Source organism: Paenibacillus gansuensis, assembly GCF_042684925.1.
Taxonomy (GTDB): Bacteria; Bacillota; Bacilli; order Paenibacillales; family DY6; genus Paenibacillus_N; species Paenibacillus_N gansuensis.
The window spans coordinates 57,672-98,158 of the sequence record NZ_JBHUME010000020.1; the positions used below are offsets into that span (position 1 = coordinate 57,672).

General features: G+C 50.3%; 36 protein-coding genes and 1 riboswitch. Of the genes, 28 read left to right on the forward strand and 8 right to left on the reverse strand.

The genetic code is table 11. The features are described 5' to 3' along the window. Positions 1–48: 48 nt before the first annotated feature. Positions 49–711 carry a GntR family transcriptional regulator gene (locus tag ACFSUF_RS24875; protein WP_377607735.1) on the reverse strand — a complete coding sequence of 221 codons (663 nt, stop codon included), beginning with the start codon at positions 709–711 and terminating at the stop codon, positions 49–51. 195 nt (positions 712–906) lie between these two features. On the opposite strand from ACFSUF_RS24875, the gene ACFSUF_RS24880 reads away from it, so the two are divergent. The 4 genes from ACFSUF_RS24880 to ACFSUF_RS24895 all read left to right on the forward strand — a co-directional run bounded on the left by ACFSUF_RS24880 (position 907) and on the right by ACFSUF_RS24895 (position 3,550). After that, positions 907–2,028: a mandelate racemase/muconate lactonizing enzyme family protein gene (locus tag ACFSUF_RS24880; RefSeq protein WP_377607736.1), complete on the forward strand. Its 1,122-nt coding sequence runs from the start codon at positions 907–909 to the stop codon at positions 2,026–2,028. A gap of 176 nt (positions 2,029–2,204) precedes the next feature. After that, a complete protein-coding gene (locus ACFSUF_RS24885) occupies positions 2,205–2,543 on the forward strand; it encodes a cupin domain-containing protein (RefSeq protein WP_377607738.1) in 339 nt (112 codons plus the stop codon). Then, complete coding sequence (locus ACFSUF_RS24890) at positions 2,540–2,809, forward strand: DUF5107 domain-containing protein (RefSeq protein WP_377607739.1); 270 nt, start codon at positions 2,540–2,542, stop codon at positions 2,807–2,809. Before ACFSUF_RS24885 ends, ACFSUF_RS24890 begins: the two co-directional genes overlap by 4 nt. Before the next feature lie 45 nt (positions 2,810–2,854). After that, positions 2,855–3,550 (forward strand): hypothetical protein, encoded by a 696-nt coding sequence (locus tag ACFSUF_RS24895; protein ID WP_377607741.1) that lies wholly within the window; start codon positions 2,855–2,857, stop codon positions 3,548–3,550. A 222-nt stretch (positions 3,551–3,772) separates the two neighbouring features. Here ACFSUF_RS24895 and ACFSUF_RS24900 read toward each other — a convergent pair whose 3' ends face one another. The 3 genes from ACFSUF_RS24900 to ACFSUF_RS24910 all read right to left on the reverse strand — a co-directional run bounded on the left by ACFSUF_RS24900 (position 3,773) and on the right by ACFSUF_RS24910 (position 6,469). Beyond that, the gene (locus ACFSUF_RS24900) at positions 3,773–4,651 is read right to left on the reverse strand and encodes a helix-turn-helix transcriptional regulator (protein ID WP_377607743.1); all 879 of its coding nucleotides are present in this window, start codon (positions 4,649–4,651) and stop codon (positions 3,773–3,775) included. Positions 4,652–4,734: 83 nt separating this feature from the next. Next, a complete protein-coding gene (locus ACFSUF_RS24905; RefSeq protein ID WP_377607745.1) occupies positions 4,735–5,514 on the reverse strand; it encodes a phytanoyl-CoA dioxygenase family protein in 780 nt (259 codons plus the stop codon). A 193-nt stretch (positions 5,515–5,707) separates the two neighbouring features. Next, a complete protein-coding gene (locus ACFSUF_RS24910; protein ID WP_377607747.1) occupies positions 5,708–6,469 on the reverse strand; it encodes an AraC family transcriptional regulator in 762 nt (253 codons plus the stop codon). A gap of 242 nt (positions 6,470–6,711) precedes the next feature. Between ACFSUF_RS24910 and ACFSUF_RS24915 the strand changes: the two genes are divergently transcribed. Beyond that, positions 6,712–7,542 carry a phytanoyl-CoA dioxygenase family protein gene (locus ACFSUF_RS24915; RefSeq protein WP_377607749.1) on the forward strand — a complete coding sequence of 277 codons (831 nt, stop codon included), beginning with the start codon at positions 6,712–6,714 and terminating at the stop codon, positions 7,540–7,542. Between the two features lie 211 nt (positions 7,543–7,753). Here ACFSUF_RS24915 and ACFSUF_RS24920 read toward each other — a convergent pair whose 3' ends face one another. Together ACFSUF_RS24920 and ACFSUF_RS24925 are read right to left on the reverse strand one after the other, a co-directional pair. After that, positions 7,754–9,142 carry a cobyrinate a,c-diamide synthase gene (locus ACFSUF_RS24920; RefSeq protein WP_377607751.1) on the reverse strand — a complete coding sequence of 463 codons (1,389 nt, stop codon included), beginning with the start codon at positions 9,140–9,142 and terminating at the stop codon, positions 7,754–7,756. Next, on the reverse strand, positions 9,132–9,950 hold the full coding sequence (locus ACFSUF_RS24925) for a cobalamin-binding protein (protein ID WP_377607753.1): 819 nt from the start codon (positions 9,948–9,950) through the stop codon (positions 9,132–9,134). Before ACFSUF_RS24925 ends, ACFSUF_RS24920 begins: the two co-directional genes overlap by 11 nt. 129 nt (positions 9,951–10,079) lie before the next feature. After that, positions 10,080–10,274: riboswitch (cobalamin riboswitch) on the reverse strand. Between the two features lie 194 nt (positions 10,275–10,468). Here ACFSUF_RS24925 and ACFSUF_RS24930 point away from each other — a divergent pair. From ACFSUF_RS24930 to ACFSUF_RS25000, 15 genes are all read left to right on the forward strand, one after another. Further along, positions 10,469–12,298 carry a cache domain-containing sensor histidine kinase gene (locus ACFSUF_RS24930; protein ID WP_377607754.1) on the forward strand — a complete coding sequence of 610 codons (1,830 nt, stop codon included), beginning with the start codon at positions 10,469–10,471 and terminating at the stop codon, positions 12,296–12,298. Then, a complete protein-coding gene (locus ACFSUF_RS24935; protein WP_377607756.1) occupies positions 12,291–13,811 on the forward strand; it encodes a response regulator in 1,521 nt (506 codons plus the stop codon). Before ACFSUF_RS24930 ends, ACFSUF_RS24935 begins: the two co-directional genes overlap by 8 nt. Before the next feature lie 135 nt (positions 13,812–13,946). Then, complete coding sequence (locus tag ACFSUF_RS24940) at positions 13,947–15,437, forward strand: ABC transporter substrate-binding protein (RefSeq protein ID WP_377607758.1); 1,491 nt, start codon at positions 13,947–13,949, stop codon at positions 15,435–15,437. 140 nt (positions 15,438–15,577) lie between these two features. Continuing rightward, a complete protein-coding gene (locus ACFSUF_RS24945; protein ID WP_377607804.1) occupies positions 15,578–16,459 on the forward strand; it encodes an ABC transporter permease in 882 nt (293 codons plus the stop codon). Positions 16,460–16,489: 30 nt separating this feature from the next. Next, positions 16,490–17,410 carry a carbohydrate ABC transporter permease gene (locus tag ACFSUF_RS24950; RefSeq protein WP_377607760.1) on the forward strand — a complete coding sequence of 307 codons (921 nt, stop codon included), beginning with the start codon at positions 16,490–16,492 and terminating at the stop codon, positions 17,408–17,410. A gap of 56 nt (positions 17,411–17,466) precedes the next feature. Further along, complete coding sequence (locus tag ACFSUF_RS24955) at positions 17,467–18,786, forward strand: glycoside hydrolase family 125 protein (protein ID WP_377607761.1); 1,320 nt, start codon at positions 17,467–17,469, stop codon at positions 18,784–18,786. Beyond that, positions 18,783–21,926 (forward strand): beta-galactosidase, encoded by a 3,144-nt coding sequence (locus ACFSUF_RS24960; protein WP_377607763.1) that lies wholly within the window; start codon positions 18,783–18,785, stop codon positions 21,924–21,926. The genes ACFSUF_RS24955 and ACFSUF_RS24960 overlap by 4 nt, the downstream gene beginning before the upstream one ends. 7 nt (positions 21,927–21,933) lie before the next feature. Continuing rightward, the gene (locus tag ACFSUF_RS24965; protein ID WP_377607764.1) at positions 21,934–24,696 is read left to right on the forward strand and encodes an alpha-mannosidase; all 2,763 of its coding nucleotides are present in this window, start codon (positions 21,934–21,936) and stop codon (positions 24,694–24,696) included. 689 nt (positions 24,697–25,385) lie between these two features. Next, positions 25,386–26,012: an isochorismatase family cysteine hydrolase gene (locus ACFSUF_RS24970; protein WP_377607766.1), complete on the forward strand. Its 627-nt coding sequence runs from the start codon at positions 25,386–25,388 to the stop codon at positions 26,010–26,012. 725 nt (positions 26,013–26,737) lie between these two features. Continuing rightward, on the forward strand, positions 26,738–27,898 hold the full coding sequence (locus ACFSUF_RS24975) for a YhgE/Pip domain-containing protein (protein WP_377607768.1): 1,161 nt from the start codon (positions 26,738–26,740) through the stop codon (positions 27,896–27,898). 14 nt (positions 27,899–27,912) lie between these two features. Then, positions 27,913–28,503: a TetR family transcriptional regulator gene (locus tag ACFSUF_RS24980; protein ID WP_377607769.1), complete on the forward strand. Its 591-nt coding sequence runs from the start codon at positions 27,913–27,915 to the stop codon at positions 28,501–28,503. Between the two features lie 134 nt (positions 28,504–28,637). After that, positions 28,638–29,159, forward strand: a complete 522-nt coding sequence (gene sigY, locus ACFSUF_RS24985) for an RNA polymerase sigma factor SigY (protein ID WP_377607771.1) — start codon at positions 28,638–28,640, stop codon at positions 29,157–29,159. Beyond that, positions 29,156–29,527: a YxlC family protein gene (locus ACFSUF_RS24990; protein WP_377607773.1), complete on the forward strand. Its 372-nt coding sequence runs from the start codon at positions 29,156–29,158 to the stop codon at positions 29,525–29,527. Before sigY ends, ACFSUF_RS24990 begins: the two co-directional genes overlap by 4 nt. Beyond that, a complete protein-coding gene (locus tag ACFSUF_RS24995) occupies positions 29,524–29,733 on the forward strand; it encodes a sigmaY antisigma factor component (protein WP_377607774.1) in 210 nt (69 codons plus the stop codon). Before ACFSUF_RS24990 ends, ACFSUF_RS24995 begins: the two co-directional genes overlap by 4 nt. A gap of 127 nt (positions 29,734–29,860) precedes the next feature. After that, on the forward strand, positions 29,861–30,247 hold the full coding sequence (locus ACFSUF_RS25000) for an ATPase (protein WP_377607776.1): 387 nt from the start codon (positions 29,861–29,863) through the stop codon (positions 30,245–30,247). A gap of 123 nt (positions 30,248–30,370) precedes the next feature. On the opposite strand, the gene ACFSUF_RS25005 is transcribed toward ACFSUF_RS25000, so the two are convergent. Next, a complete protein-coding gene (locus ACFSUF_RS25005) occupies positions 30,371–31,138 on the reverse strand; it encodes a YheC/YheD family protein (protein ID WP_377607778.1) in 768 nt (255 codons plus the stop codon). Between the two features lie 217 nt (positions 31,139–31,355). On the opposite strand from ACFSUF_RS25005, the gene gatC reads away from it, so the two are divergent. The 7 genes from gatC (at position 31,356) to ACFSUF_RS25040 (ending at position 38,807) form a co-directional block, all read left to right on the forward strand. Continuing rightward, positions 31,356–31,643: an Asp-tRNA(Asn)/Glu-tRNA(Gln) amidotransferase subunit GatC gene (gene gatC, locus ACFSUF_RS25010; protein WP_377607780.1), complete on the forward strand. Its 288-nt coding sequence runs from the start codon at positions 31,356–31,358 to the stop codon at positions 31,641–31,643. 32 nt (positions 31,644–31,675) lie between these two features. Further along, positions 31,676–33,130, forward strand: coding sequence for an Asp-tRNA(Asn)/Glu-tRNA(Gln) amidotransferase subunit GatA (gene gatA, locus ACFSUF_RS25015; protein WP_377607782.1), 1,455 nt, complete (start codon positions 31,676–31,678; stop codon positions 33,128–33,130). A gap of 34 nt (positions 33,131–33,164) precedes the next feature. After that, on the forward strand, positions 33,165–34,610 hold the full coding sequence (gatB, locus tag ACFSUF_RS25020) for an Asp-tRNA(Asn)/Glu-tRNA(Gln) amidotransferase subunit GatB (protein ID WP_377607784.1): 1,446 nt from the start codon (positions 33,165–33,167) through the stop codon (positions 34,608–34,610). Positions 34,611–34,701: 91 nt separating this feature from the next. Beyond that, positions 34,702–35,163, forward strand: coding sequence for a GNAT family N-acetyltransferase (locus ACFSUF_RS25025; protein WP_377607786.1), 462 nt, complete (start codon positions 34,702–34,704; stop codon positions 35,161–35,163). Positions 35,164–35,168: 5 nt separating this feature from the next. Beyond that, positions 35,169–36,410, forward strand: a complete 1,242-nt coding sequence (locus ACFSUF_RS25030; protein ID WP_377607788.1) for a DUF4097 family beta strand repeat-containing protein — start codon at positions 35,169–35,171, stop codon at positions 36,408–36,410. 161 nt (positions 36,411–36,571) lie between these two features. Further along, entirely contained in the window at positions 36,572–36,952 is a 381-nt protein-coding gene (locus tag ACFSUF_RS25035) for a Fur family transcriptional regulator (protein WP_377607806.1), read from the forward strand. A 115-nt stretch (positions 36,953–37,067) separates the two neighbouring features. Then, positions 37,068–38,807 (forward strand): glycosyl hydrolase family 18 protein, encoded by a 1,740-nt coding sequence (locus ACFSUF_RS25040; RefSeq protein ID WP_377607790.1) that lies wholly within the window; start codon positions 37,068–37,070, stop codon positions 38,805–38,807. A gap of 38 nt (positions 38,808–38,845) precedes the next feature. On the opposite strand, the gene ACFSUF_RS25045 is transcribed toward ACFSUF_RS25040, so the two are convergent. After that, positions 38,846–39,193 (reverse strand): DUF2614 family zinc ribbon-containing protein, encoded by a 348-nt coding sequence (locus tag ACFSUF_RS25045; protein WP_377607792.1) that lies wholly within the window; start codon positions 39,191–39,193, stop codon positions 38,846–38,848. A gap of 220 nt (positions 39,194–39,413) precedes the next feature. On the opposite strand from ACFSUF_RS25045, the gene ACFSUF_RS25050 reads away from it, so the two are divergent. Further along, positions 39,414–39,992 (forward strand): hypothetical protein, encoded by a 579-nt coding sequence (locus ACFSUF_RS25050; protein WP_377607794.1) that lies wholly within the window; start codon positions 39,414–39,416, stop codon positions 39,990–39,992. Positions 39,993–40,487: the final 495 nt, after the last annotated feature.

Consider the following 40,487-nt stretch of genomic DNA (forward strand, 5'->3'; position numbering starts at 1 on the left):
AACCCAAAAAAACCGCCTGCCGATAGGCGGCGGGCGGTAGGGGCGTTTTCAGGAAGTATAGCATAGGAATGATTCATCGCCGCGGATGTGGCGGAGGAGTTCATCCTGGATTTCGTTCAGCTGACGGCCGCGAAGCTTGTCCAGAAGAAGCTGGTGGTCGCCCGGCACTTTGTCGATATCATAAAACGACGCATTTTTGTTGAAGTGCAGCCTAATTTGATATTGAATGCTCTGCCAGGACAGCTTTACGGTTCTCTCGTGAGCCAGTGCGATTACCGTGTCATGGAAGCGGAAATCCTCTGCCGCAATTTGCTCCGTATCGCGGGCGGTACTGAGCAGTGTCATTCTATCCACAATCGATTGAAGCTCATCGAAGAAGCTGTCTGTCATCCTGTCGAGATAAGTTTTCACGACAAACCATTCAAGCTGAAAGCGAATCGGAATCAAAATGTCGCGGACCTCGTTCAGATCAATATCGGCTACGACCGTCTCGCGATAAGGCTGCGATACCATCAGACCTTCACGTTCCAGCTGACGGATGGCCTCGCGAATCGGACCGCGGCTTACACCCATTTGCTCTGCGACCTCGGTCTCCCTTATTCGCTGCCCCGGCTTCAAATGGCCGGACAGGATCGCTTCCCGGATATCGTTCGTTACTTTTTCGCGGAGCGAGACGCTCACTTGGGGTTTGAAATTAAATTCGTTTGACACGGCGCCCATCCTTCGTATGGAGTATTCCAACAGGTTTTGATTTCACTTTACCGGGCTGAGGTAGGGAAGTCAATGCGATTGTATCAAGAAAACAGTTCAAATGAATATTGTTAACAATATATAAAAAACTGTCGACGAAACTATGTAAGCGATTTATAATTAAGCCACGACCAACAGAACCCCAAGGAGGCTTACATGAAAATTACCGAAGTAGAAACCATTTATCTGCGGCTGCCCGACCTCGACGCCAGTAAGTGTGACGGTACCCAGGATACACTGCTGATCCGGATTCACACCGACGAAGGCATTACCGGCATCGGGGAAGTAGATTCCGTACCGCTTGTTGCGAAGGCTGCGGTGGACGCACCTCCTTCCCATTCCATCGCTACCGGCCTGCGGAATCTCCTTATTGGAGAAAACCCATTTGAAATCGAGCGGCTTTGGGACAAGATGTACCGGGGCACTATTTACTTCGGCAGGAGCGGCCCTGCACTCCATGCGATGAGCGGCGTCGATATTGCGCTGTGGGATATTGTGGGCAAGGCCAGTGGCCGGTCGGTGAGCGAAATGATGGGCGGGGTATTCCGGAATGAGTTGAAGGCGTATGCCAGCCTGTTAATGCCCGAAACACCCGTTGAAGCCGCCAGACTTGCGGAGAACTATGCTTTGCAGGGCTACAAAGCGATCAAATTCGGGTGGGGACCGATCGGGCGGGATCCGCGCCTTGATGAAGCGTTGATCAAATCGATCCGGGACGCGGCGGGTTATGAGGTCGATATTATGATCGATGCGGGTCTTGCATGGGATCTCAAGGGGGCGCTTCGGATGGCGGCCGTCTACGAGCAATACGGCGTCTACTGGCTTGAGGAGCCGCTTCATTCTAACGACATCGCCGGTTACCGTGAGCTGGCCGACCGGACCAGCCTGTATATTGCAGGAGGGGAGCAGGAAAGCGGACGCCATGCTTTCCGGCGGTTGCTCGATGAAGGGCATCTCGACATTATCCAGCCTGACCTGGCCCGGTGCGGGGGATTGACGGAGGGCAAGAAAATTGCCTACATGGCTTATGACAGCCACAAGAAGATCGTCCCGCACGCCTTCAAAACAGGTATACTGGTCGCGGCCAGCACGCATTTCGCGGCCTCGATCCCAAATGGCTTCATGATTGAGTACTCTGTCTCGGATTCCCCGCTGACCCGTGATCTCGTCCATGTGCCGGTAACGTTCAAGGACGGTTATGTTACCGTACCGACCGACCGTCCGGGTCTTGGAATCGAAATCGATGAGCAGGTGCTGTTAAAGTACCGCGTTAATTAGAAAGGTTATTATGAGACCGCTGATTGCTTATAATCCGCTTGAACAGCAGGCGCCTGGTTCCTCCGTGCGCATAGTCTGCGGCAGTCAACGGGGAAAGGTCCTGAATGGTTTGCGAAACTGATCGAAGCGCAAGGTACTGTAAGGTGTTTCTAAAGGCATAATGCGGAGGGATAGAGATGCATAACAATTTTCCTTGGATCGATGCGGCAGAAGGAATCCGGAGACGAACGTTTCCTCCGGGAGCCGGCCTGATGAGCATGCTTATCGAATTGAAAGCAGGTTCGGCAGGACCGGAGCACGCTCATCCGCACGAACAGCTTACCTTCGTCGTCAGCGGAAGCGTTGCGTTAACTGTCGCAGGCAAGACATATACCCTGTCTGCGCTTGAGCAGTTATATGTACCCGGCGGCCAGCCTCACTGCGTGGAGGCGCTGGAAGACAGCCTGCTGCTTGAGGCTTTCACGCCCATCCGGGAAGATCTGCTGGTTGTCCCCAGGGAGGAGGGACATGCATGAGTGTCCGGCTGACGACCGATTGGGGCTATCGAGGTATTCCGGTCGTGGTGCTCGAGAACCGGGAGCTACGGGTGGTCGTAATGCCGGAGCTAGGGGCAAAAATTTGGCAGATTACCTACAAGCCTAAGGACAAGGACCTGCTGTGGCAGCACCCGAGAATCAAGCCGCGGAGGCTAACCGGGCATGCGGTCTATGACGATAACTTTGCAGGCGGATGGGATGAATTGTTCCCGAATGACATGTCTGAAACGGTTTCGGGAGAGTAGCTTCCCGATCACGGAGAGCTATGGACGCTTCCGTGGGAGTACCGGGTGGAGAAGGAGTCGGATGAGGAAGTATGTCTCCATCTGTGGGTAGAAACGGCGGTGTTCGCCGTACGGGTGGATAAATGGATTACGCTCAAGGCTGGCGAATCCTGCCTGCATTTCCGTCATGTGATCAAGAACAACGGGAGAACCGCCTTTCCTTATTTATGGAAGCTTCATGCAGCGATGGCGGTAGACGAGCACTGCCGGATCGATTTGCCGGCGGCTTCCGTCTATGTAGAGAATTTCGGCTCTGCCCGGATCGGCCGTCACGGGTTTATATATGAATGGCCTTACGCACTGGATGCGGAAGGCCGGAGGCACGATATGAGGCATACTCTTCCTGCTCCGTCCGGCGCAGCCGAGTTCCAATATGCAACCGGTCTCGAGGCGGGGTGGTGCGCACTGACGAATACCGGGGACGGTGTCGGCTTCGGTATTGCTTTTGACCCCGCCGTGCTGCCCTGCTGCTGGCTGTTTGCTACCTATGGCGGCTGGCGGGAGCTGCATACCGTCGTACTCGAGCCATGTACCGGTTACCCGGTAAGCGTTGTCGAAGGTGCGGAAAAAGGGACACACCGGCTTCTTCACCCGGGCGAGCGACTGGAGACTGAGATTCTTGCAGTCGTCTACGAAGGGTTTGCCGAGGTGACCGGGATCGACAGCGACGGGAATGTAACGGGTACGCGGCTGTCACCGTAAAAATCCACCTATTCTATGGGTGGATTAAAGTGCCGCTCTACTGGGGTCAAAGGGCTGTTGTGACCGGGGGCGCAACCGGAATTGGTGATGATTGCGGTACGATGTTGTTATCCGGCATAACCCTAGGTGGACTGAAGCCCGGAACACTGACGAAACAGATCTGCAGCTGAAAGGATTCCGTAGGAAAAGTAGCCCCTCCATGCAGAGGGGCTCTTTGTGATGCTATGTAATAATTTCCCCTTCGCTTTTCGGGGATTTTTTTTGCCATTGCTTGCGGTATTCGCCAGGCGACTGCCGTTCAGTCCGCAGGAACGAGTGAAGAAACGCGTTATAGCTGGGAAAACCGCTAGCTTCTGCAATGTCCGCAATGGGGGACTCCGTGCGCAGCAGTAGCCGCTTAGCGTGGTGGATCCGCTTATGCAGAACATATTCCTTCGGCGTAGTCCCGTAATGCCGCCGGAACTGGCGGATGAAATGATACAGGCTCATATTGGCCCGGTCCGCGGCTTCCCGGATTTGCCGCACCGTCAAATATTCGGTATCGAGGAATGCGCGGGCTTTTTCGAGCACTTCGGGCTTGCGGGCCGGGCTGTCACCATACCCGCCGGAATGGGACAGTGCTTGAACCAGCAGCCTGTACAACAAGGCGGAAAGGGGAATTTCCGCGTCTGCCGTCATACCGTCTTCCCGAAGCAGCCGCAGTGCTTGCAGCAGGGTATCTTTCATGCCTACGGGTCCGTCGGCGGAGGCAAATACGACATGGGTCGCAGACGTGAACCGCCGCCACAAGGGCTCGATATCCAACCCGTCCATCACGATATAATACATGGCAAAGGGATCGCTCGCATCGGCCCTGTATGCGTGAGGAACGCGCATATCGTGCAGCAGGCAATCGCCTTCCGTTAGCGGAATCCATACTCCGCCGTGTTTGATCGAACCTCTCCCCCGCTCGATCAAGAGCAGCTCGTAGGCCGGATAATGGCCGCGCTCGAAGGAGAACAAAGGGTCCGCTTCGTCATAGCCGCCCAGTAACGGAAAAAACAGGTGGGCACGGGCAAAATCGCCGGGCGTAAATACACGTTCATATGAAACGGAAGTCATCGAGGCTCACCTTTCGTCATTTATAGCAACAAAGCCCACCGGCATCGGCCGGCGGGTTGGATGGTAAGAGAGCTAGGTTGAAGCTAGTCCTGGAAAGCCTTTGGATCCTCAATCCACGGTGTCATGCCCAACAGCATACGGCGTAGGTTCGAAGCGGATGAGGAGCGCAGCCTCAATTCCTCCGACGGCTCATACCCCGGCCAGGTCCGCAGGAAGGACGGTCCATAGTTGTAGATGAGCGAGCGGCGCGTATGTTCCGTGTGATTGTTCAGTGCCGAGTGATACAGATAGCCGTGGAACAGAACGGCTGTACCGGCGCGCACATTCATGCGGACGTGAGCGGGCATGTCTTCCTGCACATCAACCTTAGGAAGAATGGCGTCCGGCATGTGTACACTGCCCGGCAGTAGAGCCAGGCACCCGCCTTCATAACTGACGTCGGACAAGAAATAGAATATCTTGACCATGAACGGGGACGGCTTCTCGCTGCGCTCATATCGGATATCGGTGTCGCGGTGCCAATTCGTATGGGCTGCTTTCTTCGGCGGCTTAATCAAGGCATCGTTGTCGATCATAACGAACGAGTCCCCCATCACGTCTCTGATGAAGCCCATCATTCGCGGATGCTCCATCAACTCAAGAAACAGCTCGTCATGTTCGATAATGCCTGACAGTTGTTCGACATTGGACAACTTGGCCGTTTCGGGATTATCCCGGCCTTGTTCCTTGAAACGGCGGAATGCTTCATCCATCCGGCGGTTTGCTTCACTTACTTCAGTATCACTCAAAAAATCAGGCAATACAAGGTAACCGTCTCTGTTCCACATCATAAATTGTTCCTCTGTCATGCCTTTAAGCGTCAAGGGCGCAACCTCCATTTAGGTAAGGAATCGTTATTTGTTCCTATCATAACGTGAACTTCCTCACATCAAAAGCAGGTTGATTGCTTAATATACTCGATTTATTGCTCATTTTGCCTACGAATAACATAAGCAAAGGTTCAAGACAATCGGACAGGTAAGAATGCGATGAAAGAGTTCAAAGACGATGGATCAGTTACTTTACATGGCTAGGAGCGATTCCCATCCATTTTTTAAATATGCGATTAAAATAAGCCTGATCACAATATCCAAGATACTCCGCAATGTCTCCAACTGTCATTTGCGTATTTTTCAGCAAGTCCAAGGCAGTATTGATTCGAATTTGATGCAAGTATTGTATGGGTGTGGTACCAACCACGGACTTGAACAACACGGTTACGTAATTCGGTGAGATTTCTGCTAGTGAAGCTAATTCTTCTATAGTTATGTTCTTCCGGTAATTATGCAGCATATAGTCCTGAATGTTCCATACTAGCCGTTCCTTGGACGGGGAAGCCCGATGTTCAGTGCTCTCTTGGGCAATCAGTATGAATAGTTCCGACAAGAGAAACTTAGCCATGAGCTCGAAATATGATCTCTTCCCCAGCCACTGGATAAACAGATTCGCAAATCGCTGTTTATAGTAAGGCGCATTACGCGGTTTGATCCGTAACATCTCGTCTTTTTTTATGATATGGAGGGTGTTTTCCGGCGGTTGTTCCTCCCATATGAAATTAATAGTATATTTTTGGTGCAGTTTACCTGGCTGGCTCATCCAAGCACGCTCCATACTAGAAGGAATGTAGAGAACTTCTCCTTTCTCCAACTCCAGACGTTCATTGTTTACACAATATAACACTTTCCCATCGGAAACATAAACGAGCGTATCGCACCCTCGGCCTTTACCAATGCTCCATTTCGGATGAACATCATGATAAACGCCTTCAATATTCAGCATAATAGACCACCATTCTAATTTTCATTGATGAAATATACAAAATTGAATGAATTTGTTTATTTTAACGCTGCTATTTATCTGATACCATCAACATATCATAAAAATAACCATATTTCGCATAAAATTCAGCACCTCAACATTAACATTTATGTGAGATATCAGATGCATCGTAGCATGAATGATTTGGAATCTTTATATTTTTTAATGAAATATACAAATCTTATAAGAAAGACGGAGATACTATGAGAATCAGCAAGGAAGAAATGGCTGCCGGGAAGCTGCTTCCAGAGACAGTTGAGCTAGCAGTTCAGTTGATAAAAGTGAATGGTTATGTACTATTTGAAGAAGTGCTTCCTAGAGCTCAAGTAGAAAACTTGTATGACAAATTTGTAGAAATATTGGGTCCAGCTATGGAAAAGCATCAATTAAATCCGGAAGTCGGATTTCATAATGACACAAACCATATAGGCTTTGACTTACCCTTTAGGCTGCCGTTTTGCGATGAAGCAATTATTGCTCATCCTTTTGTTACAGATGTAGTGGATCAGATTCTTGGCGATGACTGTGTCTTGAACTATTTTCATTCGAATACATCCGTACAAGGGGGCAAAAAACCGCAAAAAGTACATTCCGACACGGGTTCGAGATATGGAGATCGATGTACGGTTAACCTGCCTATCATTAAACTAGTTGTCAACTTCCCGCTTGTCGATGTGAATGAATTGAATGGGCCTATGGAAATATGGCCGGGCGGAACGCATCTGCACCCTGATAACTGGTATGGTCCGAATTCTTTCAACAAACCTCAACTTGCTGAACATATGCAGTCTGTTAAAGTATTGATGCCTGCCGGATCCATATTGATCAGGGACGATCGAATGTGGCATCGGGGTACGCCAAATCGCTCAAATCACCCCAGACCGAATGTTGCATTAATTTATACATCTGCAGCGAATGCGCCGCAAAAAGGAAGCATTCAGATTCCTGAAGAGACATATAATCAACTTTCCGAGAAAGCAAAAAAGCTGCTTCGGAACGAGAACATCGGCATTCCAGTTGAGCCTGCGAATTAATTTGACACATAAACCGCACTAAAAATAATACGTTCTACGTCCTTGAGGTATCGCCGTGCTGGGCATATTGATTGCCTTCTTCCTGGGAAAGCCTAAGAATGCTGCGCAGAACACCGGCCAGCAGCCTGAGGTAGCAATGGTGATGCATTAATATATCCACACTATTTAGAAAGAGCCGTCCACCCGGGAACCCGGGAAGGACGGCTCTTTGTTATTGTTTATAAATAGAGCGATCTAATTTTAATCTTTCACAAGCTTTTACCCAGCGGTCTGCAAGTTCCGGATGCGAAGCAAAATGAATATGGGTATATCCGGCGACAACATTAGAAGAAAGGTATCCTTCCAACTGGGGATCCAGAAATCCTTTTGTCTCATATGCGGGCCGCCATTCTCCGTCAGGTTCAAAAGTAGAGTAATGATATTCATGCCCTTTAGCCTGATCGGCAGGACCCAACAGGAAATTGCGGTCTCTTCCGCTTATATAGCGATAGCCAAACCCAGAAAGCTTGTCCTGCATTCTTACCCTCCCTGGAATAACACCTGCCATGGGGTAACGTTCACCGTTCAAAGCGATAATTTCCCCAGTCAAATACATAAAGCCGCCGCATTCCCCAAAGGTAAGAACACCGCTGCTTATTGCTTTACGAACCGATTCATGCACCGCTTCTTGTTGGGATAACGCTGCAGCATACTCTTCAGGAAATCCCCCTCCAATGTACAAGCCCTCGATATCATCCGGAACCAGTTCTCCGCGTAAAGGTGAGAAATAAACAATTTCCGCACCATACTGTTCCAACAGCTCCAAATTCTCCGGGTAATAAAAACTGAATGCTTCGTCTTTGGCAACTGCAATTGTAACCTTGCGTTTAGCGGAGGGGCCTGGGAACAGCAAATGTTGGATTTCTATCGGGTTTACCGCCATAACGTTCTCTATTCCTTGCAAATCAAAAGTGTTGGATATCGTGTCTGCCAGCAGCTGAAAGAAGGGTGCTAATTCTCCCCTCTCAATGGAAGGAATAAGACCCAGATGCCGCTCCGGCATGAGTAATGTGCCATCCCTTTCTAAATATCCAAGCGCCGGTATTCCGCATTCTTGCTCGATGGCTGTTTTGATTAACCCATAGTGCCCTGCACCTCCAACCCGATTCGCAATGACACCAGCAATTTGCAATTCCGGATGGAAATGTTGAAACCCTTTTACAATTGCTGCAGCGCTTCTGGCAACGCCTTCGCAATCCACGACCAACAGGACGGGAGTTTCTGTAATCAAGGCAATCTCGGCAGAGCTGCCTTCATTGTTTTGCGGACTTTTCCCGTCAAACAATCCCATGACTCCTTCGATGATGGCTACATCTGCATCTTGGATCGCATTTTTGAAAATTTCCTTTACTGTGTGCGGTTGGCACATCCAGCTGTCCAAGTTCCGCGAACTCCTGCCGGTTACGGCCGAATGGTAAGTTGGATCTATATAGTCCGGACCGCATTTAAACCCTTGCACAGTATAGCCAAGGCGCTGGTAAGCCGCCATTAACCCGATGGTTACTGTTGTTTTGCCCGCCCCGCTCCCGGTTCCCGCTATAAGGATTCTTTTAGTCTGCATAGCGATTCTCCCATTTTGCCGAGTCATAGGCAGGAAAAACTTCCGGGTGCAAAATGGAAGCAAGCTTTTGCAAACCCAGGAAGAGGCGGGGAGACGGCCTGCAATAAAGCGGCTCTTCCATAACATGAATTTGATTCTGCTGCACTGCCTGCAATTTCGAACTGCCGGGACGCTGCCTGACGGTGTCCGGTTTCACCAGATGAGGCTGTATTCCTACCCAAGCGAGCAAGATATAATCCGGATTACGGGTAAGCACATCATCCCAATCCGTTTGTACACTGGCAGCGGTGTGGTCTTCATACACATTTCGTGCACCCGCAAGCTCGCTGATCTCCGTCAGCCAATTAGCTCCCCCTGGTGTGAACACCGGTTTTGGCCACCATTCCCAGTACAAAGTCGGACGGTCAGCTATGGTACTGCTTAACTCCGCATAGAAATCCAATGATTCCTTGTATTTGTGATAGGCAGTTTTTGCACGGACTAACGTATCTGTCGCCTCGCCGATCTGCAACATCGTTTGGCCGATGTCCCCCAGACTGTTGGGGTTCAAAACGATATGCGACAGGCCCCGCTCCTTCAAACCGGCAATGTTCTTTTCCATCCCCGGCACAGAAAGAGATGCAACAACCAGATCAGGACGAAGCGCTTCAAGCGCGTCCATATCAATATCCAAATCCGGGCCAAGTCTTGGAAGACGTTTGGTGTTTTCCGGCCAATCAGAATAGTTATCTACGCCAACCACGCTGTCTGACAAACCTAAGTATTCTAAAAGTTCCGTATTGCTAGGGCATAAGGATGCAATTCTCATAATTTTTGGCTCCTCTACTAATTCTACAACGAAAAAAACCTTTATCTCCCAAAAGGAAATAAAGGTACCGGTTTAGGAAAAAGGCGTTTCTCTTACCTAAATTGGGCCTCTCCTTTCCGCGAAGGATGTTGTTGGCTAAGCTGACAGGCAGGTTTCCTGGCTCTCGGGTTTACGATATACACCTCACCTTCCCATTCCTGGAGGAACAGTGGTTTCACGAGGTTTTCCCCAATTACAGTGGCGGGACCGCGCCGGATTCGCACCGGCTTCCCTTTTAACCTTACAGAAAGAATCCCATAAGGCACCTATCGGCTATGAAACTATGATGTTGTACGTTTCCTACAAGTATTATAGCTTAGGATAGGAAAAATGAAAATTAGACTGGCTCTTTTCTTAGACGGGTCTCGGATACCGGTAACACCGAGTAAGTATTGACTGTGCCTTCTTTTTTAATTGGGGCAGAGCGTTTATACTAAGGAAATGAAATCGCTTTACAGCAGAGAAAGAAGTGGCTTAATGTGAGGTTGAAAGATGTATACCGCAATTATTTTCAAAACAACCTGTTTACCAAAATAATTCTGCTATTCTCCGTGATCATTGTGATTACAACGATTGCGTTCTCCTACTTCACCTATTATTTCCTGTCCCAATCGATCATAAGAACGGAATTGGATAATCAGCAGAAAGCGATGGCCAGCGTAGACGGTTACTTGACGGAGAAGTACGTTGCCGTAAGGACAATGGTGAACGATATTTATACGGATGACGCGCTGGCGGCGGATATCACGTCTTTTTTGCGGCTGCCTTTTCAGGATTATGTAAAAAAGCGTCTCGACCAATATTATGAAGATCAAACTTATATGTCTTCATCGTCCGCCGCCGCACTGAAGTATTTCAAACGAAAAGCGGAGAGCGATCCGGATATTTCGGACTTGATCGTCTACAGCGCTGAGCAGCAGTTTCTATATAGGTATCGTCCGATGACTTTAGCCAAGCTGATTCCCACGAACGCATCCCGGTCGTTTGTTCCGGACATCATGGCTTCGGAGAGCGGCCCCGTCTCGGTACCTAACGTATGGATCCGCAAAGCGATCGAACAATATGATCCGAGGCTGTACTCCATCCGGGTTCCGATCAACGACAAGGTAACGCTGCAGAATACAGGCCAGCTTCAAGTTTACATGAATTCGGACGGTATCCTTAGGTCGCTTGCTCAAGAGAAGGAACTAAAAGGCTCAATCGTTGTACTTGATGCTGCGGGCAATGTAATATTTGATTCCGGGGGGCGGTATTACGGGCAGGTTTATCCTTATAAAGATAAGGTAATGAATGCCGGCGGGACGGTCATGCTCGATAAGGAAGCGTATGTCAATACACTGGCAAAGAACGAGGCGGGCTATACCGTAGTTGCCATTTCGCCGAAGGAAGCGCTGGCCGAAGTGAATACCGGTCTGAAAGAAAAAATAACGGCTATTGCGGCGGTTTGCATCTTGTTTGCGATTCTGCTGCCGACGTTGTTTATCGTGAGCTATGCAAAACGGACGAATCAATTGATCCGTCTCATGAAGAAAGTACAGAGCGGTATTATGAATGAGCGGATCGAGGACCCGAGGGAAGATGAGTTAGGACAAATCGCGCGGAGCTTCGATAACATGCTGGATGAATTGACCCGGTATATCGACAGGGTCTATAAAACCGAAATCAAGCAGAAGCATACGGAGCTGGCGGCGCTGCAAGCCAGGGTCAACCCGCATTTCCTGTACAATACGCTGGAAGTAATTCGAATGCGCGCCGTGTCGCAGGGGGCTTCGGATGTCGGGGAGATGATCTACAGCTTATCGATGCTGTTCAAGAATGTGGTGCAGCGCAAAACGGATTATACCCTCAGTGAAGAAATCGAGGTCTGCCGATTGTATTTGGAGCTGTTCCGGATCCGTTACAAAGAAAGGTTTTCTTACGAGATCGATTGGGACAGGCAGCTTGGCAGTGTCCCGATGATGAAGATGCTGCTTCAGCCTCTTGCCGAGAATTACATCGTGCATGGCCTGCGCACAGACAGGGACGACAATTGGATCTCGATTCATGTTTCAAGGAGGGACGGCAAGATCCTAATGACAGTAGCTGACAACGGGAGAGGCATGAGTCCGGCGAAGCTGGATGCCGTCCGGAAATCATTGGAAACAGAGGAGCAGGACAGCGAGTCGTTCGGGCTCCGCAGCGTACGGGACAGGCTCGTGTTTTTCTATGGCGAGACCTGCACCTTTGACATTCAGAGCGGTCCGGAAGCCGGGACGACGGTCAGCCTGTCTTTTCCGGACGGGAAGGAGGAACAGAACGGAGATGTATAGAGTATTTATTACGGACGATGAACCGTTTATTATAGAAGGCTTGTACGACATTGTAGACTGGTCCGGCATGGGGCTGGAGATCGTAGGCCATGCCGAGAACGGCGAACAGGCGCTGGAACGGATGAGGCCGATGACGGTCGATATCCTGATTACCGATATTTCCATGCCGGAGATGAACGGCCTCGAGCTCATCCGTAAGGCGCGCGTCCTTCATCCTGCGCTGAAAGTCATCGTCTTGAGCGGCTACGACGATTTCCGTTATTTGAAAGAGGCGATGACGCTGGGGATCGAAAATTATCTCCTGAAGCCGATCAATCTGCAGGAGCTTCAGGGGACGCTGGCGGCAACGATCGATAAATTGAACATGCGGAAGGATGAACAGTTTATCCAGGAGCAGAATACCCGGATGCTGCGGGATCATATTATGTACCGCTGGCTGACCGGCCAGATTGCCCAGGCGGAAATGGAGGAAAGAGGCAGGCTGCTCGGCATCCGTTGGGACCACACCCGCCTGCTGGCGGCGATAGTCCGTACCGGTCCGGACGTTCCGGACAGGTTGGAGCTGATCATCCAAGTGCTGGGAGATCAGCAGGACGTCATCCCGTTTTCCAACATGGAAGGGGATACGGTGCTGCTGTTTACGTTCGATGATCCCGACGAAGGGAAGTTAAAGGCCCGGCAGCAGCTGGAGAGGATTATGGAACAGCTGAAGCCGCTGGGTATGGTCCGGGTATCGTTGGGAACAGTGCAGCTGCTTCCGGATGAGGCTCATATCAGCTACCGCAATGCCCAAAAAGCGCTCGAATACTTCATGGTGCATCCCGGGGCCGTCTGGATGGACTATACTGAGCTTTCTTCGCCAAGCGAGGCCGGCGTCCTCCGCGATCCGTTTGTCTGGGGCGATTATGCCAAGTGGCTGGTCAGCAAAGATAAAGACAGCTTTTGCCGCAGGTTAGAAGAAGATTTTCGCAAGGTGCAGGAGATGCCGGAAGTGACTCTGGACTCGATTCAGGCATTTTCCATTGAATTTATGGTAAGGCTGAAGATGGAGCTTAAGGAAATCAAACACACGGAACATACTGAGATCTTCCGGCAGGAAATGCTATGGATAATGAATGCAGGTTCTGTCGATGACATCCTCGCTGCGCTGCAGCAGGCGGCAAGCCGGGCTGTAGATTCGCTGATCCAGGACGGCAAAAGTCCGGTAGTCCACCAGGTGCTGGCCCGCATCCATGAAGCTTACGCCGAGGAACTGTCCTTGAAAACGTTAGCCGTACAGTACAAAATTCACCCTGTTTATCTCGGTTCCCTATTTCAGAAAGACGTAGGCGAATCTTTTACCGAATATGTAAACCGGTACCGGATCGAGAAAGCGAAAGCGCTTCTGAAAGAGAGCAGCCTGAAGGTTCATGAGATCGCCAAGGAAGTGGGATATTGGGAAAGCGGCTATTTCTATAAGCAATTCAAAAAATATGTCGGTGTTTCGCCGACAGATTTCAAGGGACTGCATTAATCCGGTTTTGGATGCGGTTCCTTTTCTTTATTTTGTACATGATAACTTTAATTTCTCGACTATTTGAAACTGCTTTCATGGGCTAATCTTGAATTGCAGCACACACATATAGTTTTTCAATAGGGAGGTAGCAAGATGAACAAGAAAAGAACAGGCCTTTATGCAGTTCTTGCTCTGCTTCTATCTGTATCGCTGATACTCAGCGGCTGCGGATCGAACAATAACAGCGGAACTAATGCCAGCGGGAACCAAAATGGAGGCAAGGCTGACAGCAAGCCTGTGGAGTTGATCTGGTACACGATCGGTACGCCGCAGAAAGATGTAGATAAGGTTATGGAAGAAGTCAGCAAGTACACGAAGGACAAAATTGGCGTAACCGTCAAAATGAATATGCTGGACTGGGGCGATTACACGCAAAAAATGCAGGTAATGACCGCTTCCGGCACGCCGATGGATATTATGTTTACAGCTTCTTGGGCATTCGATTATGTTCAAAACGCCAGAAAAGGAGCTTTCCTGCAAATCGACGATTTGCTGAATAAGGAAGGTAAAGGCGTGAAAGATGCGCTGGACCCGGCGTTCCTGGAAGGCTCCAAAGTGGATGGACACAACTACGGCATTCCGGCCAACAAAGAGCTGCCTGCCCAAGAGGTATGGCGCTTCAACAAGAATCTGGTGGACAAGTATAAGCTGGATATCAATAATGTCAACTCGCTGGAAAGCCTGGAGCCGCTGTTGAAATCGGTTAAAGAGAAAGATCCAACTTTAACTCCGTTGGCGGTAGATAAGAACTATTCTCCTTATGTTCCTTACGACTACATTATTGAGAAAATGCCGCTGGCTGTGAAGCTGGACGATAAGAACCTTAAAGTGGTCAACATTCTAGAGTCACCGGAAATGAAACAGGCGCTTACGACAATGCACAAATATTACAAAGCGGGATACATCCCTACAGAAGCGGCAACGCTGGATTCTTTGACCGATGTACAGGCAACCGGCAAATGGTTTACGGACAAAGCGACCAGCCAGCCGTTCGCAGACAACTTATGGTCGACAAGCCTGGGCTACCCAATCGTATCCAAACCGGCCAGCCCGTCTATCATCTATAACTGGTCCGTTATGGGGTCCATGCAAGCGATTTCCGCTAACTCCGAGTACCCGGAGAAAGCAATGGAATTTTTGAACCTGTTGAACACAGATCCGGTGCTTCGCAATATGGTCGATTCCGGTATCGAGGGCGTGCATTATAAGAAATCCGGCGACAACCGCTTGGAGAATCTGCCTGAATCCAAAAATTACGATATGCCTACTTTCTCATTAGGGAATGTCATGCTGACTTACCTGAACCCTACGGATCCTGACAACAAATGGGACGAGTTCAAGAAGTTTAATGCAGCCGGCCAAAAAGCTCCGCTGCTTGGCTTCAACTTTGACACAACGAAAGTAACGACCGAAATTGCAGCTGTACAAAACGTAAAAGAGGAGTTCTGGACATCCCTGATGACGGGAACGGTAGACCCTCAAGAATACCTGCCTAGAGCCATCGAGAAATTTAAAGCTGCCGGCCTGGACAAAATCATTGCCGAGGCGCAGCGTCAAGTAGATGAATGGAAATCCTCTAAATAACACAGGTGGACGGAAACGGCGAATGCGTGCATTCGCCGATTCTGTTTACCGTATACAGCATACGGATCGGAGCGTGAATGTACGTGGGGAAAATCAAACAAGTATGGAAAGACCTAAACCGCAATAAAACGCTGCTCTTCATGACGCTGCCGGCAACCGTCTGGTTCCTGCTGTTCTCTTATCTGCCGATGGCCGGCGTGGTCATTGCCTTTAAGCAGTACCGCGTAAGCAGGCACGGATTTATAGCGAGCATACTGGACAGCAAATGGATTGGCCTGCAAAACTTCAAATTCTTGTTCAACACGGAAGATGCTTGGGTGATTACCCGTAATACCCTGCTTTATAATATCGCTTTTATTGTGATCGGGCTTATTCTTTCCGTTACTTTGGCAATAGTTCTCTCTGAGATTTCGAATAAACGTTTGGCAAAATGGTATCAGACCGGCATGTTTATGCCTTATTTTCTATCGTGGGTCATTGTCGGCTACTTCGCCTTCAGCTTTCTGAGCTTTGACAGGGGGATGGTGAACCGGATCGGGGCGGCCTTCGGCATGGATCCTGTGCAGTGGTATACCGAACCGAAGTACTGGCCATTGATTCTGCTGCTGGTTTTCTTATGGAAATCGGTCGGTTACAGCAGCGTCATCTATCTCGCTTCGATTCTCGGCATCGACAAGTCACTTTACGAAGCGGCGATGATCGACGGGGCGAATAAGTGGCAGCAAATCCGCAACATCACGATCCCGATGCTGGTGCCGCTAATGACAATCCTCACGCTGCTTGCAATCGGCCGGATTTTCTATGCCGATTTCGGGCTGTTCTACCAAGTACCTAGGGATGCGGGCGCATTATATCCGGTGACCAATGTAATCGACACTTATGTTTACAGAGGCCTCAAATCGACAGGGGAGATCGGCATGAGCGCCGCGGCGGGTCTGTACCAGTCCCTGATCGGTTTTATTCTGGTTATCGTGTCCAACTATATCGTACGTAAAACCAATAAAGACAACGCGCTGTTCTAAAGGGGAACACGGCAAGAAGGAGGAAGGCTCATGTCTGCTCAAACGGTTCGGCGCTCCTACCGGGATGCCCATCATTTAAATCCGCTTTGGAACGTTATATTCCATCTGGTGGCTGCCATTTTTGCGCTGCTTTGTGTATTTCCGTTTATATTCGTCACCATCATCTCGTTTACAGATGAAACCACGTTAGCTGCAAACGGGTATTCTTTATTTCCTGAAAAATGGAGCCTTGCCGCATACAGTTATCTGTTTAAAGCAGGGGACCAGCTGCTGCGTTCTTACGGGGTCACGATTGCCGTGACAGTCGTAGGAACGGCGATCAGCCTGATTGTGACCGCACTGTTCGCGTATGCGATCTCGCGCAAAAGCTTCAAGTACCGTAATTTCTTTTCATTCTTCGCATTTTTCACGATGTTGTTCAACGGCGGTCTGGTTCCGACTTATATGGTTGTCACCCAGCTGCTGGGGCTTAAGGATTCGCTGTGGGCGCTCATCCTGCCGCTGGCGGTTAACGCCTTCTACATTATGATTATGCGGACATTCTTTACGACGATTCCCGATGCCATTATCGAATCGGGTCGGATCGACGGCGCAGGGGAATTCGGCATCTTTATGCGGCTCGTACTGCCGCTGTCGCTGCCGGGCTTAGCTACCATTGCACTGTTCAGTACACTCGGTTATTGGAACGACTGGTTCAACGCTCTTTTGTACATCGATAACCCGGACATGGTTCCTCTGCAGTCGATGCTCATGCGGATTGAGAACAGCATGCAGTTCATTCTGCAGAACTCTAACAACCCTTCGTTAGGATTGGGCGTCCTGCAGTCCATGCCGCAGGATACGTCCCGCATGGCCATGGTCGTACTGGCTACAGGCCCGATTATTCTGGCTTACCCGTTCTTCCAGCGCTACTTCGTGCAGGGCTTGACGATCGGCGCCGTGAAGGAATAAACAGATCAACAAATCAAAATACGAGATAAATAAGAGTCTTTATCGGAGGAGAACCCATGGAACAATTCAGACTACCCAAAATTCCTATGCCGCAGCTGGAATTGCCGCAAGCGGTGCAGAACCTGCTGGACGAAGCTGCAGAAAAGCTGTCAGACCGGCCTAAACTGCTGCAGCTGTTCCGCAACTGTTTTCCAAATACACTGGAAACGACAACGAAACTGATGGACGACGGAACGACCTTCATCATTACGGGCGACATTCCGGCCATGTGGCTTCGCGACTCGGTAGAACAGGTGATTCATTATGTGCCGCTTGCCAAAGAGGATAAAGACCTGCAGCGCATCATCAGCGGCATTATTAAGCGGCATGTCAACTACATTATGATCGATCCTTACGCGAACGCGTTTAATGAGCTGGCTAACGACTGGCATTGGAATACAACGGATGTAACCGAAATGTCCCCATGGGTATGGGAGCGCAAATTTGAGCTGGACTCCATCTGCTTCTCCATGAAGCTGGCTTACCGTTACTGGAAAGAGACCGGCCTGACGGATATTTTCGATGAAAGATTTAAGGCTGCAATGCGCAAAACGGTGGACTTGTGGAAAACAGAACAGCATCATGCCGAACAATCGCCGTACCGCTTCACCCGCAACAACGGCATTCCGACGGATTCCCTGCGCAACAACGGAGCGGGCATGCCTGTCAACTATACCGGCATGGTATGGTCGGGTTTCCGTCCAAGCGATGATGCCTGCGATTTCCATTACAACATTCCCTCCAATATGTTCGCCGTAGTTACGCTTCGGCAAATGCAGGAATTTGCGGAGTGGGTGTTCCGCGATCTGGCTTTCCTGGATGAGATGAAGAAGCTGGAAGAGGAAATCAATCACGGGATCCAGTTGTACGGTATTTACCGCCACCCGGAATTCGGCCCGATCTATGCCTATGAAACGGACGGCTTCGGGAACTACTGCCTGATGGATGACGCCGGCACCCCCGGGTTGATGTCCATTCCTTATGTTGGCTACTGCTCTGCGGAGGATCCTATCTATTTGAATACAAGAAGATTCGCCCTAAGCAAAGAAAATCCGTTCTACTATGAGGGTTCGGCAGCCAAAGGCATCGGAAGCCCGCATACGCCTCCGGGCTACATTTGGCATATGGCGCTGTCCATGCAGGGACTGACGGCAACGGACAAGGAAGAGAAGCTGGAGATGATCCGTTTGCTGGAGGCAACCGACGCGGACACAGGCTTTATGCATGAAGGCTTCCATGCGGACAATCCGGCCGAGTTCACCAGAAGCTGGTTTGCCTGGTCCAACAGCTTGTTCTCACTGCTGATTTATGAGGCGATGAAAGAAGGGATTCTATGAAACCGAGCCTGATCGTTTTTTACGATCCTACTTTTCCGTTGGCTGAAGGTCAGCATATCGAGTCCGGCCAGTTGGCCGGTTTCCGCGTAGCGGGTGCCTTGGAATTGGCAGAAGCGCTCCGCACCGCGGAATGCGGCTGCTTTATTAATATGCACGCTCCTTATTTCCCTAAAGCGGCGTGGGCGGACATCGCCTCCTTCCTGCAGCGCGGAGGCGGGCTGATCAGCATGGGCGGGGCTCCGTTCAAGCGGCCCGTCCGCGAGGAGAACGGCACGTGGATTGTGGAGGCGGAGCAGACGGCCTATCATCAGGAGTTGTACATCCATGAAGCGCTCCGCGTAAACCGGGGGCCGATAGAGCGATGGGCGGCTTCGGAAGAGATTTCTTTATTCTCCGGCAAGGAGCACTTGTTTGAACTGAGCGATACCTGGAATCTCGTTCCTCATGTCGTCAAAACCAGCGACCTGCCGGATCAGATGGGCTCCGCAGGACCTATGGATGCGCAGATTTATCCGTTGCTCAAGGGCGTTTCCTCTACAGGCAGAATCGTGGCTGCTCCTGCTGTGCTCTGGGAATACACGAAAGGCACCTACACCGGCGGCAGATGGTTGTTTCTCCATCTTCCTGCAGGCCCTGCTTTCTGGGAACAGGGCGGAGCGGCTGCTTTGCGGGAATGGGCTGAATATTGCGCTGCAGGAGTGACGGAGCTTTGGATTAAGCCGAACTACGCTTCCTACGAGCCCGGCGAGCGCGGGTTGCTGACGCTCCAGAAGGAGCGGACTTCCCGCAGGGGCGAGGAACGGGGCGAAGAAGAGTCGTGGGTATTTGACTTCAGCATCCGGTACGGCGAAAGCAGCGAGCCGCTGTGGACCTACCGGCTGGAAACGAAGGTTCAATCCTATCTGACCATTCTGAGGATTCCGCTGCCGTTTGAAATCGAAAGCGGGTTTTACCGCGTGGTATGTGTTACGGACGGGCCCGGCGGCGTGAAGCGCACGCTGCGTCAAGGCTTCTGGGGCATGGACCGGGAGATGCTTCAGCAAGGAAGCCCTGTAAAAGCAGGCCGGGATTATTTTGAGAAAGAGGGCAGGCCCCTGCCGGTGGTAGGCATGACCTACATGACCTCGGACGTGGCGCGGAAGTTTTTGTTCCTGCCGAATGTGGAGGTCTGGGATCGTGACATGGCGCAGATGAAGCGCGCCGGAATCAACTGGATCCGTACCGGCATTTGGACGGCATACCGCAACATTATGCAGGTGGACGGCCATGTGTCCGAAGAAGTCCTTCGGGCGATCGATGCCTTTATTTCGACGGCCAAGAAGCACGATCTTCAAGTAACATTTACCTTCTTCTCCTTCACGCCGGAGACTTGGGAGGGGGAGAACCCTTATTTGGACCCGCGGAGCATTGCGGCACAAAAGCGGTTCATCCGCTCGATCATATCCCGGCACAGGCAAACGGCCAACGTGGACTGGGATCTCATCAATGAACCTTCGATGTTTGACCCGCCGCGGATTTTCTCGAACGGGCCGCGTTCGGCGCGCGATCCTTACGAACGCAGAGCCTTCTCCAGCTGGCTCAAGCAGCGCCACGGGACCGTGGAGAAGCTACAGGAGCTTTGGAATATGACTCCGCAGCAGCTTCCGGATTTCGAGTCCGCCTTGCCGCCGGAGCCGGAAGAGATCAACTTCGACGTGCAGGATATGCATCAGGCGAAGAAGGGAACGCGCTGGCTGGACTACACGCTGTTCTCCATGGACATGCACAATAGCTGGGCTTCGGAACTGTACAAGGAAATTAAGAGTGCCGCACCGGATCATATGGTGACGGTAGGGCAGGATGAAGCCTTGGGCGCCCAGCGCCCTTCGCCGTTCTTCTATGGCGAAGCGGTCGATTATACGACCGTGCATTCCTGGTGGCTTAACGATCAGCTGCTCTGGGACGGCATTTTTGCAAAGACACCCGACAAGCCGAACCTGGTGCAGGAAACCGGCATTATGTATGTGGAAACGCCGGACGGCCGTGCCAAGCGCAGTGAGTTGGAGCTGCGGAATATACTGGAGCGCAAATATGCCTACGCTTTCGCGGCGGGAGGCGCCGGTGCGGTCCAATGGATTTGGAATACGAATTTCTATATGGACAACGCTAATGAGTCCCATATCGGAGCTCTGCGGGCAGACGGCTCCGAGAAGCCCGAAGCGGACGTTTCTTATGACTTCGGCCGTTTCATGGCTGAAATCCGGGATTTGTTCGACGGGCGCAAGCTGGAGGATGTGGCTGTCGTGTTCCCGTACTCGAACGATTTCTCGAACCGGAAGCTGGCATTTGACGCAACGACACGCCTTACCCGCATTCTCGCTTATGAGATGAACGTTCCGTTTCGGGGCGTTGGCGAGTACCAGCTGGCCTCGCTGAGGAGCGAGCCTGCCAAGCTGATCCTGCTGCCAAGTCCTCACAACTTTGACGATCAGGCTTTCGCCGAGCTGATCGAGATTACGGAAGAAACCGGAGCGGTACTTCTGATAACCGGGCCGATCGGCATCGACGCCTATTGGCGGGCTTCCGGCAGAGCCGCTGCCCTGACAGGCGAAACCCTTCTCGGCAATGTTCGCCGGGAAGAATCGTTGTCCCTCGGCGGGGAGCTGCTTCCGGTTTCGTTCGGAAACCGGCGCATCGCCGAGCTGGCCAAGGAAATTCCGGCGGCGGCTGATCCGGGGACCGGCATGGGCCAAGGGCCGGCCGAAGTGCTGGAGCTTCACACCGGCAAAGGACGTGTACTGTGGTGTCCCCTTCCGGTAGAGCTGAATGAGCGCAATGGTTCGATACGAAAGCTGTATGGGCATGTACTGGCGCTGGCGGACTGCGAGACTGAGCTGGTGTGGCTGAACGGCGGACATCTGCCGGGGATATACGGACGAAAACTCAGTTTTCGGGAAGGTGCTTTGTTCACCTTCGTATCGGAGTATGCACTAGATACGGAAGTGAAAGTGATGGATAGGCAGACCGGCGCCATTTACAGCTTTATTTTAGAAAAAGAACGCTCGGTGTTATTTGCGGCGGATTTGGCAGGACGCATCATGTCCGTCTACCGCCCGGATGAGGTGCGCATCGGCGCAGCTTTGGCAACAGGAAAGGAGTAACATGCACATGAAGGCGAAACGAACGGCTCATCTTGTCTCCCACACCCATTGGGACAGAGAATGGTATCTCCCTTACGAGAAGCATCATGTCCGTCTGGTCAAGCTGATGGATACGCTGCTGGACACGCTGGAGAGCAAACCTGAATATAAAAGCTTTTTCCTGGACGGGCAGACGATCATTATCGAAGATTATCTCCAAGTCTATCCGGACCAGAAGGATCGGCTGGAACGCATGATCCGGGAGGGCCGGATTCTGATCGGGCCTTGGTACATTTTGCAGGATGCCTTCCTGACAAGCAGCGAAGCCAACGTCCGCAACCTGCAGATTGGCCATCAGGATGCCGCCCGTTACGGAACGGTTTCCAAAATCGGTTATTTCCCGGATACGTTCGGGATTATGGCCCAAGCTCCGCAGATGATGAAACAGGCGGGGATTGACAATGCCTTCTTCGGCAGAGGGGTTAAGCCTACCGGATTCAACAATGAGGTGTTTGAAGGGGATTATGAATCCTCTTTCTCCGAGCTGATTTGGGAAGGGCCGGACGGCTCCCGTGTTCTAGGCATTCTGTTCGCCAACTGGTACAGCAACGGCAATGAAGTGCCTGCGGACGAGGACAAGGCTAGGGAGTATTGGGACCGCAAGCTGGCTGATGCTGAGAAGTACGCATCTACCGGAGAGCTTCTCTTCATGAACGGCTGCGATCATCAGCCGATTCAGACCGATCTTCCGGAAGCGCTGCGCAAGGCCAGGGAGCTTTATCCTGATACGGATTTTATCCATTCGAATTTCCCGGATTACCTGAAGGCGCTGAGCGAGTCGCTCCGTGACGATTTGTCCGTAGTAAAAGGCGAGCTGCGCAGCCAGCGGACCGACGGATGGTCAACCCTGGTCAACACCGCTTCTTCGCGGGTATATCTGAAGCAGTTGAATCAGAAGGGGCAGGCGATGCTGGAGAAAGTAGCCGAGCCGCTGGCCACGCTGGCACATATGGCCGTACCGGGAGCAGGCGCGAAATATCCGCATGCCTTGTTTACTTACGCCTGGAAAACATTGATGCAGAACCATCCGCATGACAGCATCTGCGGCTGCAGTGTGGACGAAGTGCACAGCGAAATGGTCACCCGGTTCCACAAAAGCCGCCACGTTGCCGAAACGATTATTGACGACAGCAAGCAGGCGCTGGCCGATGCGGTGGATACGGCTTTCTTCGCCCGGTATGGAACGAATGCGGCGCCGTTCGTCGTATTCAATACCAGCGGATGGAGCCGCACCGGCGTGGTCGATGTGGAAGTCGACGTGTTCCGGATTTACTTCCGCGACGGGCTTCCGCTGGAGGAGATCAACCGCAGAGTCAAAGCTTATGCTTTGGATGGAGGAGCGCTTCTGGACAGCGGCGGCCGCAGCCTGAAATTTACCATGCAGGATTTGGGTCTGCAGTTCGGCTATGATCTGCCCGACGACAAATTCCGCCAGCCTTATATGTCCCGCAGGGTAAAGCTGACGTTTGAAGCGTCCCAAGTACCGGCTCTCGGGTGGAAAACGTATGCTTGGGTTCCATCGGCGGAACCGAAATCGGAGACACAGCCGTCTTCTGAGGAATCGGTATTGCTCGTAGGAGAACGCTCCATGGAAAATAGCCGCATTCGTGTCATTATCGCCGATGACGGGTCTCTTTGGTTAACCGATAAGGTCAACGGACGAACATACAAAGATTTATGCGTATACGAAAACACGGGCGATATCGGCAATGAATATATGTACAAGCAAGCGGCGGGAACAGAACCTTTAACAACAAAGGGGCTGCCGGCCGCCATCCGGATCATCGAGCAGACTGCTTACCGGGCTTCGTTCGAGATCGTGCATAACTGGGAAATTCCTGCTTCGGCCGCGGTCTCTTTGGAGGAAGAGCAGAAGGAGTGTGTTTATTTCCCTTATCGTAAGAGCGGGCGCTCGGAACGGATGGTGCCTCTGACGATCCGTACGACAGTCAGCCTGGAGCGCTCAGGCAAAGGAATCCGAATTATAACGGAATTCGATAATCAGGCGCTGGATCACAGGCTTCGGGTTTTATTCCCGACGGACCTGGCTACTTCCGTGCACCGCGCGGATTCGATTTTTGAAGTGGCGGTACGTGACAATGAACCTGCTTCAGAATGGGAGAACCCAAGCAATTGCCTGCATCAGCAAGCTTTCGTTCAGGTTCATGACGGGCGGAACGGGCTGACCGCAGCCAACCTCGGACTGAACGAGTATGAAGTGCTGCGCGACGGCCGGAACACGATGGCCGTTACTCTGCTTCGCAGCGTTGGCGAGCTGGGCGATTGGGGATACTTCCCTACACCGGAAGCCCAATGCCTGGGGCATCATCGTACCGAGCTGGAACTGATTCCTGCTGGGCCGCAGGAAGATCACAACCAGGAAGCTTATGCGGAAGCTCAGCAATTCCAGATTCCTTGGGTAACCGTCCAGACGGGCGTTCACCCGGGTCCGCTGAAGGCAGAAGACGCTCCTCTAGCGTGGGAGGGCCAAGGCGTGGCGTTCTCTTCGATGAAGATCGGCGAACCTACGGGCGATGTAATGCTAAGGTGGTTTAATCTTGGCAGGGAGGAAACAGAGCTTTCCGTCCGTTCCGAGCTTGGAACAGCAGGAGCGTATAAGAGCAATCTTTTGGAGGAACGCATAAGCCAGGCAGAAGCATCTGCCGCTTCGTTTGAAATGAAGCTGGGCAAGGCGGAAATCTTGACGATAGGCATCCCTCTGAAATCATAACTGCAATAGAATAACTTCCGATGTTAAAAAATATCCAAAAGGCCGCCACTGCTGGCGGCCTTTTGGATTTGTCTGGTTATCGGTATCCTAGGTATTTTCATGTCGTTAGTACAACGACATAATAATCCCGATTTAGAACCTTGATAAATCAAGGTTCTTTTTCATTTGTACGTATTTTCTTGTCGTTTTTTTGGACGTGAAAATCCCTTTAATCTGCGCTAGCGACAAAAAAGCACTTTATTAAGGGTTGTTGTATGAGCAATATTTGAGCGAGTTAGGCTGAGCAAATAAAGTGTTAAAGTATACATTTACCTCTTATGCTATCATCCCTTCCGGCACAGGGAGCAGCAACCTGGAGATTTGAACAATGGATATCTAAAGGGGAAGGAAACACGCTTCAGAATGCAGGAAGAAGACTTGTTCTACATCAGGTAAAAAATTAATATTTCAGCATAATAAATTTTTTATAATTGGAGAACAGGTAGCATCTCATTCCCTTGTGGTGGTCCTATAGTTGTTACCGTTATGTTAGTGATTAGAAGGCGTAAGAGCGGCAATTTTCCTAGCGGAGTATAGCCGCAAAAACATGTCGTTAACTCCGCCCGGCATGCTTCCTTGCACACATACATATTTATAAGATGAGAAATAACTGCTCTTATCTTGAAGATAGCAGAAAATGGAGGGAAGACATGTTTGAACCTGAACCGGCTAACACAGCAATTGTTATTACTGACCCGCAAAATGACTTTTTGAGCCCTGGAGGCAAAGGCTATCATTTAACTAAAAGCATTATTGAGCAGTATAACACGGTTGGAAATCTCGAGATTTTAATGAAAATAGGTATAAGCAGAGGGTATCAACTTTTTATATCTCCGCACTATATTTATCCTCATGATTATCGCTGGAAATATAAAGGGAATGAACAAAACATGTTGCTAAACCTGAGATTGTATCAAAAGCATAGTGATTCCACTCCGCCTACTGTTGGGGCTGATTATGTTCCTTCACTTTTGCCTTACATACTTGATAGCAGAACCATTATAACTAATCCTCATAAGGTTGCTGGTCCACAAACCAATGATCTGGTTTACCAATTACGGCAAAACGGCAAAGAAAAGGTTATTATTGCAGGCGTTTTATCCAATGTCTGTGTAGAGTCTCATATGAGAGATTTGATTGAACATGGTTTTCAAACTGCCGTCGTTTATGATGCTACAGCTACGATAAGTCAGAGGGATTTTCAAGCCGCTGTTACGAACTATTTAGCATTTAGCAGTGCTACTTGGACAACACAAGAGGCTATTGCACACCTGTAAAACAAATACTACCATGCCTAATCCGAAGTTTACCTATAGAAAGATGCTTTCTTCGGGGGAAACGCTCGATATCTATCGTTGATGGTAATTCCTTATTTAGCGTATTGCGCTATGACCAACGGTCGCGCTCATGTAAAAAGGAGCAGCTTAGCTCAAATGGAAGTAAGAACGAGCCGCGAATCAACTGGTGCGTTTCCTGGGCTTGCGAGAAGGGTATCACCTTGTTAAGGTCAACAAAGGTCGGCATGAAATATCTTCGACTCAAACAACAAGCGAGGGACCAATTATATTGATTAATGATTTGTAACCCAGACTACGATAGCCCGCCTCACGGCGGGTTTTTTGTGTTATCTTTAATGATCGACATCAAGCTTTACCTCCATATAGATAGGTAGAAGCAGCCTCTTCTTAAAAAGTGCAGGACATTATTATTGAAATCATGGCTAATTGAGTACTCTTACATTCCTTGAAAGAGAGTACTGTATTTTCGGGGTTTTTATCTCAGGGTAAATAAAGTGACTGCAATATCGGGGTTTTCATGTCGTGAAATATAAAGCCTGAAAAGGTTTAATCGGGATTTTCTTGTCGTTGTACTTCGTTGTTGTAAGGCTTCTTGAGTTTTTATTCCTATTGACAGATACCTCGCTCCAACATAAGATTTAAACAAACGTTTAATTTAAACGCTTGTTTAAATTAAAGATAAAGAGAACAAGGAGTGGAGTCTTATGAAATCAGCATTACTGGCTTTTCTAAAAAAACCTACCACAAAGATCGGTATTATGACCGCTTTTATGTTTCAGGTGATATTCAGCATCGTCTGGATGACGGGGTACGACGGGGTCACAGGCAACATGAAACATCTGAAGATTGCTATTGTGAACGAAGATCGGGGAATGGGCGCTCAACTATCGGAGAAGCTGGCCTCCTCATTACCATTTGAAGTTGTTGTCCCGGCTTCCTTACAGGAAGCGCAGGAGAAGCTGTACGACCGGGATGTTCATATGGTGCTCCATATTCCGGCTGCTTTCAGTCAGCAGGTGCAGGCACCGGATCAACAGGCCTCGCTGCAATACTTCATTAATGAATCGAATCCGGCTATGATCAAATCGGCAATGGCCAGCGCAGCTGCGCAAATTACCGATACCGTCAACAAACAGGCGGCAGCAGCAGGAACGGCAGCGGTATTGACGCAGGTGAAGGTACCTGCCGACCAGGCGGGCCCTCTGTCTGCACAACTGTCGGAACGAGTCGTATCCCAATTCAACTACTCAAATCAGGTTACCGGCATGAATTCGCAAATGGTACCGATGATGATGGTGCTGGCATCCTATGTTGGCGCAATGATTATGGGGATGAATTTGCAGCAGTCTGCATTGGCCCTTAAAGGACAACTGGGGAAATGGAGCTTGTACGCCGTCCGTTGTCTGATTAATGTAGTTACTGCATTCCTTGTTTCGCTGGTGGGGAGCTCCCTGGTGATCGCGCTTGGCGGTCAGGCCGAGCACGGATTCCTATCCATGTGGCTGTTCCAAAGCCTCTTCGTCATGGTTTTTATGTTCGTATCCCAACTATTCTTGATTCTGTTCGGGATGGCGGGTATGCTTTTCAATATGATCATGCTATCGGCTCAGCTGGTTTCTTCAGGAGCACTGGTTCCTAGAGATTTATTGTCCGGGTTCTATCATCAGCTTAGCAGCTTCCTTCCCGCCACTTATGCGGTAGAGGGTTTAATGAATATATTGTTCGGCGGTCCATCAAGCTTGCATGCAGCTTCAGCTTTACTATGGATTGCTCTGGTCTCGATCGTTGTCGGGGCAGCGGCAATTGCCTTGCGCAAAGAAGCGTCAAGCACTTCCGCACCGGAAGGCAAACCAAGCATAGCATAAGGAGAGACAGCTTTATGGCAGGCGAACCTGAGATCAAGAATAGAATTTTACTCGCGGCCAAATCGTTGTTCGCCGCTCAAGGCTTTGATGCGACATCGGTAAGACAGATCTGTGAGAAAGCAGGGGCCAATCCGGCTCTCGTTTCCTATCATTTCGGAGGTAAGCACAATATGTTCTGTGCCTTGTTCGAAAGCTACTTTCCCGGAACAAGGCTTCCCGAGATCGACAGGCTGCCGGGGAATGCTGCGGATAAAATACGGCTGCTATTAACGGAGGTTGTGCATTACAGAAGCAGCGATCCTGACATGATAGCGATCCTTCAGCGTGAAATTACGACGGATTCTCCGAGAATCGACGCGATCCGCAATCATGTGATGCCCGTATGGATGATGCTCAGAAATTTATTGGAAGAGGGAAAAGATAAAGGTTTGTTCCACTATGAATCATTAGACAATACTTTATTTTTTATCCTTGGAATCGTTCTGTTTCACCGCCATACCCGCTACTTCCAGCCTTTGTTCAGCGGGGAAAGAATATCAACGGAAAAGTTGGCGGAGGACACTTGCACCTTTGTATTCCGCGGTTTGGGTTACGAAAAAAAATAATTTAAAAATAAGGAACCCTGTTGAACGAATGACAGGGTTCTTTCGTATTACAGGCAGAACCGCGTACAAGAAAGCGGCTAATGGAGGATCACCGGCAGCTGAACAAGAAGATTTCACCGGAAGGAAGACCGTAGTTGAACGAAGAGCAGTTAATTAAACAAGCGCAGCGCGGGGATACGGATGCACTCGCATCCTTGTTTCGGGAACACTACACTTTTGTGCTGAAATACTTGACGAAGGTGACGCTAAATCCTGTTTGGGCTGAGGATCTTACCCAAGATACCATTGTAAGGGCAATGGAGAAAATCAGCCTGTATAACGGAAAGTCCAAGTTTTCCTCCTGGCTTATCACGATCGCCAGCCGCCTGATGAGCGATCAGGCACAGAGACGGAAAAGGGAGAAGCTATGGCAGGAACAGGAACAATCGGTCCGACGGCTGGAATGGAAAGCGGGACATGAGCAGGAAGATTGGCCGGAGGTGCTGAATGCCTTGGGCGGGCTGGATCATGATATGAGGATGCCGCTTCTCCTTAAACATTATTACGGATACACCTACGATGAAATCGGGGATATGCTCGGGATTCCGGGCGGTACGGCCAAATCCCGGGTACACCATGGAATAAAGCTGCTTAGAAAGGAGATGGATTTGAGATGAAATCTGAAAAACCAGGAGAACAGAAGCAAAGGAAACCTGCCGATATAGAAGCGGAACCCGCTGACTTCGATTCTGCAGTAATCGAACTGCGGCGGGGGTTGGATCAACTGGACCGCCTAGCCTCGGCAGAGCCTCCGGCGATGGACTGGTTCGTTTCGCTCGCGCAGGAACAGGCAAGGAGAGAACGTTCCGCTTTATGGCTGGAACTTTGTCTTTTTTGGGCAGCTTCCCTGGCATTGCTGTCCGCCTTTGGATGGCTGGCGTTACATCATTTGGAATGGTTTTTGGGCTGCTCCGCGTTGATCTTTGCAGCGGGGGCTGCCGGAGGGTTTACCCTTTACCGTAAAGGAAAGGAGGAAACGGCATGAACCGGGTGGATGGCAGCATTTTGCCTTGGTATGGCTGGGTACTGCTCGCTTTGCTCCTGATGCTCCAAAGCACCTGGCTGTTCGTAGATGCCAGAAGGCGAGGCAAGTTACCTTGGTTTTGGGGGCTTTGGGGTCTGATTCAGTTCCCAATGCCGATTCTGTTCTATCTGATTTTCGTTTGGCGCAAAGCCCGGAAGCAGGCCTGATTTTCAGGTCTTCTCCGGGTATTTTTTGCATTGGACACAACAACCTTTTTTTAGTAGAATCATACTAATATATTGTTAGATACCCTGCTGATGCTGGTAGATTCACAAGAAGAAGGGGGCTGGACCCATGCTGAAATTAGGCCAGAAGGTTTATATCATAGACGATTCATTCGAGCAGAATTTGCCTGTCGGCGAATACGGCTACATCATCGCTTACGAACGCAATCAGGACAACGTTTTCGACTATGTAGTCCGGGTGCCGAAGACCAATAAGCATTACTTCGTGACGGATGGCGATATCGAAATGGAAGAAGTGCTGCTCGAACTGGAAGCTGAACGTATCGAGCGGGAAGCTTTGATAGATTATGCTTTGGCTACAAGGAATGAAGAATTGTTCCGCAAGATCATGAACGGTTCCGAAGAAGAAGCTCCACCGGCTGAAGAAGAGCTTTCTAAGGAGAACCTGAGTACCCAGGACTTTATTAAACAAATTAATCTGAAAGCCTGGATTTAACAGGCTGAATAGGCTGTCTCGGTAGATGTTCTATCGTGACAGCCTTTTTTCGTGGACCGGAACAAGCTGAACCCGCTGAACCCGCTGAACCCGCTGAACCCGCTGAACCCGCTGAACCCGCCGTTACACTCCGCCGTATGCTTTAGAATACCGGTACACTTTACGAAATACCGCTTTGTTCTTCAGTTTTCTGAAAATATAAGGATCAGGCTTCGTGTTCACTTCCAGAATCCAAGGATGCAGCTGGCGGTCTAACGCGATATCAAGGCCGATTTCCTTGACCCGGGGATATTTCTTTTGGAACTGCCTTGCCGTGGCGACACCGAGCTTGCCCAGCTTTTGCTTGAATCTGACAATCTCAGCGCCCGGCAGGTAGGCGCTCAACAGCGTCTCCAATGCCATCGGAGTGCCGCCGCTGTGATAGTTCGTGACGATTTTGCGAGGGGCCGCAACTCTTCCTATAAAACCAGTCGGCTCCCAAGAACCGGAGGGGCTCATTTGCACCATTACCCTAATGTCGAAGCGGCGGTTTTTGTATGTTAAGAGATGAATGCCTTTTTGGGCCAGATAGATACGTTTGGCTTTATGAGCTGCAATGGAGCTGTAAAGAGCATCGATAGTGTAGAAATACCTTCTGGTTTCACCGCTCTGATAAGCATAGGGCGCCCCGCCGCCGTACCCGTTCTTTTCAACCCTCATAACCCCTTTGCCGTATGTTCCGTGATCAGGCTTGACATATACCATTTGATACGTGTCCAGCATGGCGGCCAAAGTCGATTTACTCAGCTTCCTGGTGTCCGGAACGTATGGTTTCAGGCGGTCGCTCTTCAATAGGAGCAGGGTTTTGCCCCATTTGCTGTGGACCCGTTGTATGCCGGATTTCAATTTCATTAGTCGGATGGCTCCTTCTTTCCCGATAGGAATAAAGTATGAATCGAGTTCTCCCATATCCTATTCCGTCCGTTCTAAAAATTTACGCGTTTAGGCCGGTCTGATGAAATATGTGCGTTAGCCGCATAGCAGGGATTTCATTGAGTTCACAGGGGGTCTAAGCTATAATAGAAGGAATGAGCGTTCGTACAAAATAAAGCAAAGGGGACAAGCGTCCATGAGCATTACAGTGAAAGATGTCGAGAAAGTCGCCGCTTTGGCGAGGCTGGACCTGAAAGAGGAAGAGAAGGGCAAGTTCACGGAGCAGTTAAATGCGATCTTGAAATATGCTGAGAAGCTGGGGGCGTTGGATACAGACCATGTTGAGCCTACCACGCATGTTCTTCAAATAACGAATGTGATGAGGGAAGACGAATCGAGGCCTTCGCTTGGCATCGAGCAAGTGATGCTGAACGCGCCGGATGAGGAAGACGGTCAGATTAAAGTGCCTGCGGTATTGGAATAGAACGGCTATATATTGAAGGGAGGCTGCAAGCATTGTCTTTATTTGATTTGAAGTTGCAGGAATTACATAGCCGCCTGGCCGGCAAGGAGCTTACCGTTACGGATCTGGTAGGAGCATCCTACAAGAGAATAAGTGAAGTAGATTCCAAGGTAAAAGCGTTTTTAACACTGGACGAGGAGCGAGCCTTTAACGAAGCCGGGGCACTGGACGCCAAGCTCCAGACAGGCGAAGAGCGCGGACTGCTGTTCGGGCTGCCGGCCGGAATTAAGGACAACATTTCCACCGAGGGCCTGCGGACCACTTGTGCGAGTCAATTTCTGAAGAATTTCACACCGGTATATGACGCTACCGTGGCCAAGAAGCTGAAAGCGGCGCAAGCAGTAACGATCGGTAAATTGAACATGGATGAGTTTGCAATGGGCGGTTCCAACGAGAACTCCAGCTTCTTCCCTACTCATAATCCTTGGAACCTGGACTATGTGCCCGGCGGCTCCAGCGGCGGTTCGGCTGCCGCAGTGGCTGCGGGTGAAGTTTACTTCTCGCTTGGTTCCGATACGGGCGGTTCGATTCGCCAGCCGGCGGCATACTGCGGCGTGGTCGGACTGAAACCGACATACGGCCTGGTGTCCCGTTTCGGGTTGGTGGCGTTCGCTTCTTCCTTAGACCAGATTGGACCTATTACAAAGAATGTAGAAGACAGCGCATATGTGCTTCAATCCATTGCAGGCTACGATGAGATGGACTCGACATCGGCTAAAGTGGACATTCCCGACTACCTGAGCGCCCTTACCGGAGACGTAAAAGGCCTTCGCATCGGGGTGCCGAAAGAATACCTCGGACAAGGCATCGATCCGAAAGTGAAGGAATCCGTACTATCTGCTCTGAAAGTATTGGAAGGCCTCGGCGCCGTGTGGGAAGAAGTGTCCCTTCCTCATACGGATTATGCGGTTGCTACTTATTACCTGCTGGCCTCCTCCGAAGCCTCCTCCAACCTTGCGCGTTTCGACGGAGTACGGTATGGAGAGAGGGCGGATGCCGATAACTTGATCGAGCTGTATCATAAATCACGCAGCCAAGGGTTCGGCACGGAAGTGAAACGCCGGATCATGCTGGGGACGTACGCTCTGAGTTCCGGTTACTATGATGCCTACTATTTGAAAGCTCAGAAAGTCCGTACGTTGATCAAGCAGGACTTTGATCAAGTATTTGCGAACTATGACGTCATCATCGGGCCGACGGCACCGACTCCGGCATTCAAACTGGGCGAGCAGGTCGACGATCCGTTAACGATGTACTTGAACGATATCGTGACGATTCCTGTTAGCCTTGCCGGCGTTCCTGCGGTCAGCGTCCCTTGCGGATTTGCCGACGGCCTTCCGGTCGGCCTGCAGATTATCGGCAAAGCGTTCGATGAAGCGACCGTGCTTCGCGTGGCGCATGCGTTCGAACAGCATACCGATTACCATAAGGAGCGCCCGCAGCTGTAGGGCCGCTTTACGCATAAGCGATAGGAGGAATACCATGTCATCGACTAGTAGTAAATATGAAACGGTGATCGGCTTGGAGGTTCACGTAGAGCTGCACACCCGATCCAAAATCTTCTGCGGCTGTTCCACGGAATTCGGCGCTCCTCCAAACACGCATACGTGCCCGATCTGCCTCGGCCATCCGGGCGTATTGCCGGTTTTGAATAAGCAGGCTGTGGAGTACGCTATGAAAGCGTCCATGGCGCTTAACTGTCGGATTGCGACGGAAAGCAAGTTCGACCGCAAAAACTATTTCTATCCGGACTCGCCGAAGGCGTACCAGATTTCCCAATATGACAAGCCGGTCGGTGAGCACGGTTATGTAGATATCGAAGTAGACGGCTATACGAAACGGATCGGCATTACCCGGGTTCACTTGGAAGAAGACGCCGGAAAGCTGACTCACGTGGACGGCGGTTTCGCGTCGCTGGTAGACTTTAACCGGGTAGGCACGCCGCTCATCGAGATCGTCTCCGAGCCGGACATCCGCACGCCTGCGGAAGCCCGCGCCTATCTGGAGAAGATTAAGGCTATCATGCAATACTGCGAAGTATCCGACGTGAAGATGGAGGAAGGCTCGCTGCGCTGCGACGCCAATATTTCCATCCGTCCTTACGGACAAGAGAAGTTCGGCACGAAGGCCGAACTCAAGAACATGAACTCCTTCCGCGGCGTGCAGCGCGGGCTGGAGTATGAAGAGATCCGCCAGGCCGAAGTGCTGGACGACGGCGGCGTGATCGTGCAGGAGACCCGGCGCTGGGATGAAGCGCAGGGCCGTACGGTCTCTATGCGCGGCAAAGAAGAAGCGCATGATTACCGATACTTCCCGGATCCGGACTTGGTCCGCCTCTTCATCGATGAAGAGTGGAAGACCCGCGTACGCGCCTCCATACCGGAGCTGCCGGATGCGCGCAAAGCCCGCTATGCAGCCGAGTATGATCTTCCAAGCTACGATGCGGAAGTGATCACCTCATCCAAGAAGCTGGCGGATTTCTTTGAAGAGAGCCTTCAATATACGAAGGATGCCAAAGCGGTTTCCAACTGGATCATGGGCGACCTGCTGGGTTTCTTGAATGCAGGCAACCTTGAGCTGAGCGATGTGAAAATTACCGGACAAGGCCTGGGCGAAATGATCGGTTTGATCGAACAAGGTACCATTTCCAGCAAAATCGCGAAGACCGTCTTCAAAGAAATGCTTGAATCCGGCAAACTGCCGAAGCAGATTGTAGAAGAGCAAGGTCTGGTGCAAATCAGCGACGAAGGGGCGATTCGCGCTATCGTTGACGCGATTGTGGACAAGAACCCGCAATCCGTTGCTGATTTTAAAGCCGGCAAGGATAAGGCCATCGGCTTCCTCGTAGGGCAAGTCATGAAAGAAACCAAAGGCAAGGCTAACCCGGCGTTGGTCAACAAGCTGCTAACAGAAAGTTTAAACCGTTAATCATCTATGGAAAGGCTATCCCGCTCACGATCGGGGCGGCCTTTCTTTTTGTAAAGAATAGGCTTCATGTCCCGTTCAGGAGGATATAGTGATGTTGAAACGAATAGACTTGAATGACAGGCTTGCAGTCAATGAACTATGGTACCTGCAGCATGCCTCGTATAAGGTGGAAGCGGAATTGATCGGGTTCTCTCAGATTCCTCCCTTATTGGATACACTCGATACGCTGCAGAATTGCGGCGAACAGGTTATCGCTTATGAAGCGGACGGAGAAATGGCCGGAGCGCTGGCCTATACGACGGAAGGCCGGACAGCGGAGATCTGCAGGATGATGGTGCATCCGGATTATTTTCGCCAAGAAATCGCCTCAAAACTGCTGGAATATGTGGAAGACAACAGCGGCTGCAGCCATTTTATCGTCTCCACGGGCACACTGAATGAACCGGCGATCCGGTTATATCGGAAACACGGCTTTCAGGAAACAGGCAGGACCGAAGTGGTACCGGGCGTGTGGATCACTCATTTTAGCAAAAGCATCACAGAAAGGGGATAAGAGGCATGATCAGAATCGGCAGAATTACCGCTTCGCTCATGCTTATTACGGTGGGTGCCGTTCTGCTGGTAGACCGCTTCTCGGAGATGCAGTATGCGGCTCTCCTTCCGAGGCTGTGGCCGGCGGTGCTGATCGTTCTGGGGCTGGAATTTATTGTGATCAGCTTGGTATACCGCAATGCGGGCCGTAAACTGAGAGTGAATGTAGGCAGCCTGCTATTAGCGGGGGTGATATCAGCAGGTGTTACCGCCTATTCCCTTTCTCCTTCGGTTTCCTGGTCCGGCATCGCCGACTTTTTCATTAGTATGTCTACCTCTTCCTCCATGGAAAGGGGAAATCATATCGATAGAGGATTGACACGGATTCCGCTGACCCCTCAGATTCAGAAGGTGAAGCTGAACAATCCCAACGGGAAGGTGACACTTCTCAGAGGGAACGTCGAAGGCATAGAAATTCATACCGATATGTGGATCGACCAGGTTAACAAGCAAGAAGCTGAGAAGATCGCGGAAGGTTCAAACATTGTTTATGGTACAACCGGGGACCTGCTTGAAATTACAGCCCAAGGGCAAAAATACAGCATCGGCAGCAAGCGAAAGCCTAGAATGAACTTGACCGTTACCGTTCCTGACACGGCTTTGGATTGGTCGTTTGAGATGACGAACGGTACTTTAACCGTTTCCGGAGTGCCTGTACGCGAACAGCTGAGAGCGAATCATATGAACGGGACGATCTTTGTAACGGACATCGCCGCTGCAGTCGAACTGGAGACAACCAACGGAAGCATCCATATCAAAAACATCCAAGGGGACGCCGAGCTAAAGTCTACGAACGGAAATGTTACTGTCAGCCAGGTGAAGGGCAATGTGGAAGCTCATTCAACCAACGGAAAACTCGAAGCTGACGCGGTTACCGGGAAGGCGGAACTGAAAACCACGAACGGCAAAATCACGGTAAATGGCGTGACAGGCGAGCTGGCTGCACACACAACGAACGGATCGATTACCGCAGCATCGTCTGTGATCGGAGGAGACTGGCAGCTAAAAACGACAAACGGCGGGGTCGAGGCTTCATTGCCGGAGAACGGTAATTTTGAAGTGGACGGATCCACCGGCGCCGGCAGCATTGCCACTGACTTGCCCCTGCAATTGAGCAAGCGCTCAATCGGCGGTACAATAGGAAGCGGGCAGTATAAGGTTGAAATCCGCACGAATCACTCCGCTATCCGCATTACTGAATATAAATAATGCTGCTTGAAGTTTAAAAACAGCTTCAGCTATGTACTCACAGCGCATACCGGCATCGTTGACAACCGCTTCCTAACAGCTATAAAATGAAAAGACATTACATCACGAAGGCGGTGAGGGGCTTGACTAACCGGTTTGAACACGCTGTACAGAAGTTGAAGATGTCAGGCGTACGCATGACTCCTCAGCGGCATGCGATCCTTTCTTACTTGCTGGATTCGATGACGCACCCGACTGCAGATGAAATTTACAAAGCGTTGGAACAGCGTTATCCCAATATGAGTGTAGCTACGATATATAACAACCTGAAGCTTTTTGTCGAGGCCGGGCTCATCAGGGAATTAACGTATGGTGATGACTCCAGTCGTTTCGACGGGGATATGACTGACCATTATCATGCCATTTGCGAAAGCTGCGGAGTCATCGTTGATTTTCATTACCCCCAGCTGCTGGAAGCGGAAATCTCAGCTTCCAAGGAAACAGGATTCCGGGTCCGCGGCCATCGGATGGAGATTTACGGAACCTGCGAAAGATGCAGCTGAGCACTGAATAGAACTAAACTAAACTAGATCATATAATGGGCGCATGAATGGCGGTGGGACAGTTCCTGACCGCCCGTGTGCTTTTTTTTATCTATAAGACCCGGGAGGAATTAACATGGATTTGGAGATTAGGCAGCGCCGGCATACCGGACGCAGGAGAGGGCGCAGTTTGTGGGTCGTATGCCTGCTGATCGCAGCCTTGGCCAGTTACGCTGCCTATGAGTTGTGGCTGGCGCCGAACCGGGAACATGTCAAGCCGGACTTTCACGGATGGGACAAGCCTGTTTTTTATCAAGGAGTGCTTCTGGAGAAGCCGGCTCAGGGTACGAAGGAATCATTGCTCCTTCCATTGGAATCCATTCAGAAGCATTTGGATCCCGGCATTATTTATGAAGCTTCAACGGAATCCGTCATTTTGACTACCGACAGCAGTGTGCTGCGCTTGAGAACAGAACAACGGACAGGCCAGCTCAATACGAAACCGTTCCCTTTGCATTTTCCCGTGCGTAACTTGAACGGTGACATTTATGTTCCGATTGCTCCGCTGAAATTGTTGTATGGACTTAAAATTGAAGAGGATACCGGTACGGGCGCTGTCATCATTAAGAAGGCAGGGGACCGGATTCAGCATGGATATATAGGGAGCTCACGCAGTTCCAAAACCGCAACTTACCCTGTAAGGAATGCCCCTAGCAGAAGAGCGCCTATCGTCGCAGATGCCGTCCACGGACAGAAGGCGGTGCTGTGGGGAGAGACTGACGGGTGGTATGAAGTGCAGCTTCCTAACGGCATACAAGGTTATGTGCCCGTGAAGCAGGTGACCAAAGGAACTATGGAAACAGTGGCTGAACCTGTTAAGAATGCTGCTTTTGTTCCCTGGAAACCGAAGAACGGCTTGCTGAATATGACTTGGGAGCATGTTACCAGAACGACGCCGGATCCTTCTAAATTTGTCCCGATGCCTGGACTGAACGTGATTAGTCCCACCTGGTTCGAGCTTATGGATGGGCAAGGCACGATCCGCAGCAGAGCGGATTTAGGTTACGTGAAATGGGCTAACAGCAAAGGCATTCAAATCTGGGCGTTATTCAGCAACGGCTTTGATCCGGATTGGACTTCCGCCGCTTTATCGACTTATGAGCGGAGAATGGCCATGGTCAAGCAGCTGTTAACCTATGCGGAAGTATATGGGCTTCAAGGAATCAATCTAGATTTTGAAAATGTGTACCTGAAAGACAAGGATCTGCTCACGCAATTCGTAAAAGAGCTGACTCCGCTGCTTCATGAAAGGAAGCTAGTAGTATCAATCGACGTGACACCGGTTTCCAGCAGTGAAATGTGGTCCTTGTTTTATGACCGTAAGCAGTTGAGCCAAAGTGTGGATTATATAATGCTGATGGCCTACGACGAACATTGGGCCAGCAGTCCGGAGGCAGGTTCGGTTTCCTCTCTTCCATGGGCAGAGCGCCATGTAGTTCATTTGTTGGAGAAGGAAGGCGTACCTGCGTCTAAACTTGTTCTAGGCATCCCGTTCTATACTCGTCTATGGGAAGAGAAGCAGGTGAACGGGGAAACGAAGGTTTCTTCAAAGGCATTATCCATGGACAAAATAAACCTGCTCATAAAGGAGAAGAAACTGCAGCCAAGTTTCCTTTCGGACATCGGGCAGCATTATGTGGAGTTTGAGGAGAATGGAAACGTGTATAAAGCCTGGTTGGAGGACGCGGTTTCCATTAAAGCGCGCGTACAGCTGGTGCATAAGTACGGGCTTGCCGGTACAGCTTCCTGGAGGAGGGGATTTGAGACCCCGGACATTTGGAACGTAATCAATCGGGAGTCAGCACAAAAGCCATAGGGCATAATGCCCTATGGCTTTCTTGTATGATATGAGATTTAATTATCGAACGTAACCTTCTCGGTAGCCTTGTCTGCATCCAGTGTCAAGATTGTCTTGCAGAACATGCAGCGGTCGGTACGGCCCAGCATTTTCGTTTGTCTGCCACACTCCGGACATTGCAGCATCGTAGCTGTAGTGGACAGCATTCCCGCCCAGAAATAGATTCCAACCGACACCAAAAGCGAAATCATACCGAACACCATAAAGATGCCCGCAAAGATCTTCCCTGCTTGTCCCCATAACAATATTCCGGCTGTCCCCAGAATCATGAGACCCATTCCGAATAATGTAAGGAGGAGTCCCCATAAGCGGAACTCATTAATTTTGCTGGATTTAAAAAACATGAACGTTCCTCTTCCCTGAAAATATTCGGTACCAAAAGATTGAATTGCAGGAAATACATATATGAATGCAGAAACTATTATATATCATATCCCATCTCTTTCATAGCATAACCCTGCCTTGCACCTTGATCCCGTTTCATTTACGGGGCTGCCGTTTACATATAGTAGTAAGGGAACATCTGCCAATTTGGATAGGAATGGATAACAAGGAGAGATTATTTTGGATAGGGATATTTTCCTGGAAAGTGCCGGACAAGGGCCGGAATGGCTGAAGCCGTTGCGGGAACAGGAGCTTTTTGTGGAATTTACAATGTTTCTTTATCACTATATGCAGAGCAAGAAGTTTCTGAATGAAGGATTCATTCTGGATTCTTACAGCAGCAGTATTAAGGCATTGCATCATTGGGCGGCTACCGAAATCATAGAACATGGGGAATGGCCGGATAAAGCCGTATGGCAGAGGGTCAGGAAAATCAATCCCGGTATACATAAACTATATGAAGAATTAACGGAAAGCCAGGAGACCGTGGAACTCAGAATACAGCTGATTGTCCTCGCCTGTGAGTTTGCAGTAAGTTCTAAATTGAAAGTCTGCTGCGGGTTGTTATTGGAATTGCTTGAGAGCAGGGAAGAACCTTGGAGCATGGAGAAATTTGCGGAACATCCGATGCTGTCCGGGCTGACTGAGGAACTGCCGGCCGTTCTGCAAAAACTGGTGTCCAAGTCTCTAATCAGAGAAGTGGCGGTGGTTACAGATGAGAGCTGGTCACGTTTGGAGTTAAGTTATACAGCAATGTAATATAGTAAGACTGCATCTAGGAAAGCGCCCTAATCGTTACGGTTAGGGTGGCTTTCTTTTTTGTTTTTCATCCGCAGCAGGCACCAGAATCTTCAGAATATATAAACTTTAAAGTGAGGCTTGACTCTCCGTCTCATCCTGTGATAAATTAATTCTCGCCCCTTCGAGAGGGCAGCATTCGACAAAACGAAATGAAAGCTTGAAATGATTTGGTAAAAGATACAAATTAAAAAAAGCTTGCAAAGAGTTGGGCGAATGTGATATATTATAAAAGTCGCCGCTGAGATGAACAACATCGAAACGGACGGCGAAAGCAAGACAGTTTGATCTTTGAAAACTGAACATCGAGCGAATAAGCAGTCACATGACAGTGACTTTAATAAATAAGTCAGCTAGTGCTGAAACGAAGACCCTTGTATGAGGGTCGGAGGCTTCAGCCGGAATGAGTCATCAGCTTTTCTTTTATGGAGAGTTTGATCCTGGCTCAGGACGAAC

Excerpts from the sequence above, each read along its gene's own strand:
- ACFSUF_RS24880 (WP_377607736.1), top strand. The coding sequence starts at position 907 with ATGAAAATTACCGAAGTAGAAACCATTTATCTGCGGCTGCCCGACCTC.
- ACFSUF_RS24885 (WP_377607738.1), top strand. The coding sequence starts at position 2,205 with ATGCATAACAATTTTCCTTGGATCGATGCGGCAGAAGGAATCCGGAGA.
- ACFSUF_RS24890 (WP_377607739.1), top strand. The coding sequence starts at position 2,540 with ATGAGTGTCCGGCTGACGACCGATTGGGGCTATCGAGGTATTCCGGTC.
- ACFSUF_RS24900 (WP_377607743.1), bottom strand. The coding sequence starts at position 4,651 with ATGACTTCCGTTTCATATGAACGTGTATTTACGCCCGGCGATTTTGCC.
- ACFSUF_RS24910 (WP_377607747.1), bottom strand. The coding sequence starts at position 6,469 with ATGCTGAATATTGAAGGCGTTTATCATGATGTTCATCCGAAATGGAGC.
- ACFSUF_RS24915 (WP_377607749.1), top strand. The coding sequence starts at position 6,712 with ATGAGAATCAGCAAGGAAGAAATGGCTGCCGGGAAGCTGCTTCCAGAG.
- ACFSUF_RS24920 (WP_377607751.1), bottom strand. The coding sequence starts at position 9,142 with ATGCAGACTAAAAGAATCCTTATAGCGGGAACCGGGAGCGGGGCGGGC.
- ACFSUF_RS24925 (WP_377607753.1), bottom strand. The coding sequence starts at position 9,950 with ATGAGAATTGCATCCTTATGCCCTAGCAATACGGAACTTTTAGAATAC.
- ACFSUF_RS24935 (WP_377607756.1), top strand. The coding sequence starts at position 12,291 with ATGTATAGAGTATTTATTACGGACGATGAACCGTTTATTATAGAAGGC.
- ACFSUF_RS24940 (WP_377607758.1), top strand. The coding sequence starts at position 13,947 with ATGAACAAGAAAAGAACAGGCCTTTATGCAGTTCTTGCTCTGCTTCTA.
- ACFSUF_RS24945 (WP_377607804.1), top strand. The coding sequence starts at position 15,578 with ATGACGCTGCCGGCAACCGTCTGGTTCCTGCTGTTCTCTTATCTGCCG.
- ACFSUF_RS24950 (WP_377607760.1), top strand. The coding sequence starts at position 16,490 with ATGTCTGCTCAAACGGTTCGGCGCTCCTACCGGGATGCCCATCATTTA.
- ACFSUF_RS24955 (WP_377607761.1), top strand. The coding sequence starts at position 17,467 with ATGGAACAATTCAGACTACCCAAAATTCCTATGCCGCAGCTGGAATTG.
- ACFSUF_RS24960 (WP_377607763.1), top strand. The coding sequence starts at position 18,783 with ATGAAACCGAGCCTGATCGTTTTTTACGATCCTACTTTTCCGTTGGCT.
- ACFSUF_RS24965 (WP_377607764.1), top strand. The coding sequence starts at position 21,934 with ATGAAGGCGAAACGAACGGCTCATCTTGTCTCCCACACCCATTGGGAC.
- ACFSUF_RS24970 (WP_377607766.1), top strand. The coding sequence starts at position 25,386 with ATGTTTGAACCTGAACCGGCTAACACAGCAATTGTTATTACTGACCCG.
- ACFSUF_RS24975 (WP_377607768.1), top strand. The coding sequence starts at position 26,738 with ATGAAATCAGCATTACTGGCTTTTCTAAAAAAACCTACCACAAAGATC.
- ACFSUF_RS24980 (WP_377607769.1), top strand. The coding sequence starts at position 27,913 with ATGGCAGGCGAACCTGAGATCAAGAATAGAATTTTACTCGCGGCCAAA.
- ACFSUF_RS24990 (WP_377607773.1), top strand. The coding sequence starts at position 29,156 with ATGAAATCTGAAAAACCAGGAGAACAGAAGCAAAGGAAACCTGCCGAT.
- ACFSUF_RS24995 (WP_377607774.1), top strand. The coding sequence starts at position 29,524 with ATGAACCGGGTGGATGGCAGCATTTTGCCTTGGTATGGCTGGGTACTG.
- ACFSUF_RS25000 (WP_377607776.1), top strand. The coding sequence starts at position 29,861 with ATGCTGAAATTAGGCCAGAAGGTTTATATCATAGACGATTCATTCGAG.
- ACFSUF_RS25005 (WP_377607778.1), bottom strand. The coding sequence starts at position 31,138 with ATGAAATTGAAATCCGGCATACAACGGGTCCACAGCAAATGGGGCAAA.
- gatC (WP_377607780.1), top strand. The coding sequence starts at position 31,356 with ATGAGCATTACAGTGAAAGATGTCGAGAAAGTCGCCGCTTTGGCGAGG.
- gatB (WP_377607784.1), top strand. The coding sequence starts at position 33,165 with ATGTCATCGACTAGTAGTAAATATGAAACGGTGATCGGCTTGGAGGTT.
- ACFSUF_RS25025 (WP_377607786.1), top strand. The coding sequence starts at position 34,702 with ATGTTGAAACGAATAGACTTGAATGACAGGCTTGCAGTCAATGAACTA.
- ACFSUF_RS25030 (WP_377607788.1), top strand. The coding sequence starts at position 35,169 with ATGATCAGAATCGGCAGAATTACCGCTTCGCTCATGCTTATTACGGTG.
- ACFSUF_RS25035 (WP_377607806.1), top strand. The coding sequence starts at position 36,572 with ATGTCAGGCGTACGCATGACTCCTCAGCGGCATGCGATCCTTTCTTAC.
- ACFSUF_RS25040 (WP_377607790.1), top strand. The coding sequence starts at position 37,068 with ATGGATTTGGAGATTAGGCAGCGCCGGCATACCGGACGCAGGAGAGGG.
- ACFSUF_RS25045 (WP_377607792.1), bottom strand. The coding sequence starts at position 39,193 with ATGTTTTTTAAATCCAGCAAAATTAATGAGTTCCGCTTATGGGGACTC.